54 protein-coding genes and 2 pseudogenes (1 of these 56 only partly in view) are annotated in these 56,037 nt (G+C 73.6%); 40 read left to right on the forward strand and 16 right to left on the reverse strand.

Features of this window, described 5'->3' with window-relative positions:
• The first annotated feature begins 140 nt into the window (after nt 1-140).
• Genes ABTY20_RS13700 through ABTY20_RS13720 form a run of 5 tightly spaced genes read left to right on the forward strand, consistent with a single transcriptional unit; the run spans nt 141 to nt 5,763 of the window.
• Nucleotides 141-974 (forward strand): M55 family metallopeptidase, encoded by an 834-nt coding sequence (locus ABTY20_RS13700; protein WP_351997177.1) that lies wholly within the window; start codon nt 141-143, stop codon nt 972-974.
• Nucleotides 967-2,271: a M20/M25/M40 family metallo-hydrolase gene (locus tag ABTY20_RS13705; RefSeq protein ID WP_351997178.1), complete on the forward strand. Its 1,305-nt coding sequence runs from the start codon at nt 967-969 to the stop codon at nt 2,269-2,271. The genes ABTY20_RS13700 and ABTY20_RS13705 overlap by 8 nt, the downstream gene beginning before the upstream one ends.
• A gap of 15 nt (nt 2,272-2,286) precedes the next feature.
• A complete protein-coding gene (locus tag ABTY20_RS13710; protein WP_351997179.1) occupies nt 2,287-4,239 on the forward strand; it encodes a prolyl oligopeptidase family serine peptidase in 1,953 nt (650 codons plus the stop codon).
• Nucleotides 4,236-5,168: a S66 peptidase family protein gene (locus ABTY20_RS13715; RefSeq protein ID WP_351997180.1), complete on the forward strand. Its 933-nt coding sequence runs from the start codon at nt 4,236-4,238 to the stop codon at nt 5,166-5,168. Before ABTY20_RS13710 ends, ABTY20_RS13715 begins: the two co-directional genes overlap by 4 nt.
• Nucleotides 5,169-5,208: 40 nt before the next feature.
• Entirely contained in the window at nt 5,209-5,763 is a 555-nt protein-coding gene (locus ABTY20_RS13720; RefSeq protein WP_351997181.1) for a GNAT family N-acetyltransferase, read from the forward strand.
• 103 nt (nt 5,764-5,866) lie between these two features.
• Here ABTY20_RS13720 and ABTY20_RS13725 read toward each other — a convergent pair whose 3' ends face one another.
• Complete coding sequence (locus ABTY20_RS13725) at nt 5,867-6,214, reverse strand: VOC family protein (protein WP_351997182.1); 348 nt, start codon at nt 6,212-6,214, stop codon at nt 5,867-5,869.
• Between the two features lie 110 nt (nt 6,215-6,324).
• On the opposite strand from ABTY20_RS13725, the gene ABTY20_RS13730 reads away from it, so the two are divergent.
• Complete coding sequence (locus ABTY20_RS13730) at nt 6,325-6,750, forward strand: phage holin family protein (RefSeq protein ID WP_351997183.1); 426 nt, start codon at nt 6,325-6,327, stop codon at nt 6,748-6,750.
• A 113-nt stretch (nt 6,751-6,863) separates the two neighbouring features.
• Here the strand turns inward: ABTY20_RS13730 and ABTY20_RS13735 are convergent, their stop codons facing one another.
• Nucleotides 6,864-7,826, reverse strand: coding sequence for an LLM class F420-dependent oxidoreductase (locus tag ABTY20_RS13735; protein WP_351997184.1), 963 nt, complete (start codon nt 7,824-7,826; stop codon nt 6,864-6,866).
• A 161-nt stretch (nt 7,827-7,987) separates the two neighbouring features.
• Between ABTY20_RS13735 and ABTY20_RS13740 the strand changes: the two genes are divergently transcribed.
• The 13 genes from ABTY20_RS13740 (at nt 7,988) to ABTY20_RS13800 (ending at nt 17,685) form a co-directional block, all read left to right on the forward strand.
• The gene (locus ABTY20_RS13740) at nt 7,988-9,481 is read left to right on the forward strand and encodes an NAD(P)/FAD-dependent oxidoreductase (protein WP_502991805.1); all 1,494 of its coding nucleotides are present in this window, start codon (nt 7,988-7,990) and stop codon (nt 9,479-9,481) included.
• The gene (locus ABTY20_RS13745) at nt 9,478-11,325 is read left to right on the forward strand and encodes a transketolase (RefSeq protein WP_351997186.1); all 1,848 of its coding nucleotides are present in this window, start codon (nt 9,478-9,480) and stop codon (nt 11,323-11,325) included. The genes ABTY20_RS13740 and ABTY20_RS13745 overlap by 4 nt, the downstream gene beginning before the upstream one ends.
• A complete protein-coding gene (gene ligD, locus ABTY20_RS13750) occupies nt 11,322-12,248 on the forward strand; it encodes a non-homologous end-joining DNA ligase (protein ID WP_351997187.1) in 927 nt (308 codons plus the stop codon). The genes ABTY20_RS13745 and ligD overlap by 4 nt, the downstream gene beginning before the upstream one ends.
• Nucleotides 12,249-12,356: 108 nt before the next feature.
• The gene (locus ABTY20_RS13755; RefSeq protein WP_351997188.1) at nt 12,357-12,728 is read left to right on the forward strand and encodes a gas vesicle protein GvpO; all 372 of its coding nucleotides are present in this window, start codon (nt 12,357-12,359) and stop codon (nt 12,726-12,728) included.
• A gap of 52 nt (nt 12,729-12,780) precedes the next feature.
• Entirely contained in the window at nt 12,781-13,215 is a 435-nt protein-coding gene (locus ABTY20_RS13760; protein WP_149550888.1) for a gas vesicle structural protein GvpA, read from the forward strand.
• Nucleotides 13,212-13,994: a GvpL/GvpF family gas vesicle protein gene (locus ABTY20_RS13765; protein ID WP_351997189.1), complete on the forward strand. Its 783-nt coding sequence runs from the start codon at nt 13,212-13,214 to the stop codon at nt 13,992-13,994. Before ABTY20_RS13760 ends, ABTY20_RS13765 begins: the two co-directional genes overlap by 4 nt.
• A gap of 4 nt (nt 13,995-13,998) precedes the next feature.
• On the forward strand, nt 13,999-14,259 hold the full coding sequence (locus ABTY20_RS13770; protein WP_351997190.1) for a gas vesicle protein GvpG: 261 nt from the start codon (nt 13,999-14,001) through the stop codon (nt 14,257-14,259).
• A complete protein-coding gene (locus ABTY20_RS13775) occupies nt 14,256-14,837 on the forward strand; it encodes a DNA primase (RefSeq protein ID WP_351997191.1) in 582 nt (193 codons plus the stop codon). Before ABTY20_RS13770 ends, ABTY20_RS13775 begins: the two co-directional genes overlap by 4 nt.
• A complete protein-coding gene (locus tag ABTY20_RS13780; protein WP_351997192.1) occupies nt 14,837-16,066 on the forward strand; it encodes an SRPBCC family protein in 1,230 nt (409 codons plus the stop codon). Before ABTY20_RS13775 ends, ABTY20_RS13780 begins: the two co-directional genes overlap by 1 nt.
• Complete coding sequence (locus ABTY20_RS13785) at nt 16,063-16,404, forward strand: gas vesicle protein (RefSeq protein ID WP_073931262.1); 342 nt, start codon at nt 16,063-16,065, stop codon at nt 16,402-16,404. Before ABTY20_RS13780 ends, ABTY20_RS13785 begins: the two co-directional genes overlap by 4 nt.
• Entirely contained in the window at nt 16,401-17,180 is a 780-nt protein-coding gene (locus ABTY20_RS13790; RefSeq protein WP_351997193.1) for a GvpL/GvpF family gas vesicle protein, read from the forward strand. The genes ABTY20_RS13785 and ABTY20_RS13790 overlap by 4 nt, the downstream gene beginning before the upstream one ends.
• Nucleotides 17,177-17,365 carry a gas vesicle protein gene (locus ABTY20_RS13795; RefSeq protein ID WP_351997194.1) on the forward strand — a complete coding sequence of 63 codons (189 nt, stop codon included), beginning with the start codon at nt 17,177-17,179 and terminating at the stop codon, nt 17,363-17,365. The genes ABTY20_RS13790 and ABTY20_RS13795 overlap by 4 nt, the downstream gene beginning before the upstream one ends.
• Nucleotides 17,362-17,685, forward strand: a complete 324-nt coding sequence (locus ABTY20_RS13800; protein ID WP_351997195.1) for a gas vesicle protein K — start codon at nt 17,362-17,364, stop codon at nt 17,683-17,685. The genes ABTY20_RS13795 and ABTY20_RS13800 overlap by 4 nt, the downstream gene beginning before the upstream one ends.
• Nucleotides 17,686-17,747: 62 nt before the next feature.
• Here the strand turns inward: ABTY20_RS13800 and ABTY20_RS13805 are convergent, their stop codons facing one another.
• Nucleotides 17,748-18,569 carry a methyltransferase domain-containing protein gene (locus tag ABTY20_RS13805; RefSeq protein WP_351997196.1) on the reverse strand — a complete coding sequence of 274 codons (822 nt, stop codon included), beginning with the start codon at nt 18,567-18,569 and terminating at the stop codon, nt 17,748-17,750.
• A gap of 147 nt (nt 18,570-18,716) precedes the next feature.
• Between ABTY20_RS13805 and ABTY20_RS13810 the strand changes: the two genes are divergently transcribed.
• Nucleotides 18,717-20,336: an ABC-F family ATP-binding cassette domain-containing protein gene (locus ABTY20_RS13810; protein ID WP_351997197.1), complete on the forward strand. Its 1,620-nt coding sequence runs from the start codon at nt 18,717-18,719 to the stop codon at nt 20,334-20,336.
• A 389-nt stretch (nt 20,337-20,725) separates the two neighbouring features.
• Nucleotides 20,726-21,013: a DUF6158 family protein gene (locus ABTY20_RS13815; protein WP_351997198.1), complete on the forward strand. Its 288-nt coding sequence runs from the start codon at nt 20,726-20,728 to the stop codon at nt 21,011-21,013.
• Nucleotides 21,014-21,028: 15 nt separating this feature from the next.
• Here ABTY20_RS13815 and ABTY20_RS13820 read toward each other — a convergent pair whose 3' ends face one another.
• The 3 genes from ABTY20_RS13820 to ABTY20_RS13830 form a co-directional block, all read right to left on the reverse strand.
• Complete coding sequence (locus ABTY20_RS13820; protein WP_351997199.1) at nt 21,029-21,574, reverse strand: type 1 glutamine amidotransferase domain-containing protein; 546 nt, start codon at nt 21,572-21,574, stop codon at nt 21,029-21,031.
• Between the two features lie 21 nt (nt 21,575-21,595).
• Nucleotides 21,596-22,021 carry a CBS domain-containing protein gene (locus ABTY20_RS13825; RefSeq protein WP_351997200.1) on the reverse strand — a complete coding sequence of 142 codons (426 nt, stop codon included), beginning with the start codon at nt 22,019-22,021 and terminating at the stop codon, nt 21,596-21,598.
• Nucleotides 22,022-22,093: 72 nt separating this feature from the next.
• Nucleotides 22,094-22,486: a DUF2795 domain-containing protein gene (locus ABTY20_RS13830; protein ID WP_351997201.1), complete on the reverse strand. Its 393-nt coding sequence runs from the start codon at nt 22,484-22,486 to the stop codon at nt 22,094-22,096.
• A gap of 161 nt (nt 22,487-22,647) precedes the next feature.
• Here ABTY20_RS13830 and ABTY20_RS13835 point away from each other — a divergent pair, with 161 nt between their 5' ends.
• From ABTY20_RS13835 to ABTY20_RS13855, 5 genes and pseudogenes are all read left to right on the forward strand, one after another.
• Nucleotides 22,648-22,788 carry a hypothetical protein gene (locus ABTY20_RS13835; protein ID WP_351997202.1) on the forward strand — a complete coding sequence of 47 codons (141 nt, stop codon included), beginning with the start codon at nt 22,648-22,650 and terminating at the stop codon, nt 22,786-22,788.
• 152 nt (nt 22,789-22,940) lie between these two features.
• Nucleotides 22,941-23,738: an RNA polymerase sigma factor SigF gene (locus tag ABTY20_RS13840; RefSeq protein WP_351997203.1), complete on the forward strand. Its 798-nt coding sequence runs from the start codon at nt 22,941-22,943 to the stop codon at nt 23,736-23,738.
• Nucleotides 23,739-23,876: 138 nt separating this feature from the next.
• Entirely contained in the window at nt 23,877-24,779 is a 903-nt protein-coding gene (locus ABTY20_RS13845; protein ID WP_351997204.1) for a hypothetical protein, read from the forward strand.
• A gap of 103 nt (nt 24,780-24,882) precedes the next feature.
• On the forward strand, nt 24,883-26,130 hold the full coding sequence (locus ABTY20_RS13850) for an aminotransferase class I/II-fold pyridoxal phosphate-dependent enzyme (protein WP_351997205.1): 1,248 nt from the start codon (nt 24,883-24,885) through the stop codon (nt 26,128-26,130).
• Nucleotides 26,096-26,906 (forward strand): annotated as a pseudogene (locus ABTY20_RS13855) (MBL fold metallo-hydrolase). The gene ABTY20_RS13850 and the pseudogene ABTY20_RS13855 overlap by 35 nt, the downstream one beginning before the upstream one ends.
• Here the strand turns inward: ABTY20_RS13855 and ABTY20_RS13860 are convergent.
• Both ABTY20_RS13860 and ABTY20_RS13865 read right to left on the reverse strand, forming a co-directional pair.
• Entirely contained in the window at nt 26,854-27,501 is a 648-nt protein-coding gene (locus ABTY20_RS13860) for a DedA family protein (protein ID WP_502991806.1), read from the reverse strand. The pseudogene ABTY20_RS13855 and the gene ABTY20_RS13860 overlap by 53 nt on opposite strands.
• Before the next feature lie 14 nt (nt 27,502-27,515).
• Complete coding sequence (locus tag ABTY20_RS13865; protein WP_351997206.1) at nt 27,516-28,289, reverse strand: MBL fold metallo-hydrolase; 774 nt, start codon at nt 28,287-28,289, stop codon at nt 27,516-27,518.
• 135 nt (nt 28,290-28,424) lie between these two features.
• Between ABTY20_RS13865 and ABTY20_RS13870 the strand changes: the two genes are divergently transcribed.
• The 7 genes from ABTY20_RS13870 to dnaK all read left to right on the forward strand — a co-directional run bounded on the left by ABTY20_RS13870 (nt 28,425) and on the right by dnaK (nt 37,349).
• Complete coding sequence (locus ABTY20_RS13870) at nt 28,425-30,518, forward strand: phage holin family protein (protein WP_351997207.1); 2,094 nt, start codon at nt 28,425-28,427, stop codon at nt 30,516-30,518.
• Nucleotides 30,519-30,560: 42 nt separating this feature from the next.
• A complete protein-coding gene (locus ABTY20_RS13875; RefSeq protein ID WP_351997208.1) occupies nt 30,561-31,067 on the forward strand; it encodes a hypothetical protein in 507 nt (168 codons plus the stop codon).
• Nucleotides 31,068-31,193: 126 nt separating this feature from the next.
• Nucleotides 31,194-32,255, forward strand: a complete 1,062-nt coding sequence (locus ABTY20_RS13880) for an ATP-binding protein (RefSeq protein WP_351997209.1) — start codon at nt 31,194-31,196, stop codon at nt 32,253-32,255.
• Nucleotides 32,252-34,051, forward strand: a complete 1,800-nt coding sequence (locus ABTY20_RS13885) for a vWA domain-containing protein (RefSeq protein WP_351997210.1) — start codon at nt 32,252-32,254, stop codon at nt 34,049-34,051. Before ABTY20_RS13880 ends, ABTY20_RS13885 begins: the two co-directional genes overlap by 4 nt.
• 98 nt (nt 34,052-34,149) lie before the next feature.
• Nucleotides 34,150-34,578 carry an OsmC family protein gene (locus ABTY20_RS13890; protein ID WP_351997211.1) on the forward strand — a complete coding sequence of 143 codons (429 nt, stop codon included), beginning with the start codon at nt 34,150-34,152 and terminating at the stop codon, nt 34,576-34,578.
• 78 nt (nt 34,579-34,656) lie between these two features.
• Nucleotides 34,657-35,388, forward strand: a complete 732-nt coding sequence (locus tag ABTY20_RS13895; protein WP_351997212.1) for a glycerophosphodiester phosphodiesterase family protein — start codon at nt 34,657-34,659, stop codon at nt 35,386-35,388.
• Nucleotides 35,389-35,474: 86 nt separating this feature from the next.
• Nucleotides 35,475-37,349 (forward strand): molecular chaperone DnaK, encoded by a 1,875-nt coding sequence (gene dnaK, locus ABTY20_RS13900; RefSeq protein WP_351997213.1) that lies wholly within the window; start codon nt 35,475-35,477, stop codon nt 37,347-37,349.
• A 13-nt stretch (nt 37,350-37,362) separates the two neighbouring features.
• On the opposite strand, the gene ABTY20_RS13905 is transcribed toward dnaK, so the two are convergent.
• Nucleotides 37,363-38,178, reverse strand: a complete 816-nt coding sequence (locus tag ABTY20_RS13905; RefSeq protein ID WP_351997214.1) for an SAM-dependent methyltransferase — start codon at nt 38,176-38,178, stop codon at nt 37,363-37,365.
• Between the two features lie 49 nt (nt 38,179-38,227).
• Nucleotides 38,228-39,091, reverse strand: coding sequence for a Sco1979 family transcriptional regulator (locus ABTY20_RS13910; protein WP_351997215.1), 864 nt, complete (start codon nt 39,089-39,091; stop codon nt 38,228-38,230).
• Between the two features lie 222 nt (nt 39,092-39,313).
• Here ABTY20_RS13910 and ABTY20_RS13915 point away from each other — a divergent pair, with 222 nt between their 5' ends.
• The gene (locus tag ABTY20_RS13915) at nt 39,314-39,739 is read left to right on the forward strand and encodes a hypothetical protein (protein WP_351997216.1); all 426 of its coding nucleotides are present in this window, start codon (nt 39,314-39,316) and stop codon (nt 39,737-39,739) included.
• Here the strand turns inward: ABTY20_RS13915 and ABTY20_RS13920 are convergent.
• Nucleotides 39,721-40,536, reverse strand: a complete 816-nt coding sequence (locus tag ABTY20_RS13920) for a helix-turn-helix domain-containing protein (protein WP_351997217.1) — start codon at nt 40,534-40,536, stop codon at nt 39,721-39,723. The two genes, ABTY20_RS13915 and ABTY20_RS13920, sit on opposite strands and share 19 nt — an antisense overlap.
• Nucleotides 40,537-40,662: 126 nt before the next feature.
• Between ABTY20_RS13920 and ABTY20_RS13925 the strand changes: the two genes are divergently transcribed.
• The 3 genes from ABTY20_RS13925 to ABTY20_RS13935 are packed head-to-tail and all read left to right on the forward strand — an operon-like array spanning nt 40,663 to nt 43,657.
• Nucleotides 40,663-40,968, forward strand: coding sequence for a 4a-hydroxytetrahydrobiopterin dehydratase (locus tag ABTY20_RS13925; RefSeq protein ID WP_351997218.1), 306 nt, complete (start codon nt 40,663-40,665; stop codon nt 40,966-40,968).
• Between the two features lie 5 nt (nt 40,969-40,973).
• Complete coding sequence (locus ABTY20_RS13930) at nt 40,974-41,750, forward strand: class I SAM-dependent methyltransferase (RefSeq protein ID WP_351997219.1); 777 nt, start codon at nt 40,974-40,976, stop codon at nt 41,748-41,750.
• Between the two features lie 35 nt (nt 41,751-41,785).
• Nucleotides 41,786-43,657 (forward strand): rhamnogalacturonan lyase, encoded by a 1,872-nt coding sequence (locus ABTY20_RS13935; RefSeq protein WP_351997220.1) that lies wholly within the window; start codon nt 41,786-41,788, stop codon nt 43,655-43,657.
• Here ABTY20_RS13935 and ABTY20_RS13940 read toward each other — a convergent pair.
• From ABTY20_RS13940 to ABTY20_RS13950, 3 genes are all read right to left on the reverse strand, one after another.
• On the reverse strand, nt 43,605-44,015 hold the full coding sequence (locus tag ABTY20_RS13940) for a hypothetical protein (protein WP_351997221.1): 411 nt from the start codon (nt 44,013-44,015) through the stop codon (nt 43,605-43,607). The genes ABTY20_RS13935 and ABTY20_RS13940 overlap by 53 nt on opposite strands.
• Before the next feature lie 70 nt (nt 44,016-44,085).
• Complete coding sequence (locus tag ABTY20_RS13945) at nt 44,086-46,749, reverse strand: cellulose binding domain-containing protein (RefSeq protein WP_351997222.1); 2,664 nt, start codon at nt 46,747-46,749, stop codon at nt 44,086-44,088.
• 144 nt (nt 46,750-46,893) lie between these two features.
• Nucleotides 46,894-49,809 (reverse strand): glycoside hydrolase family 48 protein, encoded by a 2,916-nt coding sequence (locus tag ABTY20_RS13950; RefSeq protein WP_351997223.1) that lies wholly within the window; start codon nt 49,807-49,809, stop codon nt 46,894-46,896.
• Nucleotides 49,810-50,301: 492 nt separating this feature from the next.
• On the opposite strand from ABTY20_RS13950, the gene ABTY20_RS13955 reads away from it, so the two are divergent.
• The 3 genes and pseudogenes from ABTY20_RS13955 to ABTY20_RS13965 all read left to right on the forward strand — a co-directional run bounded on the left by ABTY20_RS13955 (nt 50,302) and on the right by ABTY20_RS13965 (nt 53,885).
• Nucleotides 50,302-52,029, forward strand: coding sequence for a glycoside hydrolase family 6 protein (locus tag ABTY20_RS13955; RefSeq protein WP_351997224.1), 1,728 nt, complete (start codon nt 50,302-50,304; stop codon nt 52,027-52,029).
• Between the two features lie 162 nt (nt 52,030-52,191).
• Nucleotides 52,192-53,079: a class I SAM-dependent methyltransferase gene (locus tag ABTY20_RS13960; RefSeq protein ID WP_351997225.1), complete on the forward strand. Its 888-nt coding sequence runs from the start codon at nt 52,192-52,194 to the stop codon at nt 53,077-53,079.
• A 67-nt stretch (nt 53,080-53,146) separates the two neighbouring features.
• Nucleotides 53,147-53,885: pseudogene (locus ABTY20_RS13965) on the forward strand (SDR family oxidoreductase).
• 64 nt (nt 53,886-53,949) lie between these two features.
• On the opposite strand, the gene ABTY20_RS13970 reads toward ABTY20_RS13965, so the two are convergent.
• Together ABTY20_RS13970 and ABTY20_RS13975 are read right to left on the reverse strand one after the other, a co-directional pair.
• A complete protein-coding gene (locus ABTY20_RS13970) occupies nt 53,950-54,738 on the reverse strand; it encodes an aldo/keto reductase (protein ID WP_351997239.1) in 789 nt (262 codons plus the stop codon).
• A 135-nt stretch (nt 54,739-54,873) separates the two neighbouring features.
• Nucleotides 54,874-56,037, reverse strand: the 3' portion of a protein-coding gene (locus ABTY20_RS13975; RefSeq protein WP_351997226.1) for an AMP-dependent synthetase/ligase. It continues 663 nt past the right edge of the window; only the last 1,164 of its 1,827 coding nucleotides appear in the window; the start codon falls outside the window, past its right edge — the gene reads right to left on this strand; its stop codon occupies nt 54,874-54,876.

The following is a 56,037-nucleotide window of genomic DNA, read 5'->3' on the forward strand; positions in this document are numbered from 1 at the left end:
CGCCGGGCGGGACGCGCCCGGACGGACGCACGCGCCGCGCCGCCGGAGACGGCGCGGCGCGCCGGGTGCCGGGCGACCGGGCGGGCGGGAGCCGTCCACGGGCTGGCCGGGGTTCTGCGGGACCACGTAGCGTGTGCCGCATGAAGATCCTCATCAGCGCCGACATGGAGGGTGCCACCGGTGTCACCTGGCCCGCCGACGTGCTGCCGGGGACTCCCCAGTGGGAGCGGTGCCGGTCGCTGTTCACCTCGGACGTCGACGCCGCCGTGCGGGGCTTCTTCGACGGCGGCGCCGACGAGGTGCTGGTCAACGAGGCCCACTGGACCATGCGCAACCTGCTGCTGGAACGGCTGGACGAGCGCGCCGAGATGCTCACCGGGCGGCACAAGGCCCTGTCCATGGTCGAGGGCGTCCAGTACGGCGACGTGGACGGCGTCGCGTTCGTCGGCTACCACGCCGGCGCCGGCATGGAGGGCGTCCTCGCGCACACCTTCCTCGCCAACTCCGTCACCGGGGTGTGGGTCGACGGCGTACGGGCCAGCGAGGGTCTGCTCAACGCGCTCGTGGTCGCCGAGTACGGGGTGCCGGTGGTCCTCGTCACCGGGGACGACGTCGCCTGCGAGGACGCGCTCGGCTACGCGCCCGAGGCGCTGAAGGTCGCCGTCAAGGACCACGTGTCCCGGTACGCGGCCGTGTGCCGCACCCCGGCCCGCACGGCCGCCGACATCCGCGCGGCGGCCGAGGGGGCGGCCGCGCTGGCGGTGCGCCACGAGCCCGTCGACGGCGGGCCCTTCACCGTGGCGGTCGAGTTCGACGCCGAGCACCTGGCGATGGCCGTCACCGTCGTGCCGGGCGTGACCCGCACCGGTGAGCGGAGGATCGCGTACACCAGCGGGACCATGTACGACGGGATCCGCACCTTCAAGGCGGTCACCACGATCGCCTCGGCCGCAGTGGAGGAGCAGTATGGCTGACGAGCCGGCCCTGGACGAGGTCGTGACCTTCACGTCCGACCTGATCAGGATCGACACGACCAACAGGGGCGGGGGCGACTGCCGGGAGCGGCCCGCCGCCGAGTACGCCGCCGCACGGCTGGCGGAGGCGGGACTCGAGCCGGTGCTCCTCGAACGCACGCCGGGCCGCGCCAACGTCGTCGCCCGGCTGGAGGGCACCGACCCGTCGGCCGACGCGCTGCTGGTCCACGGGCACCTGGACGTCGTCCCGGCCGAGGCCGCCGACTGGAGCGTGCACCCGTTCTCCGGGGAGGTCCGCGACGGGGTCGTCTGGGGGCGTGGCGCCGTCGACATGAAGAACATGGACGCGATGATCCTGGCCGTGGTGCGGTCCTGGGCGCGGGAGGGCGTGCGGCCCCGGCGGGACATCGTCGTCGCGTTCACCGCCGACGAGGAGGCCAGCGCCGAGGACGGATCGGGCTTCCTCGCCGACCGGCACGCCCACCTCTTCGAGGGCTGCACCGAGGGCGTCGGCGAGTCGGGCGCGTTCACCTTCCACGACGGCGCAGGGCGGCAGATCTACCCGATCGCGGCCGGCGAGCGCGGCACGGCCTGGATGAGGCTCACCGCGCGCGGCCGGGCCGGGCACGGCTCCAAGGTCAACCGGGAGAACGCGGTGACCCGCCTGGCCGCCGCCGTCACCCGTGTCGGCGAGCACCAGTGGCCGCTGCGGCTCACCCCGACGGTGCGGGCCGCGCTCACCGAACTCGCCGCCCTCTACGGCATCGAGGCGGACCTGACCGACGCGGACACGCTCCTCGACAAGCTCGGCACGGCCGCGAAGCTCGTCGAGGCCACCCTCCGCAACAGCGCCAGCCCGACCATGCTCGACGCCGGCTACAAGGTCAACGTGATCCCGGGGGAAGCCGTGGCGCACGTCGACGGCCGGTATCTGCCGGACACCGAGGACGAGTTCCGCGCGACCATGGACCGGCTCACCGGTCCGGACGTCGACTGGGAGTTCGAGCACCACGAGGTGGCGCTCCAGGCGCCGCTGGACTCGCCGACGTACGCCCGGATGCGGGCCGCCGTCGAGGAGTTCGCGCCCGAGGGGCACGTGGTGCCGTACTGCATGTCGGGCGGCACGGACGCCAAGCAGTTCTCCCGGCTCGGCATCACCGGCTACGGGTTCGCGCCGCTGAGGCTGCCGGAGGGCTTCGACTACCAGGCCCTCTTCCACGGGGTCGACGAGCGCGTCCCGGTCGATGCGCTCCACTTCGGCGTCCACGTCCTCGACCGGTTCCTGCGGACGGCCTGAACGAAGGGGGAGCCGGTGCGGATCCTGGCGTACGGCGAGTGGCCCTCGCCCATCGACGCGGCCACGGCCGCGGCCCACGACGGCAGGCCCGAGTTCGCGGACTTCGTCGGCGACGAGGTGTGGTGGACCGAGCCCCGGCCCGCCGAGGGCGGCCGGCGCGCCCTGGTGCGGCGGCACGCCGGCGGCACCGAGGAGCCGGTCCTGCCCGCGCCGTGGAACGTGCGGAGCCGGGTCATCGAGTACGGCGGCCGGCCCTGGGCCGGCACCGTGCGCGGCGGTGTCCCGCTCGTGGTGTTCGTGCACTTCGCCGACCAGCGCCTCTACCGGTACGAGCCGGGCGGCGAGCCCCGCCCGCTCACCCCGGTGTCCCCGGTCGGGCAGGGACTGCGCTGGGCCGAGCCGGTGCTCCTGCCGGAACGCGGCGAGGTGTGGTGCGTCCTGGAGGAGTTCACCGGCGACGGCCCCGGCGACGTACGCCGCGTCCTGGCCGCCGTACCGCTGGACGGCTCCGCCGCCGGCGACCGGGGCGCCGTGCGGGAACTGAGCGACGGACGGCACCGGTTCGTCACCGGGCCGCGTCTCGCGCCGGACGGGCGGCGCGCCGCCTGGATCGGCTGGGACCATCCGCGCATGCCGTGGGACGGCACCGAGCTGCTCGTCGCCGACGTCGCCGCCGACGGCACCCTGCACGGCGCCCGCACGGTGGCCGGCGGACCCGAGGAGTCCGTCGCCCAGGCCGACTGGACCCACGACGGCCGGCTGCTGTACGCGAGCGACCGCACCGGCTGGTGGAACCTCTACCGGGACGGGGAGCCGGTCTGCCCGCGCGAGGAGGAGTTCGGCGGACCGCTGTGGAACCTGGGCCTGCGCTGGTTCGCCCCGCTGGACGGCGGACTGATCGCCGTCCTGCACGGCAAGGGCGCGTCCGCGCTCGGCATCCTCGACCCCGAGACCTGCGAGGTCGTCGACGCCGCCGGTCCCTGGACGGAGTTCGCGCCCTTCGTGGCGGCCCACGGCGAACGCGTCGTCGCCGTCGGGGCCGGCCCGCGCAGCGGTCCCGAGGTGGTGGAACTGGACACCCGGACGGGGCACGCCCGGGTGATCGGGGCCCGCCACGAGGACGCCGTGGACCCGGCGTACTACCCCGAGCCGCGGGTCCGCACGTTCACCGGGCCGGGCGGCCGGGAGATCCACGCCCGGGTGTACCCCCCGCACCACCCCGACTGCTCCGGTCCCGCGGACGAACGCCCCCCGTACGTGATCCGGGCGCACGGCGGCCCCACCGGCCGGGCGCCGCTCGTGCTCGACCTGGAGATCGCCTACTTCACCTCGCGCGGCATCGGCGTCGCCGAGGTCGACTACGGCGGTTCCACCGGGTACGGGCGGGAGTACCGCGACCGGCTGCGCGGGCAGTGGGGCGTGGTCGACGTCGAGGACTGCGCCGCCGTCGCACTGGCCCTCGCCGACGAGGGCGCCGCCGACCGCGACCGGCTCGCCGTCCGCGGCGGCAGCGCCGGCGGCTGGACCGCCGCCGCCTCGCTCACCACGACCGACGTCTACGCCTGCGGCACCATCAGCTATCCGGTGCTCGACCTCACCGGCTGGAGCGCGGGAGGGACCCACGACTTCGAGTCCCGGTACCTGGAGAGCCTGATCGGTCCGCACGCCGAGGTGCCCGAGCGGTACGCGGAGCGCTCGCCCGCCGCGCACGCCGACCGGCTCACCGTGCCGTTCCTGATGCTCCAGGGACTGGACGACGTGATCTGCCCGCCCGCGCAGTGCGAGCGGTTCCTGGCCCGGCTGGCCGGCCGGGGCGTGCCGCACGCGTACCTCACCTTCGAGGGGGAGGGGCACGGCTTCCGGAGGGCGGAGACCATGGTGCGCGCCCTGGAGGCCGAACTCTCCTTGTACGCCCAGGTGTTCGGCCTGGGAGCAGCCGGCGTCCCGACCTTGGGGCTCGGCCGGTGAACCGGGTCCGACCGCTGCGGCGGCCCGCCCGGCTCGCCCCCGGCGCCCGGGTGGCCGTGGTCGCGCCCAGCGGCCCGGTCCCCGAGGAACGGCTGCGGGCCGGACTCGACCTGCTGCGCGGCTGGGGCCTGGACCCCGTGGTGGGCCCCCACGTCCTGGACCGCGACGGCACGTTCGGCTACCTCGCGGGCGGCGACGCCGACCGGGCCGCCGACCTGCAGTCCGCCTGGTGCGACCCGGCCGTCGACGCGGTGATCTGCGCCCGCGGCGGCTACGGCGCGCAGCGCATGGTCGACCTGCTCGACTGGACGGCGATGCGGGCCGCCGGGCCGAAGGTGTTCGTCGGGTTCAGCGACATCACCGCGCTGCACGAGGCGTTCGCGGTCCGGCTCGGCCTCGTCACCCTGCACGGGCCGATGGCCGCCGGCGTCGACTTCGTGAAGAGCGCGCGGGCCCAGGACCACCTCAGGGCCACCCTCTTCGCCCCCGAGACGGCGCGCACCCTCGCCTCGGACGGCACCCCGCTCGTCCCCGGGCGGGCGCGCGGGGTCACCCTCGGAGGCTGTCTCTCCCTGCTCGCCGCCGACCTCGGCACCCCGCACGCCAGGCCCTCCGCGCGCGGCGGACTGCTGTGCCTGGAGGACGTGGGGGAGGCGACCTACCGGCTCGACCGCCACCTCACCCAGCTGCTGCGGGCCGGCTGGCTGGACGGGGTGTCCGGGCTGCTGCTGGGCTCCTGGGCCCGGTGCGAGCCGTACCACGGGGTGCGGGCGCTGCTCGCCGACCGGCTCGGCGGCCTCGGGGTGCCGGTGGCCGAGCAGTTCGGGTTCGGGCACTGCGACGACGCGCTCACCGTCCCGTTCGGCGTCACGGCGGAACTCGACGCCGACGCGGGCACGCTGACCCTGGACGAACCGGCGCTGAGCTGACCGGCCCGCGCCGCGCGCGGGCCCGCCGTAGGGTGGCAGGGTGCCGCACACCGCTTCCCGCTACCTCGCCGAAGGCCGCCGCGTGGGGCTCCGCCACTTCACCCACGCGGACGGCGCCGAGTTCACCGCCCGCGCCCGGGAGAGCAAGGACCTCCACCACCCCTGGCTGTTCCCGCCGGACAGCCAGGACGCGTACGCCGCGTACGCGGGACGGCTGATCGGGGATCCCACCAAGGCGGGGTTCCTGGTCTGCGAGAAGGAGGCGGACGGCGCCCTCGCCGGGTTCATCAACATCAACAACATCGTCGAGGGCGGCTTCCTGTGCGGTGCGCTGGGCTACGGCGCCTTCGCGCACGCGGCCGGCCGCGGGCTGATGCGCGAGGGCCTGGACCTGGTGGTGCGGTACGCCTTCGGCCCGATGCGGCTGCACCGCCTGGAGATCAACGTACAGCCCGGCAACGCCGCCTCCATCGCCCTCGCCCGCGCCTGCGGGTTCCGCCTGGAGGGCTTCTCCCCGAAGATGCTCTTCATCGACGGCGCCTGGCGCGACCACCAGCGCTGGGCGCTCACCAGCGAGATGACGAAGGGGCGCTGACGCCCGGCCCCGGCGCGTGGAGCCCCCGTTCACGCGGTCGCCGGGCGGGCCGCTGCCGGGCCGGTACGGCTCCCGGACACGGTCCGCGTCGCGACCGGCCGCGTCAGGAGCGGCGGTCCGCGTACTCGTAGACCGTGCCGTCCGGGTGCCGTGCGATGAGGTTGCGGCCCACGGGCGTGGGCAGCGGGCCCGCCAGGATGTCGGCGCCCATCTCCGCGAGCACCTGCCGGGTCTCCTCGACGTCCTTGACCGCGAGGGTCGCGGCGACCTTGCGCAGCACGTCCAGTTCGGCCGGGGGACCGCTCATCAGCAGGAAGCAGCCGACCGCGGCGACCTGCACGCCGCCCCGCTCGAACCGGAGGGCCCTGCCGCCCGCCAGCCGCTCGTAGAAGGGGATGGCGGTCTCGAGGTCGTCGACGCAGACACGCAGTGTGGCACCCAGAATCTCCATGGGGACGAGCCTAGTTGGGGCCGGCCCGGCCGGAAGGCCGGGGCGCGGGGGGTCTTCGCGCCCCGGGCCCGCGGGCGTTACGCGCCCCCGGGCCCGGGTACCCGACGCCCATGCAGCCCTCGGAGCACCTGGACAGGCACCTGGTCGACGAACTGGCGCGGGCGGCCCGCGAGGCCGTGCGCGACGAACTGCGCGAACAGGCGCGGGGGCAGCGCCGCAGGGCCGCCCTGTACGCCGGATCCGGCGCCGCCGCCCTGTACGCGGGCGCCGCCGTGTCACTGGCCCTGGGCCTCGCCCTCGACCTGGTCCTGCCGGGCTGGGCCGCCGCACTGATCACGGCCGTGGCCCTGGGCGCGCTGGCCCACGCCCTGCGCGGCGCGGCCCGGCCCACGGCGTCCGGGAGCGTTCCCGCGCAGGCCACCGCGTCCGGTGGTCCCTCGGCCCCCGTCCCGCCGGTGCCGTCCGCGCCGCCCACCGCCGGCGTCGTACCGCCGCGGCCGGACTCCGACCCCGACGCCTCCTCCCGCCGGGGCTGACCGGCCGGAGGAACCCGGTGGCGCCGCCTCCGGCCGGGGGCGGCGCGGCCTTCGTGGCGGCCGGGGCCCCGGCGTGACCTCCGGCACCGGACCGCGCGGGCCGCACGCCCGGCTCAGCCGGTCCGCTGGAGCTGCGGCAGCACCTTGGTGCGGTAGAAGTCGAAGAAGCCGCGCAGGTCGGGCCCGATCTGGTTGACGTAGATCCGGTCGAAGCCCGCGTCGGCGAACCGCCGGAGCTCGGCGACGTGCTCGTCCACGTCGTCGCCGCACACCCGGTTCTCCCGCACCATGTCCTCGGTGACCAGGGTCTGCGCCTGCTCGAAGTGCTTCGGCGACGGCAGCACCTGACCCAGTTCGCCCGGCAGCAGCTCGTTCGCCCACAGCCTGTGCACGGTGCGCACGCACGCGTCGCGGTCGGTGCCGTAGCAGACCTTGGTGCCGCCGCTGACCGGCTTCCCGCCGCCCCCGCCCTTGCGGTACTGCTCCACCATCGAGGCGTCCGGCATCATCGTGACGTACCCGTCGCCGACCCGGGCGGCGAGCTTGGTCGCCGCCGGCCCGAAGCCCGAGATGTCGATCGGGACGGGCCCGTCCGGCACGGTGTACAGGCGGGCGTTCTCCACCGTGTAGTGGGTGCCGTGGTGGTTGACCTCCTCGCCGGTGAACAGCCTGCGCATCACCTGGATCGCCTCCTCCAGCATCTCCAGGCGCACGTGCGCGGGCGGCCAGGCGTCCCCGAGGATGTGCTCGTTCAACGCCTCGCCGGTGCCCACGCCCAGCCGGAACCCCCCCGGTGACATCACCGCGGCCGTGGCCGCCGCGTGCGCCACCACCGCGGGGTGCATCCGCACGGTCGGGCAGGTCACCGCCGTGCCCACCGGCAGCGACACCGCCTCGGACAGCGCGCCGATCACCGACCACACGAACGGACTCTGCCCCTGCTCGTCGTTCCACGGGTGGTAGTGGTCCGAGATCCACAGGGCCTGGAAGCCGGCCTGCTCGGCCATCCGCGCCTGCTCGATCAGCTCGGCGGGACCGTACTGCTCGCACGAGAGGAAGTAGCCGTACTCGGGCATGGGGGTCGCCTCCGTGACGTGGGCGTTCCGGGTCCCGCTCCGGGTACCCGGGGGGCCCGGCGGAAACCGGCGGGACGTTTGGCGGCCCCGGCCGGGGGGACGCGGAAGTCTCCCGACGTACGCGACAGCGCCGGAGGCGAACCGTGAGTCGACCCCGCATTGTGATCGTCGGTGCCGGCTTCGCCGGGTACCGCACGGCCCGGACGCTCTCCCGGCTGGCCCGTGGCCGCGCCGAGATCGTCCTGCTCAACCCCACCGACTACTTCCTGTACCTGCCCCTGCTGCCCCAGGTCGCCGCCGGCATCCTGGAACCCCGCCGGGTCACCGTCTCCCTCTCCGGGACGCTGCCGCACGTGAAGCTGGTGCTGGGGGAGTCCGACCGCATCGACCTCGACGCGCGCCGGGTGCACTACACCGGGCCCGAGGGCGAGGGCGGCACCCTCGACTACGACCGGCTGGTCCTCGCGGCCGGCAGCGTCAACAAGCTGCTGCCGATCCCCGGTGTCGCCGAGCACGCCCACGGTTTCCGCGGCCTGCCCGAGGCCCTGTACCTGCGTGACCACGTGACCCGGCAGATGGAGCTCGCCGCCGCCACCGACGACCCCGAGCGGTGCGCCGCCCGCTGCACGTTCGTCGTGGTCGGCGCCGGCTACACCGGCACCGAAGTCGCCGCGCACGGGCAGCTGTTCACCGACGCGCAGGTCGCCAGGCGCCCGATGCGGACCGGGGCGCGGCCGCGCTGGCTGCTCCTCGACATCGCCGACCGGGTCCTGCCCGAACTCGACGAACGGCTCTCCCGCACCGCCGACACCGTGCTGCGGGAACGGGGCGTGGACGTGCGGATGGGCACCTCCGTGAAGGAGGCCACGCACGACGGGGTGCTGCTGACCGACGGGGAGTTCGTCGGCACCCGCACCCTGGTGTGGTGCGTGGGCGTCCGCCCCGACCCGCTCGCCGAGTCCCTCGGACTCCCCATGGAACGCGGCCGGCTGCTCGTCGACCCGCACCTGCAGGTGCCGGGCCGGCCGGAGGTGTTCGCCTGCGGGGACGCGGCCGCGGTGCCCGATCTGGAGAAGCCAGGCTCGTACACCCCGATGACCGCACAGCACGCCTGGCGGCAGGGCAAGGTGTGCGCGCACAACATCGCCGCCTCGTTCGGCGACGGCGAGCGGCGCGCCTACCGGCACAAGGACATGGGGTTCGTGGTGGACCTGGGCGGCGTGAAGGCCGCCGCCAACCCGCTCGGCGTGAACCTGTCCGGGGCGGCGGCGGGCGCGGTCACCCGCGGCTACCACCTGGCGGCGATGCCGGGCAACCGGGTCCGGGTGGCCGCCGACTGGCTCCTCGACGCCGTACTGCCGCGCCAGGCGGTCCAGTTGGGGCTCGTACGGTCCTGGTCGGTGCCGTTGGACACGGCGTCGCCGGAAGTGGCGCGGGTGCCGGGCGGGCCGGGGCGGGGACAGCCGCCCGGGGACGGGACGCACCCGCCGGAGGCCGCCCGGACGGGCCCGGAGCCGGCGAGGAACCGGCCGGGCGGCGAGCCGGCGGAGAAGCGGCCCGCCGTCGCCCCGCCGCCCGATCAGCCGCCGCCCGGCCCCGACGTCGCGCCCGGCCCCGTCAAGCGCACCGACCGACCTTCCGAAGGAGACTCATGAACACCGGTGAACTCGTCGAACTCGGGCAGCAGTTGCGCGTGGACAGCATCCGCGCCGCGGCCGCCGCGGGTTCCGGGCACCCCACGTCCTCGATGTCCGCGGCGGACCTGACGGCCGTGCTGTTCGCCCGCCACTTCCGCTACGACTTCGAGCGCCCCGACCACCCGGGCAACGACCGCTTCGTCCTCTCCAAGGGCCACGCCTCGCCCCTGATGTACGCCACCTACAAGGCGGTCGGCGCCGTCGACGACGAGGAACTGCTCACCTTCCGCAAGGACGGCAGCCGCCTCGAGGGCCACCCCACCCCCCGGCGGCTGCCCTGGGTCGAGACGGCCACCGGCTCGCTCGGTCAGGGACTGCCCGTCGGCGTCGGCATCGCGCTGGCCGGGAAGCGGCTGGACCACGCCGACTACCGCGTGTGGGTGCTGTGCGGGGACAGCGAACTGGCCGAGGGCTCCGTCTGGGAGGCCGCCGAGCAGGCCGCGTACGAGAACCTGGACAACCTCACGGCGATCGTGGACGTCAACCGCCTCGGCCAGCGCGGCCCCACCCGGCACGGCCACGACCTGGACGCCTACGCCCGCCGCTTCCAGGCCTTCGGCTGGCACACCGTCGAGGTGGACGGCCACGACGTGGACGCCGTCGACCGCGCCTACGGGGAGGCCCTGTCCACCAGGGGCCAGCCCACCGCGATCCTCGCCCGCACCCTCAAGGGCAAGGGCGTCGAGGCGGTCCAGGACCGCGAGGGCCTGCACGGCAAACCGCTGCCGGAGGCCGAGGAGGCCGTCGCCGAACTCGGCGGGACCCGCGACCTGCGCATCCGGGTGCAGCCGCCGTCCGCCGGCGCCGCACCGCCCGACCGGCGCACCGGGACCCCCGACCTGCCCCGCTGGGACAAGGGCGAGGAGGTGGCCACCCGGAACGCCTTCGGTGAGGCGCTGACCGCCCTCGGCACCGCACGCGGCGACGTCGTCGTCCTGGACGGGGAGGTCGGCGACTCCACCCGCGCGGAGGCCTTCGCCAAGGAGCACCCCGAGCGCTACGTCGAGTGCTACATCGCCGAGCAGCAGATGGTCGCCGCGGCGGTCGGCGTCGCCGCGCGCGGCTGGACGCCGTACGCCGCCACCTTCGCGGCCTTCCTCACCCGTGCCCACGACTTCGTCCGCATGGCGTCGGTCAGCGGCTCCGGGATCAACCTCGTCGGCTCGCACGCGGGCGTCGCCATCGGCCAGGACGGCCCCAGCCAGATGGGCCTGGAGGACCTGGCGATGATGCGGGCGGTGCACGGCTCGACCGTGCTGTACCCGTGCGACGCCAACCAGACCGCACGGCTGGTCGCCGCCATGGCCGACCTCGACGGCGTCCGCTACCTGCGCACCTCGCGCGGCGCGGGCCCGGTGATCTACGGCCCCGACGAGGAGTTCCCGGTCGGCGGCAGCAAGGTGCTGCGCTCCTCCGACCACGACCGGCTCACCCTCGTCGCGGCGGGCGTCACCGTGCCCGAGGCGCTGGCCGCCGCGGAGGCGCTGGAGGGGGAGGGCATCACCGTACGGGTGATCGACCTGTACTCGGTGAAGCCGGTCGACCGGGAGACGCTGCGCACGGCCGCCGAGGAGACCGGCTGCCTGGTGACGGTGGAGGACCACCACCCGGAGGGCGGCCTCGGGGACGCGGTCGCGGAGGCCTTCGCCGACGGGAGCCCCGTGCCGCGCCTGGTGCGGCTGGGCGTGCGCACCATGCCGGGGTCGGCCTCCCCGGACGAGCAGCTGCACGCCGCCGGGATCGACGCCGAGTCGATCGCGGCGGCCGGCCGGCTGCTGGTGGGGGAGGCGGTCGTGTCGTGAGCGACGACGGCACGCGCACCGTACGGGCCGGCCGTCGCTCGCTGGAGATCCACCGGCCGGGGAAGGTGCTCTTCCCCGGCGCCGGGGGCACCGGGGAGTACACCAAGGGCGACCTCGTCGACTACCACCGGGCCGTCGCCCCGTTCATGCTGCCGCACCTGCGGGGCCGCCCGCTGATGCTGGACCGGCGCCCGGACGGCATCGACGGCCCGGCGTTCATGCAGAAGAACACCCCGGACGGCTACCCCGACTGGATCACCCGGGCCGAGGTCCCCAAGGAGGGCGGCACCGTCACGCACACCGTGTGCGACGACACCGCCACCCTCCTCCACCTCGTCGACCAGGCCGGCATCACCCTGCACCGCTGGCTGTCCCGCACCGGCCGGATCGACCGGCCGGACCGGCTGGTCTTCGACCTCGACCCCTCCGGCGACGACTTCGAGACGGTGCGCAAGGCCGCCCGGCTGCTGGGGGAGCTGCTCGACGAGCTGGACCTGCCCTCGGCGCTGATGACCACCGGCTCCCGGGGCCTGCACGTGATCGTGCCGCTGAGCGGCGGCCACGGCTTCGACGACGTGCGCGCCTTCGCCCGCGAGGTCGCCGACACCCTCGCCGCCGCCCACCCCGACCGGCTCACCACCGCCGCCCGCAAGAAGGACCGCGGCGACCGGCTCTACCTCGACGTGCAGCGCAACGCCTACGCGCAGACCGCGGTGGCCCCCTGCACCGTCCGGGCCCTGCCCGGCGCCCCCGTCGCCACGCCCGTCTCCTGGGACCAGCTGGACGATCCGGAGCTGCACGCCCGCCGCTGGACCGTCGCCGACGCCGTCGAGCAGATCCGCACCGACCCGTGGGCGGACCTGCCGCGCCGGGGCCGCGCCCTGGGCCCCGCCCGCCGCCGGCTGGCGGCCCTGCGGGGCTGAACGGCGCTCGCACCCCTGCGGCCGGGCACGATGCCCGGCCGTGGAGATCGGCCCGGCGCACGGAGGTTTGGCGAACAGACTTGCGGCCACACGAAGGGGGAGGTGGCCATGTCGAACACGAAAAACACCGAAGAGTCACAGGATTCACAGGAAACCCAGGACTCACAGGAAACCCACAAGTCGACGGAGAGCGGGAGAAGCGCCAAACGGCCGGGCCCGATGGAGGTGCTGCGCCAGGCGCGCGGCCAGCTCGCGGAGCTCACCGGGATGGAAGCCGAGTCCGTGTCGTCCTTCGAGCAGACGGAGGAGGGCTGGGCGCTCGAGGTCGAGGTCCTCGAGCTCGAGCGGGTGCCCGACACGATGAGCCTGATGGCGAGTTACCAGGTCGAGCTGGACCGGGACGGGCAGCTCACCGGCTACCGGCGGGTCCGCCGCTACGAGCGGGGACGCGCCGACGCGCGCAGGTCCGGCGGCCACTAGGCCGCCCGGCCGGACCCACATCCACACCCACAGACAAGGAGGGACAGCCGGAATGACAGTCGTACCGGCACAGCAGACCGGCGGTGGAGGCGGCAGCAGCGGCCTCTACGACGTGCTCGAGCTCGTCCTGGACAGGGGGCTCGTCATCGACGCCTTCGTGCGCGTGTCCCTGGTCGGCATCGAGATCCTCAAGATTGACGTCCGTGTCGTCGTCGCCAGTGTCGACACGTACCTCCGTTTCGCCGAGGCGTGCAACCGGCTCGACCTGGAGGCCGGGCCCCGCAAGAGCCCGGGCCTGCCCGAGATCGTCGGGGAGGTCACCGAGTCCGGCGCCCGCGGCAAGTCCAAGGGCGCGCTGTCCGGCGCCGCCGAGACCATCTCCGGCGCCTTCAAGCAGGCGCGCGAGGGCGACTCCGAGCGCGAGACCGAGTCGCGTCCGCGGGCCCGCAAGAGCACCGCCGCCCGTCGTAAGGAGGAACAGGAGTGAGCACCTACGTCTACGGCATCACGGCGGCGTCGCACCCGTCACTGCCCGAGGGCATGGGCGGCGTCGGTGATCCGTCGCGCCCGGTGCGCATCCTGCGCGAGGGCGAGCTGGCGGCCGTCGTCAGCGACGCGCCCGAGGGGCTGCGCCCCAAGCGCAGGGAACTGCTCGCCCACCAGAACGTGCTCAGCGAGATCGGCGCGGCCGGATGCGTGCTGCCCATGCGCTTCGGCAGCGTCGCCCCGGACGACGACGCCGTCACCGGTGTGCTCGCCGAGCGCGCCGAGCACTACCTGGAGCGGCTGCGCGCGCTGGACGACCGGGTCGAGTACAACGTCAAGGCCAACCACGTCGAGGACGCCGTCCTGCACCACGTGATGGCCGGGAACCCGGAGATCCGCGCCCTCGCGGAGGCCAACCGGAAGGCCGGGGGCGGAAGTTACGAGGACAAGATCCGGCTCGGCGAGATGGTCGCCGCGGCGGTCAAGGCCAAGGAGTCCGAGGACGGCGCCGCGCTGGAGCACGCACTGGAGGGGGTGGCCGACGCCGTCAGCGTGGGCCCCGAGTCCACGGGCTGGCTCGCCAACGTCTCCTACCTGGTGAAGCGGGAGGAGGCGGAGGAGTTCCTGGCCGTGGTGGAGCGGGTCCGCACGGACATGCCCCACCTCGAAGTGCGTCTGAACGGCCCGCTGCCGCCGTACAGCTTCGTCGAGCCCGGCCCGGCCGGCCCGGCCGAGCCGGCGGGCGCCGCGGCCGGCGGAACGGACGCCGAAGCGGGGTGACGACATGGGCCTGATCTCGGAGGTGCTGCTGCTGCCGTTCGCACCGGTACGCGGCAGCGGCTGGGCCATCAGGCAGGTGCTGAAGGAAGCGGAACGCATCTACTACGACCCCGCCACGATACGTGCCGAACTGGCCCGGCTGGAGGAGCAGCTGGAAGCCGGGGAGATCAGCGAGGAGGAGTTCGACCGTCAGGAGGACGAACTCCTCGACCGGCTGGAGACCGCGACGGGCACCGGTGCGGGGGATGGGACGGCAGGACAGTGAATCGAACGGGACTGGGCCTCGCGATCGGGGCCGGATATCTCCTCGGGCGGACCAAGAAACTGAAGATGGCCCTCGCCGTCGGAGGCTTGGTGGCGGGCAAGAAGCTGAACCTCAGCCCGCGGGTGGTCGCCGACCTGGTGTCCCAGCAGCTGCGGGACAACCCGCAGTTCAAGGAGGTCGGCGACCAGCTCCGCGGTGAGCTGCGGGGCGTCGGCAAGGCCGCCTCCGGCGCGCTGGTCGAGCGGCAGCTCGGCTCCCTCGCCGACCGGCTGCACGGCCGTACCGCCGACATGCGGGACCGGCTGGCGGGCGGCGGTCCGAAGGGCGACGCCGACGAGGAACACGCCGAGGACGCCGAGGAGGACACCGGGGCGGAGGACCGGGAGTCGCGGGACGAGGACGAGCCGGCCCCCGAACGGCCGGCCGGGAAGGCGGCCGCCAGGAAGACGCCGGGGAAGAAGGCCGCCCCCGCGAAGAAGGCGGCGGCGAAGAAGACGGCCCCCGCGCGGAAGACGGCCGCCAAGAAGACCGCCGCCGCCTCCCGCGGCTCCCGCACCGCGAAGGGAGGCGGTGAGTGATGGCCGAGACCCTCGGACGGGCCGGCTCCGCCGCACAGAACGGCGCGGCGAAGAACCCGCTCGCCGACGTGGCCCACAGCGAGGCCGCCGACCGGCTCAAGGCCGAGTTGCAGGACTACCTCGCGGCCCAGGCCACCCGGCTGCTGACCGGCCTCGGCCACAAGCTCGGCGAGACCACGAACAAGCTCAACGACATCGCCGAGGGCAACAGCCCGGGCTTCGCCAAGCTCGCCCTCGACGGCGGCCGCAAGATCGCGGAGGGCAAGGGTCCGCTGCGCAGCGCCGTCGAACTCGGCGCCTCACGCGCCAAGGACAACGTGATGGGCGCGCTCAAGGGTCTGGGAGGCGGCGGCAAGGGCAAGCGCAAGAAGTCCGCCGGCCAGAAGCCCACCGTCATCATGGAGTACGTCGACGTCGGTGTCCCGCTGCGCACGGCGTACGACCAGTGGACCCAGTACCAGGACTTCAGCACCTTCGCCAAGGGCGTCAAGAGCGCCAACAAGTCCGACGACACCACGTCGGACTGGCAGGCGAAGATCTGGTGGTCCAACCGCAGCTGGAAGGCGAAGACCACCGAGCAGGTCCCCGACGACCGCATCGCCTGGTCCTCGGAGGGCGCCAAGGGCACGACGAGGGGTGTCGTCTCCTTCCACCGCCTCGCCGACAACCTCACCCGGGTGCTGCTGGTCATCGAGTACTACCCCTCGGGTCTCTTCGAGAAGACGGGCAACATCTGGCGCGCCCAGGGCCGCCGCGCCCGGCTCGACCTGAAGCACTTCGCCCGCTTCATCACCCTCAAGGGCGAGGCGGAGGACAGCTGGCGGGGCGAGATCCGCGACGGCGAGGTCGTCCGCAGCCACGAGGACGCCCTCGCCGAGGAGCAGGACGAAGGCTCCGCCGAGGAGCAGGAGGAGCAGGAGGAGCAGGAGGAGCAGGAGGAAGGCCCCGCCGAGGAGGAGGGCGAGGCGCCGTCGGACGAGTACGACGAGGAACCCGAGGACGGGTACGAGGACGAGGCCGAGGGCGAAGCCGACACGGAACCCGAGGAGGAGTACGAGCCGGAGTCCGAGGACGAAGGAGCCGAGGACGAAGCAGCCGAGGAGCCCGAGGAGCCCGAGGACGGGTACGAGGAGGACGAGTACCCGGAGGACGAGGCCGAGGCTGAGTACGAGGACGAGGCCGAGGCCGAGTACGAGGACGAGCAGCCCGAGGGCCGGAGCCGCCGATGACGACCCCCAGCCGACTTCCCGAGCCGTACGGCCAGGGCAGCGGCGCCAATCTCGCCGACATCCTGGAGAGGGTGCTCGACAAGGGCGTCGTGATAGCGGGGGACATCCGCATCAACCTGCTGGACATCGAACTCCTCACCATCAAGCTGCGCCTCGTCGTCGCCTCCGTCGACAAGGCGAAGGAGATGGGGATCGACTGGTGGGAGTCCGACCCGGCGCTGTCCTCGCGCGCCCGGCGCGACGAACTGGCCAGGGAGAACGCGGAGCTGCGTGAGCGGCTGGCCCGGCTGGAGGAACTGGGGCTCGAGCCCCGCCGAGCACAGGAGGAGGGTCCGTGACCGGCCTGCGGTACGTCTACGCGGTCTGCCGTCCCTACGGCACACCGCTCCAGGCGCAGCTGACCGGGGTCGGAGGCGATCCGCCCCGGCTGCTGCCCCACCACGGCCTGGTGGCGGTCGTCAGCCACGTGCCCGAGGCGGACTTCGCCGAGGAGCCGCTGCGCGCGCACCTGGAGGACCTCGACTGGCTGACCGCGGTCGCCCGCGCCCACCAGGGCGTGATCGACGCGCTCACCACCGTCACGACCCCGCTGCCGCTGCGGCTCGGCACCGTGTTCCGCGACGACAGCGGAGTACGGACCATGATGGAGGCGCGCGAGGAGGGCTTCCTGCGCACCCTGGACCGGCTGGAGGGCCGGGTCGAGTGGGGCGTCAAGGTCTACGTCGAGTCGGACCGGACGCCGGAGGCTCCCGCCGCGCCCGCGGCGAAGCCGGTGTCCGGCCGGGACTACCTGCGGCAGCGGCGGATGCGGACGAAGGCACAGGACGATCTGTGGCAGCGGGCCGAGACGTTCGCGACCCGGCTGCACGAGACCCTTTCCGGAGCCGCCGAGGACTCCCGGCTGCACGCGCCGCAGAACCCCACGCTCTCCGGCGCCTCCGGGCGCAACGTGCTCAACGCCGCCTATCTGGTGCCCCGCGTGAAGTCCGAGGAGTTCGTGGAAGAGGTGGACCGCGTCAAGGACGACGCTCCCGGGATACGCGTCGAACTCACCGGCCCCTGGGCGGCCTACTCGTTCGCCGGTGAGGGGATCGCCGAGGAGGAGGGCCCGTGACCGTCGTCGAACGCCGCGAGATAGCCCTGGTGGACCTGCTCGACCGGCTTCTGGCCGGCGGAGTCGTCATCAAGGGCGACATCACGCTGCGCATCGCGGACGTCGACCTGGTCCGCATCGACCTCAACGCGCTCATCAGCTCGGTGAACGCGCAGGTCCCCTCGCCCTTCGAGGACTCGCCGTGACGGCCGCGTCCGACGGCGGGCGGCCCGTCGAGCCGCACGGCGGCCGGCGCACGAGCCTGGACCTCGAGCCGGACACGGTCGAACGCGATCTGATCAAGCTGGTGCTCACCGTGGTGGAACTGCTGCGCCAGCTCATGGAGCGACAGGCGGTGCGCCGGTTCGACGAGGGAGACCTGAGCGAGGAGCAGGAGGAGCGGGTCGGGCTCACCCTCATGCTCCTGGAGGACCGTATGGCGGAACTGCGGAACCGCTACGGGCTGCGGCCCGAGGACCTGAATCTGGACCTCGGGCCGCTCGGACCGCTGCTTCCCCGGGACTGAACCCGGGACCGAGCCCGGGGCCGGGCCCCGGTCCCGGGGCTTTGGCACCTCACCGACGTGGTTCAGTCCTCCTTGCGGCAGAGGACCTCGCCGTGCAGCACGCTGAACCAGCCGTCGTCCCGCTCGCCCCACTCCCGCCACGCCCCGGCCACGTCGCGCAGCTGCCGCCGGGTGGCGTGGCCGCCGCCGACCGCCCGCTCGGCGTAGGCCGACGCCACCGTGCGGTCCGCCCACAGGCCGCTCCACCAGGCCCGCTCCCCGGCGGTCGAGAAGGTCCAGGTGCCCGAGGTCGCGGTGACGTCCGTGAATCCCGCGGCGAGCGCCCAGGACTTCAGCCGCCGCCCGGCGTCCGGCTCGCCCCCGTTGGCCCGGGCCACCCGCCGGTAGAGGTCCAGCCAGTCGTCCATGCCCGCCGACGGGGGGTACCAGGTCATCGCCGCGTAGTCCGCGTCCCGTACGGCGACGAACCCGCCCGGCCTGGTCACCCGCCGCATCTCCCGCAGCGCCCCCACCGGGTCGCCCACGTGCTGGAGCACCTGGTGGGCGTGGACCACGCAGAACGTGTCGTCCGGGAAGTCCAGCGCGTGCACGTCCCCCACCGCGAAACCGGTGTTCGCCAGCCCCCGCGCGGCGGCGGCCGCCCGGGCCCGCTCCAGGATCCCCGGCTCCCGGTCGAGGCCGGTGACGTGCCCCTGGGGCACGAGCTCCGCCAGGTCCGCGGTGATGGTGCCGGGTCCGCACCCGACGTCCAGGATCCGCATGTGGGGCTCGAGCACCCCGAGGAGGTACGCCGCCGAGTTCTCGGCGGTCCGCCAGGTGTGCGAGCGCAGCACCGACTCGTGGTGGCCGTGCGTGTAGACGGCGGTCTCCCGCGCTTCCGGCATGACGAGCCCACCCCTTCCACTCTCGTAGGAGGAGACCGACACTACGCCTGTCAACCGAATGGTGAGACACGGATTTCACATGATGGACGGTCCTCCGGTCGGAAACCCGTTTGCCACCAGCGCCGACGACCCCGCACAATCCCCGTCATGGGTCATCTGGAAGCCGCGCACCTCGAGTACCACCTCCCCGACGGGAGGACGCTGCTGGGCGACGTCTCCTTCCGGGTGGGGGAGGGGGCCGTCGTGGCCCTCGTCGGACCCAACGGCGCGGGCAAGACCACCCTGCTGCGCCTCCTCTCCGGCGAGCTGAAGCCGCACGGCGGCTCCGTCACCGTCACCGGCGGCCTCGGCGTCATGCGCCAGTTCGTCGGCTCCGTACGGGACGACACGACCGTGCGCGACCTGCTGGTGTCCGTGGCGCAGCCCAGGATCCGCGAGGCCGCCCGCGCCGTCGACGCCGCCGAGCGCGCGATCATGACGGTCGACGACGAGGCCGCCCAGCTGGCGTACGCACAGGCCCTCGCCGACTGGGCCGAGGCGCGCGGGTACGAGGCCGAGACGCTGTGGGACATCTGCACCACGGCCGCACTGGGCGTGCCCTACGAGAAGGCGCAGTGGCGCGAGGTCCGCACGCTCTCCGGCGGTGAGCAGAAGCGCCTGGTCCTCGAGGCGCTGCTGCGCGGCACCGACGAGGTGCTGCTGCTCGACGAGCCGGACAACTACCTCGACGTCCCCGGCAAGCGCTGGCTGGAGGAGCGGCTCGCCGAGACCCGCAAGACCGTCCTCCTCGTCTCCCACGACCGCGAACTCCTCGCCCGCGCCGCCCGGAAGATCGTGTCCCTGGAGCCGGGCCCCGCGGGCGCCGACGCGTGGGTGCACGGCGGCGGCTTCGCCACCTTCCACCAGGCCCGGCGGGAGCGCTTCGCCCGCTTCGAGGAGCTGCGCCGCCGCTGGGACGAGAAGCACGCCCAGCTGAAGAAGCTGGTCCTGACGCTGCGCCAGGCCGCCGAGAACAGCCCGGACATGGCGTCCCGCTACCGCGCCGCCCAGACCAGGCTGCGCAAGTTCGAGGAGGCCGGCCCGCCGCCCGAGCCCCCGCGCGAGCAGGACATCAGGATGCGCCTGAAGGGCGGCCGCACCGGCGTGCGCGCGGTCACCTGCGAGGGGCTCGAACTCACCGGCCTGATGAAACCCTTCGACCTGGAGGTCTTCTACGGGGAACGGGTCGCCGTCCTCGGCTCCAACGGCTCCGGCAAGTCCCACTTCCTGCGCCTGCTCGCCGGCGACGACGTGGCGCACACCGGGAACTGGAAGCTCGGCGCGCGCGTGCTGCCCGGGCACTTCGCGCAGACCCACGCCCACCCCGAGCTGCTGGGCCGCACCCTCCTGGACATCCTGTGGACCGAGCACTCCCAGGACCGGGGCGCCGCCATGTCACGCCTGCGCCGCTACGAGCTGACCCTGCAGGCCGAGCAGACCTTCGACCGCCTCTCCGGCGGCCAGCAGGCCCGCTTCCAGATCCTGCTCCTGGAACTGCAGGGCGTCACGGCCCTGCTCCTGGACGAGCCGACCGACAACCTCGACCTGGAATCGGCCGAAGCCCTCCAGGAAGGCCTGGAGAGCTTCGAGGGCACGGTCCTCGCCGTCACCCACGACCGCTGGTTCGCCCGCTCCTTCGACCGCTTCCTGGTCTTCGGCAGCGACGGCCGGGTCAGGGAGACCGCGGAACCGGTGTGGGACGAACGCCGGGTGGAACGAGCGCGTTAGGGCCTCTCGTTTGGATCATGTCGGCGTCGCGGGGTTTGGCACGCGCATCTGCCGCGTTGTCGTCAGTTGCCAACGCTCCGCTTTGGCGCCCTCCTCCGCCTTGCATCTGCACGCACCAAGCCCCGCTCGGGTCGGCCACGACGCACCGTCGGTCGCGGCCGACCTGATCCAAACGAGAGGCCCTAGGAGGCGTCCCGCGGGTCACGCCCGGCGAGCGCGCCGGCGATCTCCGCGGCGTCGTGCCCCCGGGCGCCGGGAAGGGGCGGCGTGGACGGAGGCCCGGGGGCCGGCCCGTCCGCGGGGCGGACGCGGGGGGGCGAGTTCCACGGTTCCCTCCCGATTGCCGTTCGAAGTGGTGCCTGTGCGGCCCGGGCGGGTACCCGGGCCGCATGAACGCACACGACGAGCGGGGTGCCACGATGACCGGAGTCGAGCCGGACCGCCTGGACGACCAGCAGCTCATGAAGGAGCTGGAGACCATCCACCGCACGCGCCACGACACACTGCTGTACGGCTCCAACGACGCGCTGCGGACCCACAACGAACGGATGGCCCAGCTGGAGGGCGAGTACCTGCGCCGCAACCCGCACCGTCCGGTGGCCCCGGGCCGCACGCGTGAAGGTGCCCGGGAGCGGGAGGCCGCGGACACCGCGACACCCACCACCCCGGGCACCTGACCGGCCCCGGGTCCGCTACCCGGCCGTCTCCGCCGTGAACACCTCCAGGTAGGTCTCGCAGAAGGCCTTGAGGTCGTCCGGCTTGCGGCTGGTGACCAGCTTGTTCGGCCCGTGGTCGCAGACCTTCACCTGCTCGTCGACCCAGGTGGCGCCGGCGTTGCCCAGGTCGGTCCGCAGGCTGGGCCAGCTGGTCAGCACCCGGCCCCGGACGACGTCGGCCTCGATGAGGGTCCAGGGGGCGTGGCAGATCGCGGCGACCGGCCGGCCCTGCTCGAAGAAGTCCCGCACGAACGCGACGGCCTTGTCGTCCATGCGCAGGAAGTCGGGGTTGGCCACCCCGCCCGGCAGCACCAGCCCGTCGAAGGCGTCCGCCGACGTCTCGCCGACGACCTCCTGCACGGGGAAGGTGTCCGCCTTGTCGAGGTGGTTGAACGCCTGGATCTTCCCCGCGCTCGTCGACACCAGCACGGGTTCGTGACCGGCGTCCACGGCCGCCTGCCACGGCTCGGTCAGCTCCACCTGCTCGACGCCCTCGGGCGCGCTCAGGAACGCGATGCGCATGATGGTTCCACGTCCTTTCTCTCAGCTGTTCTCGTCCGGCTGTGCGCGGCTGATGCCGGCCAGGGCCGAGCCGGACCCCCGTGCCCCGGCCAGGTCGCCCAGACTCACCAGCCCGACCGGCAGACCGCCCTCGACCACCGGGATCCGGCGTATCGCGTGCTCACGCATCAGGGCGACGGCCGAGGACACCGGATCGTCCGGAGCGAGCGTCAGCGGGTCCCGCGTGCACACCGAGCCCACGCTCACCCCGAGCGGATCCGCGCCCCGGGCGACCGCGCGGACCGCGATGTCGCGGTCGGTGAGCACGCCGACGACCCGCTGTCCGTCGGCCACCACCACGTCACCGATGTTCTGGGTGCGCATCAGTCGCGCCGCCTCGACGATCGAGGCGTCCGGGCGCACGGCCACCACACCCGGGGTCATCACGTCCTTGACGAACTCGGCCATGGCCGAGGGCCTCCCTCCGGTCCCGACCGCCCGGGGCGCCGCGGGCCCGCCGCGGTGCCCCGGACGGACCGGTCATGCGGTCTCCGTCTCCCGGGACCGGGTCAACGCCTCGGCCAGTTCCTGGACGCTGCCGTAGCGGGCCTTCTGCGGCAGCCGCTCCAGTGCCTCGATGAGCGTGTCGGGCGCGTGCCGCCGGTCCAGGGCGCGCATCAGCTGGCGCGGACCCGCGGGGAACGCCCCGCGGCCCAGGATCCTGGCCAGTTCCAGCCGCACCGACTCCAGTGACGTCGGGCCGCGGCTCGGTGTCACCGGGCCGTGCGCGACCTCGGGGTCGTCGTCGGCGAGCGGCTCCGGGTCGTGCCACTCCTCGGTGCGGGTGGGACGCCCGGACCGCAGCAGGCCCTGCAGTTCGTGCTTCATCTCGTCGTCCCGGTGGACGCTGAGCCGGTCGCTGCCTCGCTGCATGTCTCCCTCCAGATCCCTCGGGGTGCGCACCGCGTACCCGGGGAGCGGAGGGCGACACCGGGTCCGGCCCCCGGATCGTCCCGGCCGTCCGGGTTTGGCCGCCGGAGGGCGGGAGACCCGATGCCCCACGCCCCCCACGCGCCTCCCGGAAAGGACAGGCCATGGCGGTGCTCGCCGTGCTCCTCCCGCTCCTCATGCTCGGCGTGGTCCTGGTGCTGGGCTGCTACGAGGATCTCCTGCTGCCACCCGTACCGTCCGAGGCCGATCCCGCCGAACCCCGGCTGGGAAGTTTGGGACGGTGAGGCGGGGGCAGGCGCACCCCCAGTGCTTCGGACAGGAGGCACGTCCGTGGCAGCGGTGTCGTGCCGTCCCGGGCGCGCCCGTCCCCCGGCCGGTGCGCTCGCCACGGTGACCGTCCGTCCCCGAGCACCCTCCGAGGGAGCTGCGACGCGCCATGCCGACCCGAGCGACCGCGAAACACCCGCACGACGACGCCCCCGACACCGCGGCCGCCTTCCGCGGGCTCGCCGCACTGCCCCCCGGCCCGGAGCGCGACGGGCTCCGGGCCGGGATCGTCGAGGCCTGGCTGCCCATGGCCCACCGCCTCGCCGGACGCTTCCGCAGCCGCGGCGAGAGCTACGACGACCTGTGCCAGGTCGCCGCGCTCGGCCTGGTCAAGGCCGTCGACCGCTACGACCCCGAGCGGGGCAACGCCTTCGAGAGCTACGCCGTGCCGACCGTCACCGGTGAGATCAAGCGGCACTTCCGCGACCACATGTGGACCCTGCACGTACCGCGCCGGGTCCAGGAACTGCGCAACCGCGTCCGGCACGCCTCCCAGGACCTCTCCCAGACCGTCGGCGGCCACCGTCCCACCGTGGCCGAGATCGCCGAGCACACCGACCTGAGCGAGGAGGACGTCCGTGCCGGCCAGGAGGCGCTGGAGAGCTTCGCCGCGCTGTCCCTGGACGCCGAACTGCCCGGCACCGACGACGGCTACTCGCTCGGCGACGCCCTCGGCGCGCCGGACCCGGCGCTGGACACCGTGGTCGACCGCGAGGCCGTCAGGGAGCGGCTGGCCGCGCTGCCCGAGCGGGAGCGGGCCATCCTCTACATGCGGTTCTTCGACGACATGACGCAGAGGAGCATCGCCGAGGAGCTGGGCATCTCGCAGATGCACGTCTCCCGCCTGATCAGCCGCTGCTGCGGCCGGGTGCGGGACCAGGTGATGGAGGACGACGAGGAGCGGTGACGGGCGTTCACCCGCTCGGGCGTGCCCGGTCCCGCCAATGGTGTCCGGCGGCGCGCGGCGCGGCGGCGGTGGCGCTGTGATGGCTGTGGGGGCGTGACCGAACGCCGTGCCCCGCCGTCGCTCGAAGGAGCCCGCACCATGCGCCGCACCGCCCGCGTCCTGTCCCTCGCCGCCGCCACCGGCGCCGTCCTCGCGGTGCTCGCGCCGGCCGCGTCAGCGGGCGGCGCTCCGGACGACGCGGCGTCCTGGGGCGCCGCGTCCGGCCCGCCCTGCCCGCGGCCGGGCACGCACGCGCGGGAACCGGACACCCCCGAACCCGCCGGGCCCGGAGCGGCCGTGCCCGAGGACACGGTCCCGGACGAATCCGGCATCGGTCCCGGCACGGATGCCGAGACCGATGCCGGGCTGGACGCCGGACTCGGCGCGGACGCGGAGCCGGATGCGGATGCCGGGCTGGACGCGGACGCGGAGCCGGATGCGGACGCCGGACTCGGCGCGGACGCGGATGCCGAGCCGGACGCGGACGTCGGGCTGGATGCGGATGCGGACGCGGACGCGGATGTGGACGCCGAGCCGGACGCGGACGCGGATGCCGGGCCGGACGACGAGCTCGGTGCGGAGGCCGGGACCGGGGCCGGGCCGGACGACGGGCACGGTACCGACCCCGGAGCCGGTGCCTTCCCCGACGCCGGAGCCGGCCTCGGGGCGGAGATCCCCGCCCCCCAGGGGAGCGGCGTCGCGGCCGCGGGGGCCGTCGGACCGAAGGCCCCGCAGCCCGAGCCCACCGCGCCCGGGCACCCTGCCCCCCGGCCCACCGCGTCCTGGCCCCCCGGCCCCGAGCCCACCGGTTCGAAGGGCACCGGGTCCGAGGGCACCCCCTGCCCCAGCGCCCCCGCGCACCAGGGCGTCCACGCCGGCGGGGGCGGCGCCTTCACCGACTCCGTGCCCGCCCTCACGGCCGGCGGTCTGCTGATCGCGGGCGCGTTCGGCGCCGCCGGACACCGCGTGTACCGGGACCGCACCGCCCGCGCGGACGGCTGACGCCCGCCACCCATGGCACGCGCCACGCTGGGTACTGACTCTCCCGGAGCACGAACGGGTGCCGGCCACGGCATCCGGCAGCAGGGACCGCGCGGAGGTAGGGATGCGGCGGACGGACCCGGAAGGCCACGGCCCGGTCCGGTTCGGGCCGGTACTCCCCGAGGACGGGCTGCCCGTCCTGCCCGAGCTGTCCGCCGTGCTCGCCGCCGCGGCCTCCCGCGGCGGCGTCGAACCGGTCGGCGGCGGGCCCGCCCTGCTGGACGCGGCCTGCGGCTACGGCGACCGGCGCGGTCTGCCCGCCGCCCCCGACCGGGTGGCCGTCGCCCCCGGCGCCCCCGCCCTGCTGGTGGCGCTGACCGCCGCCCTGGGCGGCGACGTCCTGGTGCCCCGGCCCTGCGCCGCCTGGTGGGTCCCCTACACCCGGCTGCTCGGCAGACCCGCCTTCCCCGTGCCGACCCCGGCCGAGAGCGGCGGCGTCCCGGATCCGTACGCGCTGCTGGAGACCGTGCGCCGGGTGCGGGCCGAGGGCGGCGACCCCCGGCTGCTGGTGCTCTCCGTCGCCGACGACCCCACCGCCGGCGTCGCCCCGCCCGAGCTGCTGCACGAGACCCTGGAGGCCGCCGTCGCGGAGGGGCTGCACCTGGTCAGCGACGAGACCTGGCGCGACACCCTGCACGACCCGCACGGGACCGTGCTGCTCAGCCCCGCCGAGATGCTGCCCGACCGGGTCACCGTGGTCACCGACCTGGCCGGCGCCCTGCTCCCGCCGGGCTGGCCCGCGGCGGTGGCCCGCTTCCCGGCCGGCGAGGAGGGCAACGCGCTCCACGCGCGGGTGCTCGACGTGCTCACCGCGCTCGACGCACGCGTCGCCGCCCCCGTCGCCGCCGCGGCGGTGTACGCGCTGTCCGAGCCCGAACCGGTCACCGCGCGCGTCGCCGACACGGTGCGCCTGCACGCGCGCGTGGCCGCCGCCGCGCACCGCGCGGTGGTCGCCGCGGGCGCCCTCGCCCGGCCCCCGTGCTGCGGCCGGCACCTGTACGCCGACCTGACCCCGCTGGTCCCCGCGCTCGGCGCGCACGGCGTCGGCGACGCCCAGGAACTGGAGGACTTCCTCACCGCCCGGCTCGGCATGCCCGCCCCGGGCGGTCACCGCTTCGGCGACGAGCTCGAGGCACCGCGCGTACGGCTGTCCACCGCCTCCCTGCTGGGCGACACCGCCGAACTGCGCGCGGAAGCGCTGCGTTCCCCCGATCCCCTGGAACTACCGCAGGTGCGAAGCGCGTTGACCCGACTGGCCGCGGTCCTCGACGATCTCCGTGACGACGCCCGGCGAGGGGGTTCCCCCCGATGACGCGGCACCCCGAGCCGGTCGCCCCGCCGGCCGCCCCGCGATCCGGCGCGGAGGAGGCCGACGGCCCGCCCCGGCCGCACCCCGTCCGCCCGCCGAACGCCGGGTGTGGCCCCGCGCCTCCCACGACCGGCCGAGGCCCCCGCTGCCCGGCCTGAAGGCCTTCGTCCGCTTCGCCCGCGGGGGCTCCGTGCGCCCCGCCCCGGACGGCCTCGCCGACGCCCGCCGGCCGCTCCGCGTGGACGACCGCACGATCGCCGTCACCCGGGCGGGACACGCCGGCCGGGTGCCGCGGACCGGCGGGCTCACCGCGTTCACCGACCCGGTCCGGTTCCGCCGCGTCCCCGGCGCCCCGGCCCGGATCACCCCCCGTCGGCGTCGCCCGGGAGGACCTGCCGCGGGTGGACGCGGTCGTCATCGGCCACCACCACGGCCACCTCGACGCCCCCGCCCTGCGCGGGCTCCCGCGCGACACCCCCTGTTCGTGCCGGCCGGGCCCGCCCCCCTGGTTCCACCGCCGCAGGTCCACCCGGGTCACCGAACCCGACCTCACCCCGACGCCCGTCGGCGCCTGCGAACCCCGCTGGCGGCCGGCCGACGTCCACCGAGGCCCGAAGGAGGCGGTCCGCGCCGCCTGGAAGGAGGCGGGCCCGCCCCGCGGGCACCCGGGGGGCCTGCCGGTGGGAGGCTCCCGGATCCCGGTGCGGCCGGGGCCGTCACCGCGCCTCACCCCGTCGCCGTCCCCCGCATCCGCCGCCACAGGCCCGGCGCCACACTGACCAGCACCGTCAGCACGACCGCCGCCAGCACCCCCTGCCACGGCTCCCCGAACAGCGAACCGCCGAGGACCCCGATCAGCTGGTACGTCGCCGCCCAGGCCAGACAGGCCGGCAGATTGCCCCGGACGAAGCGCCGCACCGGCCACTTCGCGACCAGACAGGCCAGCATCACCGGCAGCCGCCCGGCCGGGACCAGCCGGGACAGCACCAGCACCGCCACCCGGTGGTCGGCGAGCTTCTCCTGCGCCTGCGCCAGCCGGTCCTCCGGGGCGCGCTCCCGGATCGCCTCCAGCCAGCGGGAGCCGTTCTTCGACGTCATCCCGCGCCGCCCCAGCCAGTACAGCGCCACGTCCCCGAGGAACGCCGCCAGTGAGGCCGTCGCGAACACCAGCGCCATCGAGAACGGCGCCGCCCGGTGGAAGGCGACCACCGCCGCCGAACTGACCAGCGCGCCCGTCGGCACCACCGGCACCAGCGCCCCGATCAGCACCAGCAGGAACAGCGAGGGGTAGCCGACGGCCTGCTGGGTGAACTCGGGCGCCGTCACGGGCAGCGCGGCCGCCGGCGACAGCGTCGCACCGGCCGCCCGGCCCACGGCGGCGGGACCTATCACCGCGGGACCTCCAGGCGCACGCGCTCCCCGTGCCCCAGCCGGTGCACCGACGCGCCCGGCGCGTGGCGGGCGGCCAGCCGCTCGAACTCGTGCCCCGGCGCGTGGAACTCGTGCGGGCGCACGGCGTCCATCCCGATCGGCCAGTACGTGCCGTAGTGCACCGGCACCGCGCTGGACGCCCCCAGCCGGGCGAGCGCCTCGGCCGCGCGCCCCGCGTCCAGATGGCCCTCGCCCAGGTACGGCCCCCAGCCGCCCACCGGGAGCAGCGCCACGTCGACCGGCCCGACCTCCTTGGCCATCTCGTCGAACAGACCGGTGTCCCCGGCGAAGTACGTCCGCGCCTCGCCCTCCAGCACGTACCCGAGGGCGGGGGAGCGGTGCGGCCCGACCGGCAGCCGCCGCCCGTCGTGCAGCGCGGGCACGGCCCGTACGACCAGGCCGTCGACCCTCGTCACATCGCCGGGCGCCACCTCGCTCACGTCGAGGTGCGCGAGCCGGCGCAGCCCCGGCACCGCGCGCGGCGCGCCCCGGGGCACGAGCAGACGCGTGCCCGGGGCGAGCCGGGCCAGCGACGGCACGTGCAGATGGTCGGCGTGCAGGTGGGAGACGAGGACCAGGTCCGCGTGCCGGGCCTCGGCCGGCGGCACCGCACCGCGCCGGCGCCGCAGATGGGCGAGCCGGCGGGTGAACAGGGGGTCGGTGAGCACCCGTGTGCGGGAGTCCTCGACCGTGCAGGTGGCGTGACCCCACCAGGTGACCTCCACCGGCACTCCCCCGCCTCCTTCGCGCGACTCCCCGAAGCCTACGCGCAGGAGCGGGACCGGTGGCGGAACCCGGGGACGAACCACCTGTTCCGGACGGTGTGGCAGGGTGTAGGGGGGCCGGGACCGGCCGGGACGTGAGGTGTGCGGGGCGTGGGCGGCGGACGGTGGCGACGGGTCGCCAGTCAGATCGGGCGGAGTGTCACCGTGTGGGCGGTCTCCACGCTCACCATGCTGCTGCTCGCCGGGATCCTGCCGGACTTCCGGCTGCGCTCGGCGGACGGCGACAGCGCCACCGACATCGCGGTCACCGCCGCCCTCGGCGCCGGCGCCTTCGGCCTGCTCTCCGCGCTGGTCTGGCCGCTGCTGGTGCGGCTGCTGCTGCTCGTGCCGGCGCTCGTCCTCGGCCTGCTGGTGTTCTTCCTCAACGGCGCCCTGCTGTGGCTGGCGCTGCACGTCACCCCGGTCGAACGGGGCGCCGCCGCACCGGAGACGGCGGTCGTGGTCGCCGCCGTGATGTCCGCCGTCGCCTCCGCCACGGGCGCCGCCCTCGCCGTGCGCGACGACGACGCCTACCGCCGCCGCCTCTACCGCCTCGCCCACCGCAGACGGGGTTCCGCCCCGCCCTGCCCCACCACCCCCGGCACCGTCTTCCTGCAGTTCGACGGCGTCGGCCACGACGTGCTCCTGGACGCCGTCGCCAAGGGGCTGATGCCCACCGTCGCCCGCTGGCTCGGCACCGGCACCGGCGGCGACCGCCCCTCCCACCGCCTCACCCCCTGGCGCACCGACTGGTCCAGCCAGACCGGTGCCAGCCAGCTCGGCATCCTGCACGGCAGCAACCACGACGTCCCCGCCTTCCGCTGGTACGAGAAGGCCCGCCGCGAGGTCATGGTCTGCAACCGGCCCACCAGCGCCGCCGAGCTCCAGGCCCGCGCCATCGAGTACTCCGGCCACGCCGGACTGCTCGCCGACGACGGCGCCAGCCGCGGCAACCTCTTCAGCGGCGGCGCCGGCGAACAGGCCCTGGTGCTCTCCATCGCCACCCGCCGCCGCGACCCGGCGGCCCGCTCCCGCGCGGGCTACTTCGCGTACTTCTCCGACCCCGCCAACGCCGTGCGCACCGCGCTGTCCTTCGTCGCCGAGGTGGGCCGGGAGATCGGCCAGTCCACCCGGGCCCGGTTCCGGGGGCAGCGCCCGCGCGTCTCGCGCGGCGGGCTCTACCCGTTCGTGCGGGCCTTCGCGACCGTCGTCGAACGGGACGTCGTGGTCGCCGCCGTGACGGGCGACCTGCTGGCCGGCCGCACCTCCGTCTACGCCGACCTGGTCGCCTACGACGAGGTCGCCCACCACTCCGGGCCCACGAGCCGCGACACCGACAAGGTCCTCCAGCGCCTCGACCGCGCCCTCGCCCTGATCGCGAACGTCGCCGAACACGCCCCCCGCCCCTACCGGATCGTCGTCCTCTCCGACCACGGGCAGAGCCCCGGCGAGACCTTCCGCTCCCGCTACGGCCTCACCCTGGGCGACCTGGTGCGGGCCGGCTGCGGGCTGCCCGTGCCGCGCCGCGCCCGGCACACCCACAGCGGCGCCGAGGCCCGCGCCGCCGTCCGCGCGGCGCTGCGCCGGCCCGTCGAGGAGGGCACCGAGCAGTACCGCCCCTCCCGCGGTTCCGAACCGGTCGTGCTCGCCTCCGGCAACCTGGGCCTGGTCTCCTTCCCCGACGTGCCGCACCGGATGACCAAGGAGGAGATCGACGCCCGCCACCCCGCGCTGCTGCCGACCCTCGCCAACCACCCCGGCATCGGCTTCCTCCTGGTGCGCAGCGAACGCCACGGCGGGCTCGTGCTCGGCGCGTACGGCGCGGAGATCCCGCTGGACGAACTGGACGACAACCCCGGCCCGCTGGCCGCGTTCGGCCCCGGCGCCGCCGACGCCGTGCGCCGCACCCACACCTTCCCGCACACCGCCGACATCATGGTCAACTCCTTTTACGACCCCGCCGACGGCGAAGTCCTCGCCTTCGAGGAGCAGATCGGCTCCCACGGCGGCCTCGGCGGCGCCCAGTCCCGCCCCTTCCTGCTGTCCCCGCTCGCCCTGTCGGCGCCGGTCCCCGACGGCACGGAACTCGCCGGCGCCGAACAGGTCCACCGGGTGCTGCGCCGCTGGCTGACCGAGTCGGGCGAGGCGGACGAGGCGGGCCTGCCCGCGGCCCCGGACCGGGAGCGCGCGGCCTGAGCGGCCGTTGATCCGCCCGCGGCGGTCGCGGATGATGGCGCGATGAACCAGGACGCCGCGTACACGCTGGACGAACTCCGGAAACTGGACCCGGCGGTGCGCGCGGACGTCCTGTGCGTCCTGGACCGCGTCGTCCGGGACCTCCCCGCCCACTGGAGGCGCCGCACGGGGGTGCCCCAGCTCATGGTGTTCCTCGACGGTCACGGGGACGCCCGGACGGAGCGGACCGGCCTGCGGGAGCTGGCCCGGCACGGGTTCCTCGACGAGTTCCACCGCTGGGTCCGCGGGGTCCCGGCGGAGAGGGCGCAGGAGCACGGCTGCGCCGCCCTGGTGTACGGCGACCGCATCCACGCGAGGATCAACCGGATCGGCCCCTTCGGGTCGCCCCGGTTCGCTCCGGACACCCGCGTCCACGTCCAGGTGGCGCACCGGGACCTGCGGATGGCGCCCGGCTTCTCGTTCCCCTTCGGGACCGGGGGCCGGCTCTTCCCGCGGCTGGTGTTCCACGACTGGGTGCCCGAGATCCTCGACCGTGCCCGGCTCCGCTGAAAACGCGTTGCCCGTCTCCGCGGGACGCAGTTCACTGGACCCGGCGCCCGTCGTGCCCCGTGTGCTCCGGCCCGACGCCGGCGGTGCGCGCCCCCTCGACCTCCCCCGGATCCCAGGAGCCCTTGCGTGCAGGCAGCCGTCACCGTCACTCCCTCCCGCATCCCGGAGCTGCTGCTCGGTCTCGCGACCGTGCGGCCGGTGTTCCTCTGGGGAGCGCCCGGCATCGGCAAGTCCTCCCTGGTCAGGGAGTTCGCCGAGTCGCTGGGACTGGAGTGCGTGAGTCTGCTGGGCACCCAGCTCGCCCCCGAGGACCTGATCGGCGTCCCGCAGATCCGCGACGACCGCTCGGTGTTCTGCCCGCCGGAGGCGATCGCCCGCGACGAGCCGTACTGCCTGTTCCTGGACGAGCTCAACGCGGCCACCCCGGACGTGCAGAAGGCGTTCTACTCGCTGATCCTGGACCGCCGGATCGGCGACTACGAGCTGCCGAAGGGCTCCATCGTCATCGGCGCCGGCAACCGCGCCACCGACAACGCGCTCGCCCGCCCCATCGCCTCCGCACTCGTCAACCGCCTCACCCACGTCCACCTGGAGGCGTCCTCGAAGGACTGGCTGGCGTGGGCGGCGGACCACGGCATCCACCCGTGGATCACCGACCACCTCACCGACCGCCCCGACCACCTGTGGTCCAGGCCGCCGAAGACCGAGGAGCCGTTCTCCACGCCCCGCTCCTGGCACATGCTCTCCGACGCGCTGCACTCCTTCGGCCGCGACCTCGACGAGGACACCCTGAAGGTCCTCGCGCACGGCACGCTCACCCCCGCCCACGCCACCGCCTTCTGCGGCTACGTCAAGATCGTGCGCAGCCGGTTCGGCATCGACGCCGTCATCAAGGGCGACGCCCGCTGGCCGCACCGTCCGGAGGACCGCGACCTGCTCTACTACCTCGCCGAGTCGTTCCGCGGGCGCCTCGTCAAGGAGCTCCCGGCGAGCAAGGAGCACATGTCGGCGAACGGCCGGCAGACCGCGTACCGCGCCAAGTCGCTGCTGGTGCAGCTCGCCGAGATCTCCGTGGAGGTCGCGCAGACCGTCATCGCCCCCGACGGCGACGGCAACCCGGTCCTGCCGTCCTGGTTCCTCGTGGAGGCGGCCCGCGACATGCCCCGGCTGGTGGAGGCGCGCCGGTGAGCCGCGCCCGCGCGAAGGGGCCGAAGAAGCGGGACCTCGCGCAGGAGGCGTTCGACGCGGGGCTGCGGCTGGTGCGGGCCAACCCGGCGCTGGCCGCCGTCGACTTCGACGTCTGCCGCCGGGAGGACTGCGAGCTCGCGCCCCGCGACGGACTGGTGCGCGTGGACTCCGAGGCCGTCCTGCACGCCCACCCGGACCGCATGGCCGACCCGGAGGACTGGGCGTGGGCCCTCGCGCACGCCGTCCTCCACCTCGGCTTCGGCCACGTCCCCGCCGCCGAGGGCACGCGCGAGCAGCCCGACCGCTGCGAGCTCGCCGCCCGCTGCGTGGTCGTCGACCGCTTCCTGCTCGGCTTCCCCGTCGGCAGGACGCCCGACCACCTGCCCGCCGCCTACCCCGACGGCGACGAGGAGCGGCTCGCCGCGCGCTGGCGCCGGGACGGGGTCCCGGCCGTGTACGAGCGCTGCGGCACGGCGGGCGGCGAGGCGGACCTCTTCCTCCTGGAGTGGCGCGGCTGGTACGGGCAGCCGCCGGACCACCAGCTCGCGTTCGCCACCGCCCTCACCCGCACCGTGTCCGCCGCGATGGACATGGCGGCCGGCCGCCTCGACAGCCTGGACGGCAAGCCCGCCCCACGACGTCCCTGGGAGCGGGCGCTCGGCTGGTTCGTCTCCTCCTACCCGCTGCTCGGCGGCATCGCGGCCGGCATCACCCTGGTCGCCGACGCCGAACTCGCCCGCGCCCACGGCATCTCCGTCGCCGCCGTCGACGCCGGGGCGGGCGAGATCTACGTCAACCCGCTGCGGCGGCTCGACGACGAGGAATGGCGCTTCGTCCTCGCCCACGAGATGCTGCACGCCGCCCTGCGCCACGGCGACCGCTGCGGCGGACGCGACCCGTACCTGTTCAACGTCGCCTGCGACTACGTCGTCAACGGCTGGCTGGAGGAGATGCGGGTCGGCACCATGCCCGAGGGCCTGCTGTACGACAAGGAGCTCGCCGGACTGTCCGCCGAGGAGGTCTACGACCGGATCGCCGGCGACCTCCGGCGCACGCGCCGGCTGGCCACCCCGCGCGGCAAGGGGCTCGGCGACGTCCTCGGCGGCCCCCTCGGCCCGCCCCGCGACCCCGTCGACCTCGACGGCTTCTACCGCCGCGGCCTCGCCCGGGGCCTCGACCTGCACGACCGGCAGGAGCGCGGACTCCTGCCCGCCGGACTGGTCCAGGAGATCCGCGCGCTCAGCCACCCGCCGCTGCCCTGGGACGCCCGGCTCGCCCGCTGGTTCGACGAGTTCGTGCCGCGCCCCGAGCCCCTCCGGTCGTACGCGCGTCCCTCCCGCCGCCAGGCGTCCACCCCGGACATCCCCCGCGCGGGACGGTACTTCCCGCCCGAGGAGATCGCCCGCTGCACCTTCGGCGTCGTCCTGGACACCTCCGGCTCCATGGACCGGGTCCTGCTGGGCAAGGCGCTCGGCGCCATCGCCTCCTACGCCGAGGCCCGTGACGTACCGGCGGCCCGCGTGGTGTTCTGCGACGCGGCGCCGCACGACGCGGGATACGTACCGGTCACCGAGATCGCGGGGCGGGTGCGGGTGCGCGGCCGGGGAGGCACCGTGCTCCAGCCCGGCATCGACTTCCTCCAGCGCGCCGGCGACTTCCCCGCCGGCGCGCCGATCCTGGTCATCACCGACGGCTGGTGCGACGTGCTGCGGGTCCGGCGCGAGCACGCGTACCTGATCCCGCGGGGCGCACGGCTGCCGTTCACCGCGAGGGGGCCCGTCTTCCGGGTGAGTTGAGCCGTGATGTGATCGGATAGGGGCGGGCACCCGGTGATCCGGACGCCCGGACAGAGCACCGCCGGACACACGGCCGGACATTTTCGAAAGGATGCGTCATGGCAGCCACGCGCTCCGCACACACCGTTTGGGAAGGCAACCTCTTCAAGGGCAGCGGGGTCGTCGCCTTCGACTCCTCCGGCAGCATCGCCGAGCAGCCGGTCACCTGGGCGTCGCGGGCCGAGGAGGCGAACGGGAAGACCAGCCCCGAGGAGCTGATCGCCGCCGCGCACTCCAGCTGCTTCTCGATGGCCCTGTCCAACGGTCTCGACAAGGCCGGCACCCCGCCGACCAGGCTGACGACCTCCGCCGACGTGACCTTCGTGCCGGGTGAGGGCATCACCGGCATCCACCTCACCGTGGAGGGCACCGTCCCCGGCCTGGACGAGGCCGGTTTCGTCGCCGCAGCCGAGGACGCCAAGGTGAACTGCCCGGTCAGCCAGGCGCTGAAGGGCACGGAGATCACCCTGACGGCGAAGCTCGCCTGACCCGCGCGCAGCGCCGGACCCACCGCAGGCCGCTCCCACCGGGGCGGCCTGCGGCCGTTCCCCCCACGGAGCCGCCCCATGACGCCACGCCCCGCCGTCTCCGCCCACCGGGGAGGCGCCGAGCGCGCCGCCCCGGCCACCTGGGAGGCGTACCAGGACGCGCTCGCGTCCGGCGCCGAGTACGTCGAGCTCGACGTACGGCGCACGGCGGACGGGGTCTTCGTCGTCCACCACGATGCCCGCGTACGCCGCACCGGCCCGCCGCTGTCCACGCTCACCCACGCCGAGCTGGACGAGCGCGCCGGATACCCCGTGCCCGTCGTGGACGAGGTGATGGAGCTGGTCGCCGGGAGGCTCGTCGCCCATCTGGACCTCAAGGAGACCGGCCACGAGCGGGAGCTGATCGACCGCGCGGTCGCCCTGCTCGGCGAGGACGGTTTCGTCGCCACCACCCTTGAGGACCGCTCCGTCGCCGCCCTCACCGCCGCCCGTCCGCGGGTGCGCACCGTGCTGTCCCTCGGCCGGGACGGCGGGGACGTCCCCCGGGGCCGCCTGGTGGCCACCCGGATCGGCGAACTGCTCCCCATGCGCCGGGTGCGCGCCTGCGGCGCCCACGGGGTCGCCGTGCACCAGCGCCTGGCCCGCGCCGGCGTGCTGCGCGAAGCCGCGCGCAACGGACTGTTCACCATGGTGTGGACGGTCAACGAGGACGCGGCGCTGCGCGGCTTCCTCCGCGACCCGCGCGTGGACGTGCTGATCACCGACCGGCCCCGCCGCGCCGTGGCCCTGCGTGACCGCACGCCCCATTGACATCCACCCGCTCAACCCATTGACAAAGGGCCACTCAAGTTTTGTGCTGGAAGACCGGAGAAGTGCCCTGACGGAAGGGGACGGCGATGGGACGTGCGGTCGGAATCGACCTGGGCACCACGAACTCGGTGGTGGCCGTGCTGGAGGGCGGTGAGCCCACCGTCATCGCCAACGCGGAGGGCGCCCGGACCACCCCCTCGGTGGTGGCCTTCGCCAAGAACGGCGAGGTGCTGGTCGGCGAGGTCGCCAAACGGCAGGCCGTGACGAACGTCGACCGCACCGCCCGCTCGGTGAAGCGGTACATGGGCGACGCGCACTGGCGGTTCCCGGAGCAGGGCTCCGTCGACGGCACCCGCTACCGGGCGCAGGAGCTGTCCGCCCGGGTGCTGCAGAAGCTGCGCCGGGACGCCGAGTCCTACCTCGGCGAGGACGTCACCGACGCCGTCATCACCGTGCCGGCGTACTTCGACGACACCCAGCGCCAGGCCACCAAGGAGGCCGGGGAGGTCGCGGGCCTGAACGTGCTGCGGATCGTCAACGAGCCGACGGCGGCGGCCCTGGCGTACGGGCTGGACAAGGAGAACGACCAGACCGTCCTCGTCTTCGACCTGGGCGGCGGCACCTTCGACGTGTCGCTGCTCGACATGGGCGAGGGCGTCATCGAGGTGAAGGCCACCAACGGCGACACCCACCTCGGCGGCGACGACTGGGACCAGCGCGTCGTCGAGTACCTCGTCAAGCGCTTCAAGGGGCAGTACGGCGTCGACCTCGCGCAGGACCGGATGGCGGTCCAGCGACTGCGGGAGGCCGCCGAGAAGGCGAAGATCGAACTGTCCTCCTCGACGGAGACCACCGTCAACCTGCCCTACATCACCGCCTCCGCCGAAGGTCCCCTGCACCTCGACGAGAAGCTCACCCGCGCCCAGTTCCAGGAGCTCACCGAGGACCTCCTGGAACGCTGCAAGAAGCCCTTCCACCAGGCCGTCAAGGACGCCGGCGTGCAGCTCTCCGCGATCGACCACGTCATCCTGGTCGGCGGCTCCACCCGGATGCCCGCCGTCACCGACCTGGTCCGCGAACTCACCGGCAAGGAGCCGCACAAGGGCGTCAACCCCGACGAGGTCGTGGCCCTGGGCGCCGCCCTCCAGGCGGGCGTCCTGCGCGGCGACGTCAAGGACGTCCTGCTCCTCGACGTCACCCCGCTGTCCCTGGGCATCGAGACCAAGGGCGGCATCATGACCAAGCTGATCGAACGCAACACCACGATCCCCACCCGGCGCTCGGAGATCTTCACCACCGCCACCGACAACCAGCCCTCGGTCGGCATCCAGGTCTACCAGGGGGAACGCGAGATCGCCGCCTACAACAAGAAGCTGGGCGTCTTCGACCTCACCGGCCTGCCCCCGGCCCCGCGCGGCGTCCCGCAGATCGAGGTGGCCTTCGACATCGACGCCAACGGCATCATGCACGTCTCCGCCAAGGACCTCGCCACCGGCCGGGAGCAGAAGATGACCGTCACCGGCGGATCGGCCCTCCCCAAGGACGACATCGACCGCATGATGCGCGACGCCGAGAGTTACGCCGAGGAGGACCGCAAACGCCGTGAGGCCGCCGAGACCCGCAACCAGGCCGAACAGCTCGCCTACCAGACCGAGCGGTTCCTGCAGGACAACGGCGACAGGGTGCCGGGCGGGACCAGGACCGAGGTCGAGTCGGCCGTCGCGGAGGTGAAGCGGCTGCTGGGACAGGAGTCCTCCGACACCGCCGAACTGCGCACCGCCGTGGAGGAACTCGCCTCGGTCAGCCAGAAGATGGGGCAGGCGATGTACGCGCGGACCCAGCAGGCCCCGGCCGGGGAGACCGGGCGGCACACCCCGCCGCGGGACGACGACGGCGTCGTCGACGCGGAGATCGTCGACGACGACAAGGACGCCGGCCGGCGGGAGGACGGCGCGGCCTGACCCGCCGCACCGGTCAGGGCTTGCGGGCGACCCCCGCGTAGACCGGCACGATGCCCTCCGCCTGCGCCGCCACGTCCTCCGCCTCCGGACGCCACCCGTGCACCGGGATGATCCCCGGACCCAGCAGCTCCAGGCCGGTGAAGAAACGCGAGAAGGCGGCCAGCGAGCGCGGGTGGAAGGGCGTGCCGCCGCGCCCGAAGAGGTCCGCCGCCCGCTGCACGGCCTCGGGGCTCAGATCGGGCGTGACCTGGGAGAGGATCAGGTAGCTGCCCGGCGCCAGCGCGGCGGTGTACCGCTCCAGCAGGCCGTACACGTCGTCGCCGTCCGGGGCGTCGTCCAGGTAGTGGGTCAGCGCGACCAGCGACAGCGCCACGGGCCGGCCGAGGTCCAGGGACTCGGCCGCCCGGCGCAGCAGCGTGTCCGCGTCCCGCACGTCGGCGTGCACGTACCGCGTGCTGCCCTCGGCGGTGCCGTGCAGCAGCGCCTCGGCGTGCCGCAGCACGATCGGGTCGTTGTCCGCGTACACCACCCGGGACTCCGCGGCGACGCCCTGCGCCACCTGGTGCAGATTGGGCTCCGTGGGGATGCCCGTGCCGATGTCCAGGAACTGGCGTATCCCCGCCTCGGCGACGGTGCGCACGGCCCGGTGCATGAACCGGCGGTTGGCCCGCGCCCCGCGTAACACCGTGCCGTCCGCCGCGAGGATCCTCCGCGCCAGCTCCTCGTCCACCGGGTAGTTGTCCTTGCCGCCGAGCCACCAGTCGTAGACCCGGGCCGGATGCGGCCGGCTGGTGTCGATGCGGACGGGCGCGGTGTCGGATCCGGTCATGGGCGGTCCTCTCCTGAGGGGTGCGAAGGCTTGCTCGGATGCGCGCGGCTCAGTAGTGCTCGCGGCACTCCCGCAGCAGTTTCTCGGTGCGCTGTGTCGAGGCCGCCCGCGCCGTCATGTGGTCCAGGACCTCCAGATGCGCCGACACCTCCTTGCGGGAGTCCAGGTACAGGGCGCCGGTCAGGTACTCGGTGAACACCATGTCCGGCAGCTCCGGCTCGGCGAACCGGAACAGCGAGAACGGCGCGTACGTGCCCGGGTGCGGGCCGTCCGCGAACTCGGCGATCTGCAGCGTGACCCGGTCCCGCGCGGAGAACTCGAGGAGCTTGTCGAGCTGGTCGCGCATCACCCGGCCGTCGACGCTCACCGGACGGCGCAGCACCGTCTCCTCCATCAGCACCCACAGGTGCGGCGGGTCGGGGCGCTCGAGCAGCCGCTGGCGCTCCATGCGCAGCGCCACGTGCCGCTCCACCACCCCGGGCCCGATGGTGCCGATCGTGCCGGCCTCCAGCACGGCACGCGCGTACCCCTCGGTCTGCAGCAGCCCCGGCACGAAGTGCGGCTCGTAGGAGCGGATGATGCGGGCGGCGCCCTCCAGGCTCACGTACATGCTGAACCACTCGGGCAGCACGTCGCCGTACCGCTGCCACCAGCCCGGCCGGTTCGCCTCCTCGGCGAGCTCGACGAACGCGGCGGACTCGTCCTCGGGCACCCCGTAGGCGCTCAGCAGCAGCTGGACGTACGGGATCTTCAGCGCGACCTCGGCGGTCTCCATCCGGCGCACGGTCGCGGGAGCCACCCGCAGGACGCGGGCGGCCTCCTCCCGCGAGAGACCCGCCGCCTCCCTCAGTTCCTGCAGCCGCCTTCCCAGGACCACCTGGCCCACGGTGGGTGCGGCCCGTCGCTCACTCACGCCACGCCTCCCCAACGCGCCCGGGCATGCGCTCAGTCTGCCATGTCCCTCCGAGACTCTCACGAGCCGCGGGAAACCGCCCCGTCCCACCGGCCCCCGCCGCATGACCCGGGAGGTAATCGACCCGGCCCCACCCGCGCGGGATCGTGGACGCACCGGGTCCCGGGCCGGCGCACTCCGGCCCGGGACCCGGCCACCGATACCGACGGAGGATGATGCCCCGTGTCCACGACCCAGCTCGCCGTGCTCGCCCGGACCGTGGAGCCGCAGCGGATGCTGCGCCGTTTCCTGGCCCTCGACGCCGTGGTGACCGGTGCCAACGCCGTCGCCTACCTCGCCCTCTCCGGGCCGCTCGGCCGGTTCCTCGGAGCCGGCTCCGGCCTGCTGCTCGGGCTCGGCGCGTTCCTCGCGGTCTACGCGGCCGGCGTGGGCCTGCTGGCCGCCCGGCCGCACCCGCCGGCGGCCGGCGTGCGGATCGTGGTCGAGGCCAACCTCGCCTGGGCGGCGGTGAGCATCGCCGCCCTCGCGCTGTGGCTCACCCCGACCGCGGCGGGCGCGGCGTGGACGGTCCTCCAGGCGCTCACCGTGGCGGGCTTCGCCCTGCTCCAGCACATGGCGCTGAAGGAGCGTCAGCTCAGCCAGGACTGAAGGTACCGCGCCGTCGCCGGGTCCGCCGGGAGCAGCGTCTCCACGGCCAGCTCGGCGACGGTCACGTCCATGGGCGTGTTGAACGTGGAGATCGACGACACGAACGACAGCGTCCGCCCCTCGTGCTCGATCACCATCGGCAGTGCGAAGTACGCCACCGGCTCGGCCGGTTCCTCCCGGTCGGCGGTGTCCGGCAGGGGAAACGCGGCCACCTCCTCGTACAGCTCCCGCAACGGCTCGGAACGCAGCAGGGCGATCTGCCGCCGCATCTGCTCCAGCAGGTGCCCGCGCCACTCCCGCAGATTGCGGATCCGCGGCGCCAGTCCCCGCGGGTGCAGGGTGAGCCGCACCGCGTTCAGCGGTGGCGTCAGCAGCGACTCCGGAACGCCGTCGAGCAGCGCCATGACCCCCCGGTTGGCCGCCGCGACGTCGTACACCGCGTCCACCACCAGCGCCGGATACGGCTCGAAGCCGCTGATCAGCCGCTCGATGCCCTCGCGCACCACCTCCAGCGCGGGATCGTTCAGCGGGGTCTCCGGGTAGTGGGGCGCGTAACCGGCCGCCAGCAGCAGCGCGTTGCGCTCCCGCACGGGTACGTCCAGGTGCTCGGCCAGCCGCAGCACCATCTCCTGGCTGGGCCGGGAGCGGCCGGTCTCGATGAAGCTGATGTGCCGGGCGGAGGAATCGGCGCGCAGGGCCAGCTCCAGCTGGCTGACCCGCCGCTGTTCCCGCCAGGCGCGCAGCAGCGGGCCCACGCCCTCGGTCCGGGAAGCGGTGGTGGACGTGACAGTGGTCATGCCGGGACGGTAATCGAGAAACGGTCCCTCCGGGGAGCGGTCCGCTCCTGACCAGGGCTTCGGAGGGTCTTCTGTGGCAGCCTGGGAGTCCGGCACGAGAACCGCACCGGCGAAGGAGCGCAGCCCATGCCCGTCGAACCGCTGTCGCAGAAGGAGATCGAGGACCGGCTGGCCGAACTGCCGGGCTGGTCGCTCGACGGTGACCGGATCACCCGCTCCTACCGGCTGGGCTCGCACGTCGCGGCGACGGCGATGGTCGTCCACATCGCCCAGGTGCAGGAGGAGCTCGGCCACCACTCCGACCTCACCCTCGGCTACGACACCGTGGCGCTGTCCGTGCACACCCACAGCGCGGGCGGCACCGTCACCGAGAAGGATCTCGAACTCGCCCGCAGGGTGGAGGACCTGGCGCCCGGACACGGTGCACACTGAGGCGCGTGCTGGACTACGACGAGGAAGCGGAACGGTACGACACCCTGCGCGGCGGCGAACCCCGGGCCGCGGCCGCGGCCGAGGCCGTGCTGAGCCTCGTGCCCGGTGGTGCGCGGGACCTGCTGGACGTCGCCTGCGGCACCGGCATCGTGACCCGGCGGTTTCCCGCCGTCCGTCCCGGTCTGCGGGTGACGGGCGTCGATCTCGCCCCGGCGATGACCCGGACGGCGGCGGCCCGCCTGCCGGGCGCCGTGGTCCGCGCGGACAGCCGCCGGCTGCCCTTCGCCGACGCACGGTTCGACGCCGTCGTCAGCGTGTGGCTGCTGCACCTGCTGTCCGGTCCCGAGGACGTGCGGGCGGTCGTCGGCGAGTGCGCCCGCGTGCTGCGGCCCGGCGGCGTCTACGTCACCACCGTCCACAAGGGCGCCTCCCACAACGTCGGCAGCGACATCGACGCGGTCCTCGCCGCGCGCCCGCCCAGCCCGGTGCGCGACGCGCCCGCCGACGTGGAGGCCTGCGCCGCGGGGCACGGACTGCTCCCGGCCGGGCAGGCCCGCTTCCGGGGCCACGGTCAGGGCCGCAGCCCCCGCCGCGCCCTCGCGGACCTGCGGCGCGGCTGGTTCGTCACCCTGCCGCCCGGCGAGCCGCTCACCGAGGAGTTCGCCGCCCGGCTGGCCGGGCTCCCGGACCAGGACCGGCCCCGCCCGGACCCCGTGTTCGGCCTCCGGGCGTACCGGAAGCGGGAGGACGGCAACCTGGAGGGCCCCGGCGGCGACCGGTAGACGGAACCCGCCCGTCCTCCCAGGAGGTCCGTCCCGTGACCCACCCCCACAGGCACCGCAGACGCCGTGCCGTCCTGCCCGCGGCACTCGCCGTGGCCGCCCTGGCCGGCGCCGGTCTGACCGCGCTGTCGGACGCGCCCGCCGAGGCCGCCACCGCACGGCAGGTCGAGAAGCTGGACCGCGGCGTCGTCAGCGTGCACACCGGCAGCGGCAACCTGGTCGGCTGGCGCTGGCTCGGCACCGACCCGGACGACGTCGCCTTCAACGTCTACCGGGCCGGCACCAAGGTCAACTCCAGCCCCGTCACCGGCTCCACCACCTACTTCCACTCCGGCGCGCCCTCCCACGCCGACTACACCGTCCGCGCGGTGGTGAACGGCACCGAACAGGGCGACTCGGTCCACGCGATCCAGTTCCGCGCCGGCTACAAGGACGTGCCGATCAGTCCGCCGCCCGGCGGCACCACCCCCGACGGGGTCTCCTACACCTACGAGGCCAACGACGCCTCCGTCGGCGACCTCGACGGCGACGGCGCCCTCGACATCGTGCTCAAGTGGCAGCCCACCAACGCCAAGGACAACTCCCAGTCCGGCTACACCGGCACCACGATCGTCGACGGCGTCAAGCTGGACGGCACCCGGCTGTGGCGCGTCGACCTGGGCCGCAACATCCGCTCCGGCGCCCACTACACGCAGTTCCAGGTGTACGACTACGACGGCGACGGCAGGGCCGAGGTCGCCATGAAGACCGCCGACGGCACCAAGGACGGCACCGGGACGGTCATCGGCAGCTCCTCCGCCGACCACCGCAACGCCGGCGGGTACGTCCTGTCCGGCCCCGAGTACCTGACGATGTTCGACGGGCGGACCGGCAGGGCGATGGGCACCGTCGACTACGTCCCGGCCCGCGGCACGGTCTCCTCCTGGGGCGACTCCTACGGCAACCGGGTCGACCGCTTCCTCGCCGGCACCGCGTACCTGGACGGCGCCCGCCCCTCCCTGATCATGGCGCGCGGCTACTACACCCGCACGGTGATCGCGGCCTGGGACTGGCGGGACGGCCGGTTCACCCGCCGCTGGACCTTCGACACCAACTCCTCCACCAACAGCGGCAGGGGGTACGACGGCCAGGGCTCGCACAGCCTGTCCGTCGGGGACGTCGACGACGACGGCCGGGACGAGATCGTCTACGGCTCGATGGCCGTCGACGACAACGGCAACGGCCTGTGGACCGCCAGGACCGGACACGGCGACGCCCAGCACCTCGGCGACCTCGACCCGTCGACCTCCGGTCTGGAGTACTACAAGGTCTCCGAGTCCACGGCCCAGCCCGCCGCGCTGTACATCAACCCGGCGAACGGCGCGGTCCGCTGGAAGCTGGACGCGTGCTGCGACAACGGCCGCGGAGTCGCGGGGGACGTCTGGTCGGGCAACCCGGGCCCGGAGATGTGGTCCTCCTCCGACGGCGGCGTCCGTGACGAGGGCGGCGCCACCAAGGGCCGCAAGCCCTCCTCCGCCAACTTCCTGTCCTGGTGGGACGGCGACCCGGTCCGCGAACTCCTCGACGGCACCCGCATCGACAAGTACGGCACGTCCTCCGACACCCGCCTGCTGACCGGTTCGGGCGTGGCCTCGAACAACGGCACCAAGGCCACCCCGGTCCTGTCCGGTGACATCCTGGGCGACTGGCGCGAGGAGGTCGTCTGGCGCACCGGCGACAACAAGAACCTGCGCATCTACTCCACCCCCCACGACACGGACCGCCGCATCACCACCCTCCTCCACGACACCCTGTACCGCACGGCCCTGGCCTGGCAGAACACCGCCTACAACCAGCCCCCGCACACCGGCTTCTTCATCGGCGCCGGCATGCCCACCCCGCCGAGGCCGACGGTCCGCACGCCCTGACCTGCGCGCAGTGCCCGGTGGTCCGCTCGTCGGGCCCCGGCCGGGAGCCGCAGACCTTCCACGCGGCGGGGTCGTCCACCGGACGGCCCCGCCCGCTCGCGTCCGCGAAGACCATGTCGAGGCCGGAGCCCATCCGCTCGTGCGCGCGCCGGGCGTTGCCGCCGGTGACGTCGGGCATGACGGCGGCGACCGGTGCGGCGTCCGCCGGAGGGCTCGTCTCCACGGCCCCGGCCCGCCGGGACTCCGCACCGCTCGCCGCGCCCGCCGGCGCCTCGGGCTCGGACGACCCGCCACGGGCGGCGACCGACATCAGCGCCGCGACGGCGAGGGCGGGTCCCGAGAACCTCATGGTGACCATGTCCCTCCCGGCGGTCTCATGACCCCGGCCCGCCCGTACCGGGTACGGGCGGGCCGGGATGAACCGGGGATCAGCCCACCGTGCAGGTCTCCCCGCCCACCCGGAAGGCCGTGGGCTTGCCGCTGGCCGCCGATCCGGTCGCCGTGAAGCCGAAGGCCGCCGACGAGCCCGCCGCCACCGTGCCGTTCCAGTCGGTGTTGCGGACCGTCACCGCCGGGCCCGACTGGGTGTGGGAGCCGTTCCAGAGCTGGGAGATCTTCTGGCCGTCGGCGAAGGACCAGGTCAGGGACCAGCCCTTCCAGGCGGCCGCACCCGTGTTGGTCAGCCGGACGTCGGCCTGGAAGCCGTCGGCCCACTGGTTGGTGATCGTGTAGGTCACCTTGCAGGCGCCCGCCGGCCCGGGGTCCGGCTCCTCCGGGTCCGGATCCGTGCCGCCGGTGTCCGTGGTGTCGCCGTAGACGACGCCGCGGCCGTTGGTCGCCACGTACACCCGGCCGTAGACCCGCGGGTCACCGGTGATCGCCGCGCCCGTCCAGCCCCACTGGTGGGCGTCGTCGTTGATCCGGGTCCAGGTCGCGCCCTTGTCCGTGGAGCGGAAGACGCCGCGTACGCCGTCGATCTCCGCGCTGGTGAAGAGGGTCTGGTACGAGGAGCCAGGCGCCGCCTTGCCGAAGCCGACGGTGTCGGCCTCGTCGACGTTCGACAGCTTGGTGAAGGTCGCGCCCGAGTCCGTGGAGTGCCACAGGCCGTACGCCCCGTCGTTCGACCCGCCCGCCAGCCAGATGTCGCCCTTCGCGCCCGGGAGCGCCTTGAAGCGCACGCTGTCACCGGCCGGGAGCCCCGTCGCGGACGAGGCCGTGAACGTCGCGCCGCCGTCCGTACTGACGTAGAACCTCCCGGACTTGAAGCCGTAGAACGTCTTCGGGTCCACCCGGTCGGACTCCACGGTCGCCCCCGCCGGGATGCCGCTCGACGCCGACCAGGACGTGCCGAACCCGGTCGTGTGGTGCACGCCCGCGCCCTGCGGACTCCACACGAACCGGCTGCCGTCGGCCGCCGCCGCGACCGTGCCGCCGCCGCTCACCCCCGAAGGGTCCTTCCCCGCGAACCAGTTGGCGCCGTTGTCGGTCGAGAACGCGATGTGCGGCCCGGAGTCCAGGTTGCCGGCCCGTACCACCGTGTTCGGATGGGTCTCGGCGAAGTCCAGACTGGTCGTCGACGTGAAGTTCGGCTGGGTGAACATCATCGACGGCACCTTGGTCAGGTCCGTGTGCCGGAAGCCGCCGACGTCACCGAGCGCGCTGATCAGCGGGGCGCCCGAGGGGGGAGAGATCAGGTCGTTGACGGCCGTCTCCTCCAGGCCCCGCACCATCGGGGTGATGGTGAACGACGTGTCGTCGTCCCAGTTCGTCAGGTTCTCCGTGCCGTAGACCGTCGCGCCCGTCCCGTACATCATCCGGTCGGAGTCGAACGGGTCGATCTCCAGCGCCTCCGTCATCCACCCGAGTTTCGGCGTCTGTTCGGGCGGTGACGGGTTCGCGCCCCAGGTCAGCCAGGGGGACGACGAGACGTCCATCGTGTAGCGGTTCTCGCGGTCGGGGTACGACGTGTAGTTCCACGCCTGCGTCCAGGTGCCGCCGCTGTCCGTCGAGCGGAAGATCTGCGTGTCCGGCCACCAGGAGCTGTACGCCGTCGCCATCACCGTGCCGGGGTTCTGCCGGTCCACGGTCAGGCCGCTGAAGCCGTAGTAGGTGTCGGCCTCCGCCACCGGGCTGATGTCCGTCCAGGTGCCGGTCGCCGTCGCGTAGCGGTGGAGCCGGCCCTTGCCGCCGTCGTACGGGCCGCCCGTGTCGCTGTACGCGAGGTACAGGTAGCCGTTCTCGGCGTCGAGGACGCCCTTGTGCGCCAGGTATCCGGTCGGCTGTCCGGCGATCCGCTGCCAGGTCGCGCCGGCGTCCGTCGACCGGTAGACCGCGTTCTCCTTGTCGGCGACCCCGACGTAGACCGTCTTCGTCGCCGTCCCCGCGCGGCCCGTCGACTCGTCGAAGGTGACCCAGACGACGCCCTGGTTGTCGGAGGCGTACCCCGAGGTGTCACTCGGGTCCTGGGCGTAGTTCCCGGGGTTGGGGAAGGACGTGACCTTCGACCAGCTCGCCCCCGCGTCGGTCGACCGCCACAGCCCGTTCCCGCTGGGCGCGCCCAGGTACAGCACGCTGTTGCGGTTCGGGTCGACCGCCAGGCGTTCGCCCATGCCGCGCCCCGGCATGTTCCCGCCCAGCTTGAACGGCAGGTCCGCCTTCTTCCAGCTCGCGCCCCGGTCGGTGGAGCGCAGCACCGCGCCGTTCGTCGGGTCCCAGTCGTTGGTGTACGTGCCGACCGCCGCGTACACCCGGTCGGGGTCGGCGGAGTCGGAGGCGAGGCTCACCACACCGGTGTGCCCCCAGTCGTCCCAGCCGACCGAGTCGAGCAGCGGGGTCCAGGTCTTCGTGGACTCCTGCCAGCGGTAGGCGCCGCCGATGTCGGTGCGGGCGTAGGCCAGGTCCTTCTCACCGCGGTTGAAGACGATGCCGGGCACGAAGCCGCCGCCGTCGATGCGCGCGTTCTTCCAGGTGTAGGTGTCGGCGGCGAGCGTGCCGGCCGGCTCCGGGGCGCCGGCGGCCAGGGCGGGCGGGCCGCCCGCGAGCAGACCGGCCGCCAGCGCGAGCACGGTCGTGAGGATGCGGGTTCTTCGCACGGGGGTTCCTTCCTCTTGGGGGGAGGGGGAGTCGGGGAGAGCGTGCGAGGGCCGGGCGGCCCCACCGTGCGCGCGTGGGACCGCCCGGCCGTGTGTGGCCCCGGCGTCAGGTGCCGGGACCGGTCCGCGGAGCGTCGGCGGGGGCTATTCGAGAAGCTCCGCGTACGAGCCCATGGCCAGGGCGATGTCGGCCTGGGCCCAGAACCGGTGGTACGTGAAGGTGGGCGCGGCGCCGCCCGCCAGATAGGACTCGATCTTCGACCACGCCGGGTCGTCCTGGTAGAAGGACCGGATCGACTCGAACGTCGACGACGAGTTGATCGCGTCGCCGTTGGGCATGGTGCCGCTCCAGCCGCTCGGTACGTGGATCGGGTCGTCGAAGCGGTTGTAGTCGGTGCGGGTCTCCGGGACGGCGATGCCGAGCGCGTCCTGGTTGTTCTCCCACATGCCGTCGAGGAGCGCCTTCGCCGTGGCCGCCGCCTCCGTGTCACCGGAGCGGTCGGCGTAGTACGTCAGCGTCTTGGCGTACGCCGCGGCCACACCGACGTCGTTGGTGTAGTCGGCGACGGTGACGTGCAGTCCGCTGTTGGCGCCGGGCGACGACGCGTTCCAGGTGTCGGGCTTGCCCGACCACTGCAGCGTCGACGGGATCCGGAAGGAGCCGTCCGGGTTGATCGTGGTCTCGGACAGCGCCCAGTCCACCCACTTGTCGAGGACCGACTTGGCGAGCGCGTTGCCGGTCTGCTGGTACAGCTCGGCGACCCGCTCCATCGACCACGCCTGGAAGCCGAACCACTGGTTGGACGGCGGGTCGTGGTAGACCGGCTTCTCGTCGTAGTGCATGCCGTAGAAGGTCGGCGTGCCGGACGGCGGGGTCGTGTACCGGCCCGCCCAGCTGTTGGTCGCGCCGCCCGCGATGCCGCCCTCGTCGGACTGCAGCCAGCGGTAGAACTCCAGCTGCCGCTGCATCGACTTCGCCCAGTCGCCCGCGCCCGTCGCCGACTTCGGCTTCAGCGGCGCGTAGGTGCTCAGCGCGTACGCGGCGAGGGGGTTCTGGTAACCGCCGTGCGCGTGGCTGGAGCCGATGCGCCAGGCCCAGCCCGCCGAGGTGTCGGTGGCACCGCCCCAGGCGTAGTACCAGGACAGCAGGTAGTGCGAGGCGTCCTTGCCGGTGCCGGCCGGGCAGGACGGGCTGGTGCAGTTGCCGACCTTCTTGAAGTACTTGTCGTACATGGCGTAGCGCAGGTAGTCACCCATCTTCGCGGCCTTGGCGACGGTCGCGGAGACCTGGGAGCCCTTGCCCTGGTCCTTGGCCCACAGGTCCGCCCAGTACGCGGCCTGCACGGCGCGCGCGTCGGCGTCCGGGGCGTTGGTGAACTTCCACTGCTTGGCGTAGGACGCGTCCTTGGTGAACAGGTCCAGGTAGCCGTTCTTCCCGCCGTACTTGAAGGCGTCGCAGGTGGGCTGCGGGACGGTCTCCCACACCGATTCCTGCGGACCGCGCTGGAAGGTGTTGATGTACGACGGCCCGGTGTCCGCCGGACCCGCCTCGCACTTGCCCGGCGAGTTGCCGTAGCCGTACACGTTGTCGACGTCCTGGATCCAGTGCATGCCGTAGACGTCGTCCGTGCCGTAGGCGGACTTCAGCTCGGCCGCGATCGGGTCGGGACCGACCGGGACATTGGAGTCGAGCTGCGACGGGTACTCGTTCGGGGTGTCGTACTCGGGCGCGTACGTCGCCGGCTTCGAGGCGTTGTAGAAGGAGTTGGTCGGCTGGTCGGCGTGGGTCGGGATCATGTACTTCTCCATGATCTCCCAGGCCCCGTTGAACTTCGACCAGTCACCGGTCACCTTGCCGTACATCGCCTGCAGCCACAGCAGGTAGCTGTACGCCTCCGAGGTGGTCTCGTGGCCGTGGTCCGGCGCCTCGACGATCAGCGTCTCGACCGAGTGGTACGGGATGCCCTCCGGCGAGAAGTAGCCGTTCGCCGGGTCGGTGATCTTCCCGTACAGCTCCAGGAAGCGCGCGTCGTAGTCCTTCTGGGCGCCCAGCTGCGTCACCGTGACCGCCGCCTTGGCGTGGCCCGGGGCCGAGGACTCGAAGACCGCCGTGCCGCTGCCCGAGGAGTCGGCGGCGATCGTCACCTTCTGCGCGGTGTTCCAGTTCGACGGCGTGAAGGTGAGCGAGGCCCCGGCGGAGACCGACAGCCCCGAGTTGCCGCTCGCCCGGGCCGTCGTGACGGTCACGTTCGCGCTCGGCTGCTTGGACAGCTTCACCTCGTACGTGCCCGACTCGCCCTGCTGGACGCCCAGCTGGGACGGCGTGGCCACCACGGCGGGGCCCGAGGCGACCGTGATGCCGACCGGGGTCGAACTGGCGGAGGCGCCCATGCTGTCGTACGCCTTCGCCACCAGCGAATGACTGCCCACGGTCAAACCAGCGACGGAGAGCGTGAAGGGCGAGCTGGTGTCCGAGCCCAGCAGCTCGGTGTCGTCGTAGAACTCCACCTTGGTGATGGCGGCCTGGTCGGCCGCCGCCGCGGTGGCGGCGAGCGGGACGGTCTCGCCCTGCGTGTAGACGGCGCCTGCCTGAGGGCTGGTCAGCACGGCGATCGGCGGCTGGTGGGCGCCGACGCAGGGGGTGCCGTTGATGGCGAAGGACGTGGGTGCGGCGTTGCTGCCGCTGTAGGTGAACTGGCCGCCGGTCGTGACGGCGGCGCCGGCGGCGATCCGGGCGTTGTACCCGGCGTTCTTCACGGTCACGGACTTGCCGGACTGCGTCCAGCTGCCGTTCCAGCCGTTCACGAGCTTCTGGTTGCCCGCGTAGTCGTACGTCAGGGTCCAGCCGTCGATGACGTCCGCACCGCGGTTGGTGAGGGTCAGCTCCGTGGTGAACCCGGAGCCCCAGTCGTTCGCCTTGTAGTCGACGCTGCACTGGACGGCCGCCGCCTGGGCGGGGGTGGAGCCGGTCGAGAGCATCGTCAGCGGAAGTGCGAGAGCCGCCGCGGCGGCCGTCAGCAACCGCCGTAAGCCTCCGCGTCTCCTGGGTGGGGGATGCATGGTGCTGGTTCCTCCTGCGACTCGGACATGTCAAGCCTTGAACCAGTGGGAGCGCTCCCATAGTGGGGACGGGGTAGGGGGCGGTCAAGCCTTGTGGCGAATCGAAAACATTCGACGGTCCGAGCTGGGGGGAAAGTCGGCAGGCCCCCTGTTCTTCGCCGTCACTTGGCGCTAGCTTCATGTGCACCAGTGGGAGCGGTTCCATCAGTCGACGCGTCCGTCACGACGCGTCCGAGCTGCAAGGAGTCGCTCATGCGCCACCCCCCGCGTTCAGTACTTTTAGCCGGCCCCGTGCATGTGTGGAGCACCTGACGCGGGGTCGCTCGTTCCGTGGGATCCACCTGCCGTCCGTGCCGCCCGGAAACCCCGGCCGGCGTCACCGGCCTGTTCCGACCGGCCCCGGACGGCGCCCCCACCCGTAAGGCACCAGGCCGCGCGATCGTCCGCGCGCGCTCGAGAAGGACAGCCCCCTACGGATAGGAAACCCGCACGATGAGTCGCACCAGAACCGCGCTTCTCGCCGCCATGGCGCTGGTCGCCGGCGCCACCGGGACGGCGATCGCCGCCGCCCCCGGCGCCGCCGGCGCGGCTGCCGCCGTCCCTTGCACCGTGGACTACAAGGTGCAGAACGACTGGGGCTCCGGCTTCACCGCGTCCGTGACGATCACCAACAACAGCGCCGCCAAGTCGTCGTGGTCGCTGAAGTGGTCCTACGCCGGCAACCAGAAGATCGCCAACGGCTGGAACGCCAAGGTGAGCCAGTCCGGCGCCAACGTCACCGCCGCCAACGAGTCCTACAACGGCACCCTCGCCACCGGGAGCTCGACCTCCTTCGGCTTCCAGGGCACCTACAGCGGCAGCAACGCCGTCCCCGCCACCTTCACCCTCGACGGCGTGACCTGCAACGTCGACTCCGGCGGCGGCCCCACCGACCCGCCGCCGGACCCGACCGACCCGCCCCCCGGCAACCGGGTGAACAACCCCTACGACGGCGCCAAGGTGTACGTGAACCCCGAGTGGTCCGCGAACGCCGCCGCCGAGCCGGGCGGCAGCCGCATCGCCAACCAGCCCACCGGCGTCTGGCTGGACCGCACCGCCGCCATCAACGGCGCCAACGGCAAGATGGGCCTGCGCGACCACCTCGACGAGGCCCTGCGGCAGAAGGGGTCCGGCGAGCTCGTCATCCAGCTGGTCATCTACAACCTGCCCGGCCGTGACTGCGCCGCCCTCGCCTCCAACGGCGAGCTCGGCCCGACGGAGATCGACAAGTACAAGACGCAGTACATCGACCCGATCAAGGCCATCCTCGCCGACTCGAAGTACGCCTCGCTGCGGATCGTCACCACGGTCGAGATCGACTCCCTGCCGAACCTGGTCACCAACGTCTCCCCGCGGGCCACCGCCACGCCCAACTGCGACGTGATGAAGGCCAACGGCAACTACGTCAAGGGCGTCGGCTACGCCCTCAACAAGCTCGGCGACGTGCCCAACGTCTACAACTACGTGGACGCCGGACACCACGGCTGGCTGGGCTGGGACGACAACTTCGGCGCCTCCGCCGAGATGTTCAAGCAGGCCGCGACCGCCGAGGGCGCGACCGTCGCCGACGTGCACGGCTTCATCGCCAACACGGCCAACTACAGCGCGCTGAAGGAGGACCACTTCTCCATCAACGACAGCGTGGCCGGCAAGTCGGTGCGCGAGTCCAAGTGGGTCAGCTGGAACCGTTACGTCGACGAGCTGTCGTACGCCCAGGCCCTGCGCGAGAAGCTGGTCTCGCTCGGCTTCGACTCCAAGATCGGCATGCTGATCGACACCTCCCGCAACGGCTGGGGCGGTGCGAACCGGCCCACCGGACCCGGCGCCACGACCAGCGTCGACACCTACGTCGACGGCGGCCGCTACGACCGCCGGTTCAACACGGGCAACTGGTGCAACCAGAAGGGCGCGGGCCTCGGTGAGCGGCCGCAGGCCTCCCCGGCGGCCGGGATCGACGCCTACGTGTGGATGAAGCCCCCGGGCGAGTCCGACGGGGCGAGCAAGGCCATCCCGAACGACGAGGGCAAGGACTTCGACCGGATGTGCGACCCGACGTACACCGGCAACCCGCGGAACGACAACAACATGTCGGGCGCCCTGGCGGACGCCCCGATCTCCGGGCACTGGTTCTCCGCCCAGTTCCAGGAACTGATGAAGAACGCGTACCCGCCGCTGTCGTGACGGGCTGACCACCGGTCCGCCGGGGCGGGACCCACCGGGTCCCGCCCCGGCGGACCGCCGCGTGCCTCCGCACGGCACCTTTTGCGGGAACGGCAACGCCAGTTGCCCGCTCCCGGTGCGCCGTCGCACCCTGACGGCAACCGAGCGGAGAGGCTGAGCACCATGGCGCACCACCACGAGCACCGGCACGACCACGGGCACGGCCACGGCGACGTCGACTGGGCCGAGCTGGCCCCCCTGCTCGAGTCGCAGGCCGAACTCTTCACGCCCCTGTACGAGCGGGCCCTGAACTGGCTGGCGAAGGAGGTGACGGAACCGGGACTGATCGTGGACGCGGGCAGCGGCCCCGGCGTCATCTCGTGCCTGTTCGCCGAGACCTTCCCGGGCGCGCGGGTGGTGGCGGTCGACAGCTCCGAACCGCTGCTGGAGCGGGCCGGGGACCGGGCCGGGCGCCAGGGCGCCGCCGACCGCTTCGCCACCCTCGCCGGGGAACTCCCCGGTGTGCTCGGCGAGCTGGACTATCCGGCCGACCTGCTGTGGGCCAGCCGCAGCATCCACCACCTCGGGGACCAGGCCGCCGCGCTGGCCGCCTGCGCGGAGCGACTGGCGCCCGGTGGCACGCTGGCCGTACTGGAGGGCGGTCTGCCTCCCCGGTTCCTGCCCCGCGACATCGGCTTCGGCCGGCCCGGTCTCCAGGCGCGCGTCGACGTGGCGGAGGAGGAGCGGTTCGGCCGGATGCGCGCCGAGCTGCCGGGCTCGGTGGCCGTCGTCGAGGACTGGCCGGCCCTGCTCACCTCGGCCGGCCTGCACCACACCCGCTCGCGCACCTTCCTCCTGGACCTGCCCGCCCCGGTCACGGACCGCGCCCGCGCCTACGTGGTCACCGCCCTCACCCGCACCCGCGAGGTCGTCGGCGAGGACCTGGACGCCGACGACCGCGCCACCCTCGACCGCCTCCTCGACCCCGACGACAGGGCGAGCGTGCACCACCGCCCCGACGTGTTCGTCCTGGCGGCCCACACGGTCCACACGGCGGTACGGCCCGTGTGACGACTTGACTTGGAGAGCTCTCCAAGTGATGGACTCCCCGGCACACGACGACACGCAGGGGGTTTCCATGACCGACTCTCCGGTCGCGCTCATCACCGGTGGGGGTGGGGGTCCCCCCGGCTCGAGCGAAGCCGAGAGTTGGGGGAGGTATCGGCGCCGCCGTCGCCCGGCGGTTGCTGGACGCGGGACAGCGGGTGGCCGTCACCGGGCGGGGCGAGGAGCGGCTGCGCGGCTTCGCGAAGGAACTCGGTGAGCCCGAGGACCTGCTGACGATCACCGGGAACGCGGCCGAGTACGACGACGTACGGGCGGCGGTGGACACCGTGCTGACACGGTTCGGCCGCCTGGACACCGTCGTCGCCAACGCCGGTTTCGCCACCCACGACACGGTGGCCGAGGGAGACCCCGCCGGGTGGACCGAGATGGTGCTGACCAACGTCCTCGGTCCCGCCCTGCTGATCAGGGCCTCCGTCGACGCCCTGAAGGAGACCCGCGGGCGGATCGTGCTGGTCGGCAGCGTCGCCGGGTTCGTGCACGGGCCCGGCAACCTCTACGGGGCCACCAAGTGGGCGGTGACCGGACTCGCCGAGAACACCCGCCGGCAGGTCACCGAGTGGGGCGTGGGCGTCACCCTGGTCGCGCCCGGCCGGACGGAGACGCCGTTCTGGGACTCCTACGGCAGCCTGCCGCCCGGCGATCTGCTCACCGCCGACCAGATCGCCGAATCCGTCGTCTGGGCCATGGCGCAGCCGGCCGGTGTCGACGTCAACACCGTCGTCGTACGGCCCGTCGGCCAGCCCACCTGAGCGCCGTCCCGCGGACGCACGACGGCCTCCCCCCGACCGAGGGGAGGCCGTCGGGTGGGCGAGGTCAGTCGTTGAACTCCGCCGGGTCCGAGCCGATGCGCCGGTCCTCGTTCAGCGCGCTGATCGCGGCGAGGTCCTCGGCGTCCAGGCTGAACCCGAAGACGTCGATGTTCTCCTCGATCCGGGACGGCGTCACCGACTTCGGGATGACGACGTTGCCGAGCTGCAGGTGCCAGCGCAGCACCACCTGGGCCGGCGTACGGCCGTGCTTCCGCGCGATCGCCACCAGCGCCGGGATCTCCAGGATGCCCTTGCCGGAACCGAGCGGCGACCACGCCTCGGTGGCGATGCCCCGCTCGGCGTGGTACTCGCGCGCCGCGCCCTGCTGCAGATGCGGGTGCAGCTCGATCTGGTTGACCGCGGGGACGACGGACGTCTCGGAGACCAGACGGTCCAGGTGCTCCGGCAGGAAGTTGGACACGCCGATGGCCCGCGTCCGGCCGTCGGCGAGCAGCTTCTCGAACGCCTTGTACGTGTCGACGTACCGGTCCCGGGCCGGCGTCGGCCAGTGGATCAGGTAGAGGTCCACGTACTCGAGGCCCAGCTTCGACAGGGACGCGTCGAACGCCCGCAGGGTGGAGTCGTACCCCTGGTCGCTGTTCCAGAGCTTGGTGGTGACGAAGAGTTCCTCGCGCGGCACGTCCGACTTCGCGAGGGCCCGGCCGGTGCCCTCCTCGTTGCCGTAGATCGCCGCGGTGTCGATGCTGCGGTAGCCGGCCTCCAGTGCCGTCGTCACGGCCGTCTCGGCCTCCGCGTCCGGCACCTGCCAGACGCCGAAGCCCAGCTGGGGCATCTCGACGCCGTTGTTCAGGATGATCGGGGGGACCTTGCTCACGAGCTACTCGATCCTTCGGTTGTGGTCAGGTACGACAAGTGTTACCCCCATCGTCAACGATCACGTCCCGTGATGCATTCCTGACCGGGAAAATCATGCCCGGTAAAGCGCCTCGACCTCGGGTCCGTACGCCTTCTCGATCGCCTTCCGCTTCAGTTTCAGCGACGGCGTGAGCAGTCCGTGCTCCTCGGTGAACGGCTGCGCCAGGATGCGGAACGTGCGGATCGACTCGGCGTGCGAGACCAGGGTGTTCGCCGTGACCACGGCCCGCCGCACCTCCGCCTCCAGGTCCGGGTCGCGCACCAGCTCGGCCGGCGGCGTCCGCGGCTTGCCGCGCATCGCCAGCCAGTGCTCGACGGCCTCCTGGTCCAGGGTGACCAGCGCGGCGACGTACGGGCGGTCGTTGCCGACGACGATGCACTGGTCGACCAGCGGATGGTCCCGCACCCGCGCCTCCAGCACCCCGGGCGAGACGCTCTTGCCGCCGGAGGTCACCAGGATCTCCTTCTTGCGGCCGGTGAGGGTGAGGTAGCCGTCCTCGTCGAGGGAGCCGAGGTCGCCGGTGGCCAGCCAGCCGTCGCGCAGGGTCTCGTCGGTGGCCCGGGGGTCGTTGAGATAGCCCTCGAAGACGTTGTCGCCGCGCAGCCAGACCTCGCCGTCGTCCGCGATGTGCACGGCGACCCCGGGGATGGGCAGGCCGACCGTTCCGTAACGGGTGCGCCCGGGCGGGTTGGCGACGGCCGCCGCCGTCGACTCGGTGAGGCCGTACCCCTCGTAGACGTGCACGCCGGCGCCCGCGAAGAACAGCCCGAGCCGGCGGTCCATCGCCGAGCCGCCCGACATGGCGTGCCGGATCCTGCCGCCCATCGCCGCGCGGATCCTGGCGTAGACGAGCTTGTCGAAGAGCTGGTGCCGCAGCCGCAGCGCCGCGGACGGGCCGGGCCCGGTGCCCCAGGCCTTCGCCTCCACCGCGTCCGCGTACGCGACGGCCACGTCGACGGCCTTCTCGAACGGCCCCGAGCGGCCCTCCCGCTCCGCCTTGCGCCGCGCCGCGTCGAGCACCTTCTCGAAGATGTACGGCACCGCCAGGATGAAGGTCGGCCGGAACGCGGCCAGGTCGGGCAGCAGCGCCGCCGCGTGCAGCTGCGGCTGATGGCCGAACCTCACCTTCCCGCGGATCGCCGCGACCTCCACCATCCGCCCGAAGACGTGCGCGAGCGGCAGGAACAGCAGCGTCGACGCCTCGTCGCCCCGGCG

The organism is Streptomyces sp. NPDC126497, from assembly GCF_040302425.1.
Taxonomy (GTDB): domain Bacteria; phylum Actinomycetota; class Actinomycetes; order Streptomycetales; family Streptomycetaceae; genus Streptomyces.

What these genes read in the sequence shown, in the direction of transcription:
- ABTY20_RS13700 (WP_351997177.1), top strand. Translation starts at nt 141, where the DNA reads ATGAAGATCCTCATCAGCGCCGACATGGAGGGTGCCACCGGTGTCACC.
- ABTY20_RS13705 (WP_351997178.1), top strand. Translation starts at nt 967, where the DNA reads ATGGCTGACGAGCCGGCCCTGGACGAGGTCGTGACCTTCACGTCCGAC.
- ABTY20_RS13725 (WP_351997182.1), bottom strand. Translation starts at nt 6,214, where the DNA reads ATGGAGATTCTGGGTGCCACACTGCGTGTCTGCGTCGACGACCTCGAG.
- ABTY20_RS13730 (WP_351997183.1), top strand. Translation starts at nt 6,325, where the DNA reads ATGCAGCCCTCGGAGCACCTGGACAGGCACCTGGTCGACGAACTGGCG.
- ABTY20_RS13735 (WP_351997184.1), bottom strand. Translation starts at nt 7,826, where the DNA reads ATGCCCGAGTACGGCTACTTCCTCTCGTGCGAGCAGTACGGTCCCGCC.
- ABTY20_RS13745 (WP_351997186.1), top strand. Translation starts at nt 9,478, where the DNA reads ATGAACACCGGTGAACTCGTCGAACTCGGGCAGCAGTTGCGCGTGGAC.
- ABTY20_RS13755 (WP_351997188.1), top strand. Translation starts at nt 12,357, where the DNA reads ATGTCGAACACGAAAAACACCGAAGAGTCACAGGATTCACAGGAAACC.
- ABTY20_RS13760 (WP_149550888.1), top strand. Translation starts at nt 12,781, where the DNA reads ATGACAGTCGTACCGGCACAGCAGACCGGCGGTGGAGGCGGCAGCAGC.
- ABTY20_RS13770 (WP_351997190.1), top strand. Translation starts at nt 13,999, where the DNA reads ATGGGCCTGATCTCGGAGGTGCTGCTGCTGCCGTTCGCACCGGTACGC.
- ABTY20_RS13780 (WP_351997192.1), top strand. Translation starts at nt 14,837, where the DNA reads ATGGCCGAGACCCTCGGACGGGCCGGCTCCGCCGCACAGAACGGCGCG.
- ABTY20_RS13785 (WP_073931262.1), top strand. Translation starts at nt 16,063, where the DNA reads ATGACGACCCCCAGCCGACTTCCCGAGCCGTACGGCCAGGGCAGCGGC.
- ABTY20_RS13805 (WP_351997196.1), bottom strand. Translation starts at nt 18,569, where the DNA reads ATGCCGGAAGCGCGGGAGACCGCCGTCTACACGCACGGCCACCACGAG.
- ABTY20_RS13810 (WP_351997197.1), top strand. Translation starts at nt 18,717, where the DNA reads ATGGGTCATCTGGAAGCCGCGCACCTCGAGTACCACCTCCCCGACGGG.
- ABTY20_RS13815 (WP_351997198.1), top strand. Translation starts at nt 20,726, where the DNA reads ATGAACGCACACGACGAGCGGGGTGCCACGATGACCGGAGTCGAGCCG.
- ABTY20_RS13820 (WP_351997199.1), bottom strand. Translation starts at nt 21,574, where the DNA reads ATGCGCATCGCGTTCCTGAGCGCGCCCGAGGGCGTCGAGCAGGTGGAG.
- ABTY20_RS13825 (WP_351997200.1), bottom strand. Translation starts at nt 22,021, where the DNA reads ATGGCCGAGTTCGTCAAGGACGTGATGACCCCGGGTGTGGTGGCCGTG.
- ABTY20_RS13830 (WP_351997201.1), bottom strand. Translation starts at nt 22,486, where the DNA reads ATGCAGCGAGGCAGCGACCGGCTCAGCGTCCACCGGGACGACGAGATG.
- ABTY20_RS13835 (WP_351997202.1), top strand. Translation starts at nt 22,648, where the DNA reads ATGGCGGTGCTCGCCGTGCTCCTCCCGCTCCTCATGCTCGGCGTGGTC.
- ABTY20_RS13840 (WP_351997203.1), top strand. Translation starts at nt 22,941, where the DNA reads ATGCCGACCCGAGCGACCGCGAAACACCCGCACGACGACGCCCCCGAC.
- ABTY20_RS13845 (WP_351997204.1), top strand. Translation starts at nt 23,877, where the DNA reads ATGCGCCGCACCGCCCGCGTCCTGTCCCTCGCCGCCGCCACCGGCGCC.
- ABTY20_RS13850 (WP_351997205.1), top strand. Translation starts at nt 24,883, where the DNA reads ATGCGGCGGACGGACCCGGAAGGCCACGGCCCGGTCCGGTTCGGGCCG.
- ABTY20_RS13875 (WP_351997208.1), top strand. Translation starts at nt 30,561, where the DNA reads ATGAACCAGGACGCCGCGTACACGCTGGACGAACTCCGGAAACTGGAC.
- ABTY20_RS13890 (WP_351997211.1), top strand. Translation starts at nt 34,150, where the DNA reads ATGGCAGCCACGCGCTCCGCACACACCGTTTGGGAAGGCAACCTCTTC.
- ABTY20_RS13895 (WP_351997212.1), top strand. Translation starts at nt 34,657, where the DNA reads ATGACGCCACGCCCCGCCGTCTCCGCCCACCGGGGAGGCGCCGAGCGC.
- dnaK (WP_351997213.1), top strand. Translation starts at nt 35,475, where the DNA reads ATGGGACGTGCGGTCGGAATCGACCTGGGCACCACGAACTCGGTGGTG.
- ABTY20_RS13905 (WP_351997214.1), bottom strand. Translation starts at nt 38,178, where the DNA reads ATGACCGGATCCGACACCGCGCCCGTCCGCATCGACACCAGCCGGCCG.
- ABTY20_RS13920 (WP_351997217.1), bottom strand. Translation starts at nt 40,536, where the DNA reads ATGACCACTGTCACGTCCACCACCGCTTCCCGGACCGAGGGCGTGGGC.
- ABTY20_RS13925 (WP_351997218.1), top strand. Translation starts at nt 40,663, where the DNA reads ATGCCCGTCGAACCGCTGTCGCAGAAGGAGATCGAGGACCGGCTGGCC.
- ABTY20_RS13940 (WP_351997221.1), bottom strand. Translation starts at nt 44,015, where the DNA reads ATGGTCACCATGAGGTTCTCGGGACCCGCCCTCGCCGTCGCGGCGCTG.
- ABTY20_RS13950 (WP_351997223.1), bottom strand. Translation starts at nt 49,809, where the DNA reads ATGCATCCCCCACCCAGGAGACGCGGAGGCTTACGGCGGTTGCTGACG.
- ABTY20_RS13955 (WP_351997224.1), top strand. Translation starts at nt 50,302, where the DNA reads ATGAGTCGCACCAGAACCGCGCTTCTCGCCGCCATGGCGCTGGTCGCC.
- ABTY20_RS13960 (WP_351997225.1), top strand. Translation starts at nt 52,192, where the DNA reads ATGGCGCACCACCACGAGCACCGGCACGACCACGGGCACGGCCACGGC.
- ABTY20_RS13970 (WP_351997239.1), bottom strand. Translation starts at nt 54,738, where the DNA reads ATGCCCCAGCTGGGCTTCGGCGTCTGGCAGGTGCCGGACGCGGAGGCC.